This window comes from Salinigranum sp. (assembly GCF_041641895.1).
GTDB lineage: Archaea > Halobacteriota > Halobacteria > Halobacteriales > Haloferacaceae > Salinigranum.
On sequence record NZ_JBEPXO010000024.1, the window covers coordinates 1 to 43,002 of the forward strand.

The 43,002-nt window shown below is 68.2% G+C and carries 40 protein-coding genes and 1 pseudogene; 22 read left to right on the top strand and 19 right to left on the bottom strand.

What is annotated here, in order from left to right; all coding sequences use genetic code 11:
- Positions 1 to 133: pseudogene (locus ACESK5_RS07075) on the top strand (cysteine synthase); the annotation flags it as partial.
- Positions 134 to 161: 28 nt separating this feature from the next.
- Here ACESK5_RS07075 and ACESK5_RS07080 read toward each other — a convergent pair.
- The 4 genes from ACESK5_RS07080 to ACESK5_RS07095 form a co-directional block, all read right to left on the bottom strand.
- Complete coding sequence (locus ACESK5_RS07080) at positions 162 to 1,298, bottom strand: hypothetical protein (RefSeq protein WP_372910851.1); 1,137 nt, start codon at positions 1,296 to 1,298, stop codon at positions 162 to 164.
- A gap of 81 nt (positions 1,299 to 1,379) precedes the next feature.
- Positions 1,380 to 1,835 carry a DUF5804 family protein gene (locus tag ACESK5_RS07085; protein WP_372910852.1) on the bottom strand — a complete coding sequence of 152 codons (456 nt, stop codon included), beginning with the start codon at positions 1,833 to 1,835 and terminating at the stop codon, positions 1,380 to 1,382.
- A 51-nt stretch (positions 1,836 to 1,886) separates the two neighbouring features.
- Positions 1,887 to 2,144 (bottom strand): hypothetical protein, encoded by a 258-nt coding sequence (locus tag ACESK5_RS07090; RefSeq protein WP_372910853.1) that lies wholly within the window; start codon positions 2,142 to 2,144, stop codon positions 1,887 to 1,889.
- A gap of 132 nt (positions 2,145 to 2,276) precedes the next feature.
- Positions 2,277 to 3,446 carry a tRNA sulfurtransferase gene (locus ACESK5_RS07095; RefSeq protein WP_372910854.1) on the bottom strand — a complete coding sequence of 390 codons (1,170 nt, stop codon included), beginning with the start codon at positions 3,444 to 3,446 and terminating at the stop codon, positions 2,277 to 2,279.
- 186 nt (positions 3,447 to 3,632) lie between these two features.
- Between ACESK5_RS07095 and ppk1 the strand changes: the two genes are divergently transcribed.
- A complete protein-coding gene (gene ppk1, locus ACESK5_RS07100; protein WP_372910855.1) occupies positions 3,633 to 6,131 on the top strand; it encodes a polyphosphate kinase 1 in 2,499 nt (832 codons plus the stop codon).
- A gap of 35 nt (positions 6,132 to 6,166) precedes the next feature.
- On the opposite strand, the gene ACESK5_RS07105 is transcribed toward ppk1, so the two are convergent.
- From ACESK5_RS07105 to cyaB, 3 genes are all read right to left on the bottom strand, one after another.
- The gene (locus tag ACESK5_RS07105; RefSeq protein WP_372910856.1) at positions 6,167 to 6,319 is read right to left on the bottom strand and encodes a hypothetical protein; all 153 of its coding nucleotides are present in this window, start codon (positions 6,317 to 6,319) and stop codon (positions 6,167 to 6,169) included.
- A 125-nt stretch (positions 6,320 to 6,444) separates the two neighbouring features.
- Positions 6,445 to 7,662 carry a methionine adenosyltransferase gene (locus tag ACESK5_RS07110; protein ID WP_372910857.1) on the bottom strand — a complete coding sequence of 406 codons (1,218 nt, stop codon included), beginning with the start codon at positions 7,660 to 7,662 and terminating at the stop codon, positions 6,445 to 6,447.
- Positions 7,663 to 7,728: 66 nt separating this feature from the next.
- Positions 7,729 to 8,316, bottom strand: a complete 588-nt coding sequence (cyaB, locus tag ACESK5_RS07115; protein ID WP_372910858.1) for a class IV adenylate cyclase — start codon at positions 8,314 to 8,316, stop codon at positions 7,729 to 7,731.
- Between the two features lie 162 nt (positions 8,317 to 8,478).
- Here cyaB and ACESK5_RS07120 point away from each other — a divergent pair, with 162 nt between their 5' ends.
- Together ACESK5_RS07120 and ACESK5_RS07125 are read left to right on the top strand one after the other, a co-directional pair.
- Complete coding sequence (locus ACESK5_RS07120; protein WP_372910859.1) at positions 8,479 to 9,504, top strand: peptidylprolyl isomerase; 1,026 nt, start codon at positions 8,479 to 8,481, stop codon at positions 9,502 to 9,504.
- A gap of 81 nt (positions 9,505 to 9,585) precedes the next feature.
- Positions 9,586 to 9,843 carry a hypothetical protein gene (locus tag ACESK5_RS07125; RefSeq protein WP_372910860.1) on the top strand — a complete coding sequence of 86 codons (258 nt, stop codon included), beginning with the start codon at positions 9,586 to 9,588 and terminating at the stop codon, positions 9,841 to 9,843.
- A 6-nt stretch (positions 9,844 to 9,849) separates the two neighbouring features.
- On the opposite strand, the gene ACESK5_RS07130 is transcribed toward ACESK5_RS07125, so the two are convergent.
- From ACESK5_RS07130 to ACESK5_RS07140, 3 genes are all read right to left on the bottom strand, one after another.
- Positions 9,850 to 10,476, bottom strand: a complete 627-nt coding sequence (locus tag ACESK5_RS07130) for an RAD55 family ATPase (protein ID WP_372910861.1) — start codon at positions 10,474 to 10,476, stop codon at positions 9,850 to 9,852.
- A 122-nt stretch (positions 10,477 to 10,598) separates the two neighbouring features.
- Positions 10,599 to 11,201 (bottom strand): MinD/ParA family protein, encoded by a 603-nt coding sequence (locus ACESK5_RS07135; protein ID WP_372910862.1) that lies wholly within the window; start codon positions 11,199 to 11,201, stop codon positions 10,599 to 10,601.
- A 48-nt stretch (positions 11,202 to 11,249) separates the two neighbouring features.
- On the bottom strand, positions 11,250 to 11,624 hold the full coding sequence (locus ACESK5_RS07140) for a YlbF family regulator (RefSeq protein WP_372910863.1): 375 nt from the start codon (positions 11,622 to 11,624) through the stop codon (positions 11,250 to 11,252).
- Between the two features lie 91 nt (positions 11,625 to 11,715).
- Between ACESK5_RS07140 and ACESK5_RS07145 the strand changes: the two genes are divergently transcribed.
- Positions 11,716 to 13,116 carry a hypothetical protein gene (locus ACESK5_RS07145; RefSeq protein ID WP_372910864.1) on the top strand — a complete coding sequence of 467 codons (1,401 nt, stop codon included), beginning with the start codon at positions 11,716 to 11,718 and terminating at the stop codon, positions 13,114 to 13,116.
- Between the two features lie 45 nt (positions 13,117 to 13,161).
- Here the strand turns inward: ACESK5_RS07145 and ACESK5_RS07150 are convergent, their stop codons facing one another.
- Both ACESK5_RS07150 and ACESK5_RS07155 read right to left on the bottom strand, forming a co-directional pair.
- Entirely contained in the window at positions 13,162 to 13,815 is a 654-nt protein-coding gene (locus ACESK5_RS07150) for an alpha/beta hydrolase (RefSeq protein WP_372910865.1), read from the bottom strand.
- Between the two features lie 84 nt (positions 13,816 to 13,899).
- A complete protein-coding gene (locus ACESK5_RS07155) occupies positions 13,900 to 14,091 on the bottom strand; it encodes a hypothetical protein (RefSeq protein ID WP_372910866.1) in 192 nt (63 codons plus the stop codon).
- 167 nt (positions 14,092 to 14,258) lie between these two features.
- Here ACESK5_RS07155 and dph2 point away from each other — a divergent pair, with 167 nt between their 5' ends.
- Entirely contained in the window at positions 14,259 to 15,290 is a 1,032-nt protein-coding gene (gene dph2, locus ACESK5_RS07160; protein WP_372910867.1) for a diphthamide biosynthesis enzyme Dph2, read from the top strand.
- A gap of 49 nt (positions 15,291 to 15,339) precedes the next feature.
- Positions 15,340 to 15,726 (top strand): SAM-dependent methyltransferase, encoded by a 387-nt coding sequence (locus tag ACESK5_RS07165; protein WP_372910868.1) that lies wholly within the window; start codon positions 15,340 to 15,342, stop codon positions 15,724 to 15,726.
- Between the two features lie 7 nt (positions 15,727 to 15,733).
- Here ACESK5_RS07165 and ACESK5_RS07170 read toward each other — a convergent pair whose 3' ends face one another.
- Together ACESK5_RS07170 and ACESK5_RS07175 are read right to left on the bottom strand one after the other, a co-directional pair.
- A complete protein-coding gene (locus ACESK5_RS07170) occupies positions 15,734 to 17,743 on the bottom strand; it encodes a hypothetical protein (protein WP_372910869.1) in 2,010 nt (669 codons plus the stop codon).
- 234 nt (positions 17,744 to 17,977) lie between these two features.
- Positions 17,978 to 18,442, bottom strand: a complete 465-nt coding sequence (locus tag ACESK5_RS07175) for a TIGR00725 family protein (protein WP_372910870.1) — start codon at positions 18,440 to 18,442, stop codon at positions 17,978 to 17,980.
- 300 nt (positions 18,443 to 18,742) lie between these two features.
- Between ACESK5_RS07175 and ACESK5_RS07180 the strand changes: the two genes are divergently transcribed.
- From ACESK5_RS07180 to ACESK5_RS07215, 8 genes are all read left to right on the top strand, one after another.
- Positions 18,743 to 19,804, top strand: a complete 1,062-nt coding sequence (locus ACESK5_RS07180) for a substrate-binding domain-containing protein (RefSeq protein WP_372910871.1) — start codon at positions 18,743 to 18,745, stop codon at positions 19,802 to 19,804.
- Between the two features lie 30 nt (positions 19,805 to 19,834).
- Complete coding sequence (locus ACESK5_RS07185) at positions 19,835 to 20,566, top strand: ABC transporter permease (RefSeq protein WP_372910872.1); 732 nt, start codon at positions 19,835 to 19,837, stop codon at positions 20,564 to 20,566.
- A gap of 1 nt (position 20,567) precedes the next feature.
- Positions 20,568 to 21,383, top strand: coding sequence for a phosphate ABC transporter ATP-binding protein (locus ACESK5_RS07190; protein ID WP_372910873.1), 816 nt, complete (start codon positions 20,568 to 20,570; stop codon positions 21,381 to 21,383).
- Positions 21,384 to 21,469: 86 nt separating this feature from the next.
- Entirely contained in the window at positions 21,470 to 22,168 is a 699-nt protein-coding gene (locus ACESK5_RS07195) for a TOBE domain-containing protein (protein WP_372910874.1), read from the top strand.
- Positions 22,169 to 22,215: 47 nt separating this feature from the next.
- Positions 22,216 to 23,049, top strand: a complete 834-nt coding sequence (locus ACESK5_RS07200) for an MBL fold metallo-hydrolase (RefSeq protein ID WP_372910875.1) — start codon at positions 22,216 to 22,218, stop codon at positions 23,047 to 23,049.
- A gap of 127 nt (positions 23,050 to 23,176) precedes the next feature.
- A complete protein-coding gene (locus ACESK5_RS07205; RefSeq protein WP_372910876.1) occupies positions 23,177 to 25,159 on the top strand; it encodes a hypothetical protein in 1,983 nt (660 codons plus the stop codon).
- A gap of 74 nt (positions 25,160 to 25,233) precedes the next feature.
- On the top strand, positions 25,234 to 26,130 hold the full coding sequence (locus ACESK5_RS07210; RefSeq protein WP_372910877.1) for a hypothetical protein: 897 nt from the start codon (positions 25,234 to 25,236) through the stop codon (positions 26,128 to 26,130).
- A 74-nt stretch (positions 26,131 to 26,204) separates the two neighbouring features.
- On the top strand, positions 26,205 to 27,215 hold the full coding sequence (locus ACESK5_RS07215; RefSeq protein ID WP_372910878.1) for an NADP-dependent oxidoreductase: 1,011 nt from the start codon (positions 26,205 to 26,207) through the stop codon (positions 27,213 to 27,215).
- Between the two features lies 1 nt (position 27,216).
- On the opposite strand, the gene ACESK5_RS07220 is transcribed toward ACESK5_RS07215, so the two are convergent.
- From ACESK5_RS07220 to ACESK5_RS07230, 3 genes are all read right to left on the bottom strand, one after another.
- Positions 27,217 to 28,926 carry an ABC1 kinase family protein gene (locus ACESK5_RS07220; RefSeq protein WP_372910879.1) on the bottom strand — a complete coding sequence of 570 codons (1,710 nt, stop codon included), beginning with the start codon at positions 28,924 to 28,926 and terminating at the stop codon, positions 27,217 to 27,219.
- 464 nt (positions 28,927 to 29,390) lie between these two features.
- Entirely contained in the window at positions 29,391 to 30,179 is a 789-nt protein-coding gene (locus ACESK5_RS07225) for an IclR family transcriptional regulator (protein ID WP_372910880.1), read from the bottom strand.
- 354 nt (positions 30,180 to 30,533) lie between these two features.
- On the bottom strand, positions 30,534 to 31,736 hold the full coding sequence (locus tag ACESK5_RS07230) for an acyl-CoA dehydrogenase family protein (protein WP_372910881.1): 1,203 nt from the start codon (positions 31,734 to 31,736) through the stop codon (positions 30,534 to 30,536).
- A 185-nt stretch (positions 31,737 to 31,921) separates the two neighbouring features.
- Here ACESK5_RS07230 and ACESK5_RS07235 point away from each other — a divergent pair, with 185 nt between their 5' ends.
- The 5 genes from ACESK5_RS07235 to ACESK5_RS07255 all read left to right on the top strand — a co-directional run bounded on the left by ACESK5_RS07235 (position 31,922) and on the right by ACESK5_RS07255 (position 39,009).
- Positions 31,922 to 33,382 carry an acetyl-CoA hydrolase/transferase C-terminal domain-containing protein gene (locus ACESK5_RS07235; protein ID WP_372910882.1) on the top strand — a complete coding sequence of 487 codons (1,461 nt, stop codon included), beginning with the start codon at positions 31,922 to 31,924 and terminating at the stop codon, positions 33,380 to 33,382.
- Positions 33,383 to 33,443: 61 nt separating this feature from the next.
- The gene (locus ACESK5_RS07240) at positions 33,444 to 34,004 is read left to right on the top strand and encodes a MaoC family dehydratase (RefSeq protein WP_372910883.1); all 561 of its coding nucleotides are present in this window, start codon (positions 33,444 to 33,446) and stop codon (positions 34,002 to 34,004) included.
- Between the two features lie 283 nt (positions 34,005 to 34,287).
- The gene (locus ACESK5_RS07245; protein ID WP_372910884.1) at positions 34,288 to 35,067 is read left to right on the top strand and encodes an aspartate/glutamate racemase family protein; all 780 of its coding nucleotides are present in this window, start codon (positions 34,288 to 34,290) and stop codon (positions 35,065 to 35,067) included.
- A gap of 70 nt (positions 35,068 to 35,137) precedes the next feature.
- Positions 35,138 to 36,946, top strand: a complete 1,809-nt coding sequence (locus ACESK5_RS07250; protein ID WP_372910885.1) for a hydantoinase B/oxoprolinase family protein — start codon at positions 35,138 to 35,140, stop codon at positions 36,944 to 36,946.
- Positions 36,943 to 39,009 carry a hydantoinase/oxoprolinase family protein gene (locus ACESK5_RS07255; protein ID WP_372910886.1) on the top strand — a complete coding sequence of 689 codons (2,067 nt, stop codon included), beginning with the start codon at positions 36,943 to 36,945 and terminating at the stop codon, positions 39,007 to 39,009. Before ACESK5_RS07250 ends, ACESK5_RS07255 begins: the two co-directional genes overlap by 4 nt.
- Positions 39,010 to 39,119: 110 nt before the next feature.
- On the opposite strand, the gene ACESK5_RS07260 is transcribed toward ACESK5_RS07255, so the two are convergent.
- Positions 39,120 to 40,031: an ABC transporter permease gene (locus ACESK5_RS07260; RefSeq protein WP_372910887.1), complete on the bottom strand. Its 912-nt coding sequence runs from the start codon at positions 40,029 to 40,031 to the stop codon at positions 39,120 to 39,122.
- A gap of 54 nt (positions 40,032 to 40,085) precedes the next feature.
- Positions 40,086 to 41,531 carry an extracellular solute-binding protein gene (locus ACESK5_RS07265; RefSeq protein WP_372910888.1) on the bottom strand — a complete coding sequence of 482 codons (1,446 nt, stop codon included), beginning with the start codon at positions 41,529 to 41,531 and terminating at the stop codon, positions 40,086 to 40,088.
- Positions 41,532 to 41,698: 167 nt separating this feature from the next.
- Here ACESK5_RS07265 and ACESK5_RS07270 point away from each other — a divergent pair, with 167 nt between their 5' ends.
- Together ACESK5_RS07270 and ACESK5_RS07275 are read left to right on the top strand one after the other, a co-directional pair.
- Positions 41,699 to 42,679: an asparaginase gene (locus ACESK5_RS07270; protein ID WP_372910889.1), complete on the top strand. Its 981-nt coding sequence runs from the start codon at positions 41,699 to 41,701 to the stop codon at positions 42,677 to 42,679.
- Positions 42,680 to 42,728: 49 nt separating this feature from the next.
- A partial coding sequence (locus ACESK5_RS07275; protein ID WP_372910890.1) for an SDR family NAD(P)-dependent oxidoreductase occupies positions 42,729 to 43,002 on the top strand: 274 nt, incomplete at its 3' end.

Genomic DNA, 43,002 nt, shown 5'->3' on the forward strand with positions numbered 1-43,002 from the left:
CGCGTCGAACCTCGTCGCCCGGAAGGTCGCAGGCCGGCTCTCGGAGGAAGGTGTGGAAGACCCACTCGTCGTCACCGTCTACTGGGACAGCGGCGAGCGCTACATGTCGACGGGGATGTTCGACGAGGAGTAACGGTCCACGCACGGACCGGGGGCACGAGCTAGGTGAGACCGAGGACACTCCTGGCGGTCGTCCAGACGAACTGCGACAGCGGGATGACGGAGGAGACGAACAGCTTGACCACCGCCTCCACGTCGAACGGCCAGGTCTGAATCCGTGTGACGCTCTCGTAGGCCTTCTCGGCCGCGCTCAACTCGGTACTGACGGTCTCCGCGGCGGCGTCGTCGGTCCAGTCGCGGACGATGGCGTCGAAGTGTGCGTTCACGTCCGTCAGCAGGTCGTGTTTCGCCCTCGAAAGCGCGACGTGCATCTGCCACGTCGGGACCGCGACGAGCGCGAAACCAACAGTGATGAGCAGCCCCATGAGCGCCGCGTGCGTCACCACGCCGAGCGTCGGTGGCACGTACGCCGGGTCGACGCCGGTCCGAAAGACGAGGGGGCGAAGGAAGTCACTCAGCCAGAGCCAGTAGTACGTCGACAGCACCGTGACGCCGACGAACCACCAGACCGCCGTGTTGATGCTCAGACGGGCGAGCGGTCCCAGCCGCTGCGCTGCGGTGAACGCGTTGTCGATGCCGAGTCGCATGGCCGCTCGCACGGCGAAGAAGTGGACGACGAACAGGTAGACTGCCGTCGTCGCGAGGAAGACGATCGTCGCGTTGAGGACCGTCAACAGCGCCTCGAAGGGGACGAACGGGTTCAGTTCGTTGACGACGAACGCGAAGGGCGTCTCGAAGGCGACGAACAGCAAGATCACGTTTCGCGTCCGGTACAGCCGGTCTGTCCAGTGCTTGAGGAAGGCGTCGTACGTTTCGCTGTCGGCCGCGATGCAAGGTTCGACCGCCCGCCACACCTCGACGTAGCTGGTCACCCAGGTCCCGAGGATGACGAGGACGACGAAGACGCCGAGCGTGGTCGCGTACGCCGACAGACCGAGCTGGTTCGCGGGGTTCAAATACGCCGGTCCCCAGCCGAGAGCCACTGCCAGCAGGTAGACGGCGACGAAGTACAGCACACTCGTCACGGCCGCCACGACGAACACACGGCCGCCGCCCACCGAGAACAGCCAGTGGAGCCATGTCCGCCGGGTCGACCCGGTCACTGTCGAGTCCGTTCCGACACGAGCGTCGGTGAACCCACCCGAGACAGCACTGTCGGGGTCGAAATCCGCGGTCATCTGTTACTCCCAATATGTATTTTGAGTGAGGAGTAGTGATATAGCTTCGCCTGGCGAGGGTCGTCTCCCGCCTCTCCGGCGCTACCCGGCGTCGAACTCTGCGGCCGTCAGGCGGACGACCACCGTCCGCTCGACGTCGCGGAGGTCGTACTCGGGCAGGCCGCCCTCAACGCGCGAGGCGAACATCGGTTCGACCAGTCGGCCGTCGACGACGCCGAAGATGGCCGCGTACTCGTCCGTCTCGTCGGGGTCGAGTCGCCCGTCTCTGACTTTCGTGGCGAGGTCGCGCGAGAGCCACTCGTCGGGGTCGATGGAGGGGTCGAGTACGAGCGACCGGTCGGCGAACCGGACGAGATACCAGTTCAGGTCGTTGAGGAGCGAGACGGCCGCCCCGAGACTCACCGTGTCGACGGCGACGGCGTTCGCGAACGGTTCGTCGAGGTCGTACGTCGACAGCGCCGCCCGGGACGTCTCTCTGGAGAGGAGTTCGTACCGGAGGTTCACGTCGTCGGAGCCGACGATACAGACCCGCGTCACGTCTGCGGCGTCGCCACGCGCGAGTAAAGCGGTTGTGGTCGGCGGTGTCGGTCAGTGCGACCAGGCGTCGACGCACTCCCGCGAGCAGAAGACGAACCGTTCCCGCTCCAGGCCGAGTTTCCCCTCGGCCCGCGCGGGTCGGTGACGGAGGAGTTCCATCCCGTAGTGGCTCTCGTCGAGTGCGACGTCGACCCCACAGGCCGCACAGTCGTCGGCGCCCCGACGCCAGTAGTCGTACGACCTGACGTCCTGGACGACCCAGTCGGGGCCGGGGAGTGGACGGGAGACGTGGCGTTTCGTGTGGGACATAGCTGGAGGGAGGAACTCCAGCAACCTAAATCCATTTTTGTGTGATTGTTCACGCTGTTTCGAGAAAGACGTCGCGTAACAATGCGATTCTACTTCACTATCGTCTAATCGTTCGGCGGCAGCGAGTGAGACTCAACCGTCGGGACGTCTGTCGACAATTTCCACGTCGTGGGCGACGCGGGCGGCGTGGTCGAACAGGTCGCCCGGTTCGGCCGCTTCGACCGCGTGGCGCGTCGCGGCCGTCTCGGGGTGCGTCGGGGCGACCCGCTCACAGCCGACCGGGAGCGTGGCGTCGTCGAACGTGCCCAACTCGCGAGCGCAGGCGACGACGTCCGCCTTGTCCCAGGTCAGAAGCGGCCGGTGGACCGGGAGGTCGACCACGGCGTCGGTCACTGCGAGGTTCGGCCCCGTCTGACTCGACTTCTGTCCGACGGCCTCCCCGGTCGCCAGTGCGTGTGCCCCCTCGCGCTCGGCGACCACCGCCGCCATCCGGAGCATCGCTCGCCGGAGCGAGAGGATCCGCGTGTCGTCGATTTCGTCGACGACGCGCTCGACGACCGGACCTCCCGGAACGACGCGAAGCCGTCCGTCGACGTTCGGAGCCCGCCGACGGAGGCGTTCGACGGTCTCGACGGCACGCTCGCGGTGGTCCACGCCGCCGTACGCACCCAGGTCGACGTAGAGCGGAACGACGCGGCACCCCCGACGGAGGAGTTGCCACGCCGCGACCGGCGAGTCGATGCCGCCGCTGACGAGGGCGACGACGGTCCCCTGCGTTCCGACCGGGAGGCCGCCCGGTCCGTCGTACTGGACGGCGCTCACGTACCCCTCGTCCGCCCGGCACTCGGCGCGGTACACCCGGTCGGGGTCGTCGAGGTCGACGCGGCCGCCGACCCGGGCGAGTATCTCTCTGCCCGCGTCGCGTTCGACGTCGGTCCCGGTGAAGTCGCGGTTCGCGTCGGGGACCGACGCGCGGACGGCGAACGTCTCGTCCGGTGGAGCGGCGCGGGCCACGTCACAGAGCGCCTCGACGAGCGCGGCCAGCGTCGGCTCACAGCGCCGCGCCGGCCTGCTCCAGACGACGCCGGGGACGTCGGCGGCCGCCCGCGCACAGCCGTCTGGGACCGCTCCGTCGAGGTAGAGGCGCGCCCACGACTGTCGGACGACCGCGTCGAACTCCCGGTCGCGCAGGACGGCGTCGAGGTTCTCGGCGAGACGGTCGAGCATCCGCCGACGGACGGCGCTGCTCTTCGTCCCAATCTCCCCGTACCCGACCACGACGACGTCGGTCGTGCGAGCCACGGTGGCCAGTAGCGGCCCCGGTGGCTTTGCGTTTCCGACCGCCCCCGTCTCGGTCCGTACCGTCGACGGTGAGTATTGAGGGCTCGGTAGAATTAATATAAATACATTTGTACGTCTCGACAGACGGGAGACCATCGACCGACCGATCGACCGGCTCTGCCGACCACGCCTTCCGCGTCTCCTCACATGTCCGACCTGCCCAACGGTTCGCACGTCCACACGGCCGCTCCACCAGTCGACGCCGACGCCGACGTCGACACAGACACCGACGGCGACCCCGAATTCGACCTCGGTGCCCCCGACCTGTACCTCAACCGGGAACTGTCGGAGCTCGCCTTCCAGCGTCGCGTCCTGAACGAAGTCCTCGACGAACGGAACCCGCTCCTCGAACGGGTTCGGTTCCTCGCCATCGTCACCAAGAACCTCGACGAGTTCTTCATGAAACGCGTCGGGGGACTGAAGCAGCAAATCGACGCGGGCGTGACGGAGCGGACGGCCGACGGCCGCACCCCACGTGAACAGTGGGAGGCCGTCCACGAGGTGGCCGGACCGATGTTCGAGCGGCAGGCGGCCTGCTACCGAAACGTACTCAGACCGGCGCTCGCGGAGGCGGGCATCGAGATTGCCGACTACGACGACCTCACGGCAGCCCAGGAACGGAAGATGGGATCGTACTTCGAGGAGTCGGTGCTCCCCACGCTGACACCGCTGTCGTTCGACCCGGCACACCCGTTCCCGTTCATCTCGAACCGGTCGCTCTCGCTGGCGGTCCTCACGCGAAAGTGCGGCGAGACCGACCCGACGTTCACCCGGGTGAAGATTCCGCAGAACCGTCCGCGACTCGTGGAAGTCGACACGGACGGGGAGCACCGACGGTTCGTCCTCCTCGAGGAGGTGGTGCGAGCCAACCTCGACCTGCTCCTCCCCAACGTCGACATCGTCGACACGGCCCTGTTTCGGCTCACCCGGAACGCCGAAGTCCGCCGGAACGAGGAGGTGGCGGAGGACCTCATCGAGGCTATTCAGGAGGTGCTCGAACAGCGTCGGTTCGCCTCGGCGGTCAGGATGGAACTCGAAGCGGGGGCACCGGACGCCATCCGCGACCTGTTGATGGAGGAACTCGACCTCTCCGAACGGGAGGTGTACGACCTAGAAGGTCCCATCGACTACCGCGAGTTCATCGACCTCACCGGTCACGACCGTCCCGAGTTGAAACTCGACGACTGGTCGCCGCTCCCCCATCCGCGACTCCCGACCGAGGGCGGCTTCCCCGACTCGGCAGACGGCCACGAGGAGACGGTGTTCGACGAGATTCGCCGCGACGACATCCTCCTCCACCACCCCTACCACTCGTTCACCGACACGGTGCAGCGGTTCCTCGACGAGGCGGCCAACGACCCCGACGTGCTCGCCATCAAGGCGGCTATCTACCGCACCGCGTCGGACTCGAAGGTCATCCAGTCGCTCATCGACGCCGCCGACAACGGCAAGCAGGTGGCGGTGATGGTCGAACTCAAGGCGCGGTTCGACGAGCAGAACAACCTCGAGTGGGTCCGGACGCTGGAGGAGGAGGGAATCCACGTCGCCTACGGGACCGTCGGACTGAAGACGCACACGAAGACGGCGCTGGTCGTGCGCGAGGAGGACGACGGCGTCCAGTTGTACTCGCACGTCGCGACGGGGAACTACCACTCGGAGACGGCGAAAGGCTACGTCGACCTCGGCCTCCTGACCGCGGACCGCGACATCGGGCAGGACCTGGTCAAGGTGTTCAACTTCTTCACCGGTCCCTCGCTCGACGAGGAGTTCCGCAAACTGCTCATCGCGCCGGTGACCATGCGGAAGCGGCTGACCGGCATGGTCCGCCGCGAGGCCGACCACGCCCGCGAGGGCCGACGCGCCCGCATCGTCGTGAAGGCGAACGCCCTCGAGGACCCCGAGATGGTCGCAGAACTGTACCGCGCCTCGATGGCCGGCGTCGACGTCGACCTCGTCGTCCGCGACATCTGCCGGCTCCGTCCGGGAATCGAGGGCCTCAGCGAAACGGTCGACGTCTACAGCATCGTCGACCGCTTCCTCGAACACTCCCGAATCTTCTACTTCGAGAACGGGGGTGACCCCGAGTACTACCTCGGGAGCGCGGACTGGATGACCCGGAACCTCGACAGCCGCGTCGAGGCCGTCGCGCCCGTCACCGACCCCGCGCTCCGCGAACAGCTCCGGTTCGTCCTCGAACTCTGCCTGCGCGACAACCGCTCGGCGTGGACCATGAACGCCGACGGCACGTACGACCAGCGCGCCCCCGACGAGGGCGAACCGGTGGTCAGTACGCAGGACGTCCTGATGGCGTGTGCGCACGCCGCCCACGAGACCGGCGACGACCGCGGCATCGTCCCCGAACACCCCGCCGTCGAGATGGACCTCCTCCTCGACGGCCGGTCGACGGAGACCGCCACGGAGACTGACGACGAGACGAGCGCGGAGTCAGACGACGCGGCGGCGGACACGCGGGCCGACGGGGACGACCTCCCGGCGGTGCTCGGCGCGTATCCGGACCGGTGGTACGTCCCGGACAGCCAGCGGTACGACTTCGCCGTCCGGACACCGGACGGTGACCGCGCGTACCGCAAGACGGCGGACGCGGCAGCGGCGCTCGTCGAGCGGTACTGGGCGGACGAGGAGTGAACGGGGAGACGACGCGGAGGGACGGGTGCGGGCGGTCAGGAGAGGTCGGCCATCGTCCGCGTCATCGACCAGTACGCGGCCGTCTGGCGGGTCCGGGTGGAACGACTCCTCGTGCTGTAGTCGGTGGCGTGCGGGGTCGGGTCCGCGTCGGGCGCGAGTGCGTCGGTGGTGGCGTCGTCTGCTGACATTGTCAACTGTGAGCCGGTAGAGGGTGTTAAACCTTCCCTACTATCGCGTATAAGGTGTGAATATTCTACCGAGTGTCGGGAGAACCACACGATGCGACGGAACGCCACGGAGCGCTCCCGACCGCTCAGAACGTCCGGAGTTCGCCGTCGATGACCCGACTCGTGATGTCGGTGACGGCCGCGAGTTCGCGGTCGACGATGGCCGCGATGTCCGCCTCGATGTCGCCGACCTCCACTTCGGGTTCCGTGACCAGTTCGACGTCGGCGACGTGTGGCTGGTCGATGGGGCGACCGATCTGGCTCAGGAGGCGCACCCGGAGGTCGCGGATGCCGTCGACCTCCTCGACGACCGTGTGGGCGATTTCCGTCGAGAGGAGGTTGTAAATCTTCCCGATGTGGTTGACCGGGTTCTTCCCCGAGGTGGCTTCCATCGACATCGGCCGGTTCGGGGTGATGAGTCCGTTCGAGCGGTTCCCTCGCCCGACGGAGCCGTCGTCACCCATCTCCGCCGACGTGCCGGTGGTGGTGAGGTAGATGGCTCCCTCGTCGTAGTCGTCGGCGGTGTTGACGTCGACGTGGACCTCGCGGTCGGTGTACTCCGCGGCGAGGTCGGCGACGAACGCTTGGACGTCGTCGACCGCCTGCTGGTAGGCCGCCATGTCCTCGACGTAGGCGTCGACCATCGCGACGGCCACCGTGAGGTCGATGCGGTCGCCCTCGCGCTTGCCCATGATCTTGATGTCGGGGCCGATCTCGGGGTGTTTCGCGGCGTACCGGCCGTTGAGCGCCTGCTCGGCCTCGAGGACGATCCGCTCCGTCTCGGTCAGGGGGGCGTGACCGACGCCGAAACTCGTGTCGTTCGCCATCGGCACCGTCCCGTCCTCGCCGAAGACGTCCCTCAGGTCGCCCGAGCCCTCTCCGAGTCGGGCGTCGACGACGATGTCGGTCCCGACTTCGAGTTCGGGGATGGTCTCGCGGAGGTAGTCGCGCGCGGCCGCCAGGGCGACGGCGTCGACGGGCAGGTCGTACTCCGTCCCGTCCTCGTCGACGTAGTGTTTCGTCGCCCGCCCGACGATGAGCACGTAGATGGGTTCGAGCATCTCGCCGCCGCCGAACTTCGGCGCGGCGGAGCCGGCGACCAGTTGCGTCTCGTCGGTGTTGTAGTGGAGGACGTGACCCACGCGGTCGAGGTAGAGGTTCGAGAGCGCGCGGGAGACGCTCTCGGCGATGCCGTCGCAGATGGAGTCGGGATGGCCCAGCCCCTTCCGCTCGACGATTTCTACCCCTTGGTCTTCCACGGCGAGTCGGTTCACCGACTCGATCTGGATGTTCCGCTCGGTCATTGTCTCCCGGTAGACCCGGCCCTCGCCTATAACTTGCGGAAAGTTTCCCGTCCACGCGTATTACCGTCAGGAATCTTCGGACGCGGGAGCCGCGTCCGTCGCGTCGCGGTCCCCGGCGTCGGTCCCCTTGAGGAGCAAGCCGAGGTAGGAGGTCCGTATCTGGTCGTCGGGGTCGAGGTCGAGTCGCCTCACGAGCTCGAAGACCCCCTCACGGGCGCTATCGACGTCCGAGGACTCGGTCTCGACCTCGACGTACTCGCCGACGTCGGTCACGTCGTCGAGGGTCACGGTGTACTCGTCCACGCGGAAGCGCGTCCGCTCCTTCTCGACGACGGCGACGGGGTCGAACCCGAGGGCCCGGAGCACCGCGTCCATCGTCTCGCCGTCGTCGACGGCCGTCTCGTGTTCCCGTCGGGACTTCGACGCGCTGTCGACGAGCGGTCCCTTGTACGTGACGCGCGTCTCCCCGTCACCGTCCTCGCGCTCGACCCGCCGGAGGCGGAGCGCCTCGTCCGTCTCGGCGAACTGTCGGTGCGGCGCGTCGTAGTACGTGTCGCGCTGGACGACGGTCCCCAGCGACTCCGCGTCCACGTCCGCGAGTCGCGCACGGACCGCTGCGTGGTCGGCTGGTACCTTCACCTCCACCTCGTACATACTGGACGTCACGGCGAGGCCGGTCAAAAAGGGTGGCCGTCTCCGCCGTGTGACTGGGCTCGCTCCCGTCCCGGTGGTTCGGGCCACGGGCGTGGCTGGCTGCCGACCCGGTCTGCGGCCTGAAACGTGATTCTTAAGAGTCGGACGACTCACCGTTGGAGTATGACCGATGACCAGCAGGCGGAGTCGGTAGAGGAACCGGACGCCGCCGAAGCCGAGGAACCGGAAGACGTCGAGGCCGACGCCGAGGAAGTCGAGGAGGAGAGCGGCCTCCAGCAGGGTGACTTCGTCCGTATCGCGTACACGATGCGCACCATCCCCGAAGAGGACGACGAGGAGGGGATGGTCGTCGACACGACCGACGTCGAAGTCGCCGAAGAGGCGGACATCGACACCGACGAGTACGAGTTCGAGCCACGCATCATCATCCTCGGCGAGGGACACGTGTTCGAGGCCGTCGACGAGGCGCTCGTCGGCTCCGAACCGGGAGACTCCGGGACGGTCACCATCCCCGCCGCCGAGGCGTTCGGCGAGGTCGACGAGGACGAGATTCGCACGGTCAGCGCGTCGAAGATCGACGAGGACGACCGGTACCCCGGTGCACAGGTTCAGGTCGACGGTGAGCAGGGCCGCATCGAGACCATCATCGGCGGCCGCGCCCGCGTCAACTTCAACCACCCGCTCGCCGGCGAGGACCTCGAGTACGACTACGAGGTCCTGGAGGTCATCGACGACCGCACCGAGAAGGCGAAGGGCCTCCTCGGCCTCTACCTCCAGCAGACGCCCGAGCTCTGGATCCAGACCGACGAGGTCGAAGAGGAAGTCGAAGTCGAGTCCGACGACGAGGACGAGGACGCAGAGCCCGAGTACGAGACCGAGACGGTCGAGAAGGAGACGCTGTACATCGAGGCCACGCCCCAGATGACGATGAACCAGCAGTGGCTCTTCTCGAAGCAGCAGATCGCCCAGGACGTCATGAACCGCCTCGACCTCGACCGGGTCATCGTCCAGGAGACCATCGACGGGATGGGCGGCATGATGGGCGGCATGGGTGGTATGATGGGCGGCATGGGCGGCGCCGCACCCGAAGACATCGAGGACGCCATGGACGACGTGGACCTCGACGACGTCGACGTCGACGCCGACGAGATCGCCGAGGAACTCGACGCCGACCTCGACGAGGAGTAAGGCCGCGCTGCGGAGCGGTCCGGCGGTTCTCGGTCGAATCGTACCGTATCCGTTATCCCGGTGGCCCACGCCCTCGTCCGTATGGAACTTCCAGAGAGCGTCCGTGACGACCTCCTCGTCGCCGTCGTCGCGGCCGGCTGTACCGTCGCGCTCACCCTCGCTCTGCGGTTCGGTGCCGGCGTGCGCCCGCCGCTCTTCCCGCGGCTCTCGCCGCTCGTTCCGTACTTCGGCTACCTGTTCTCGAAACGGAGCGGGCCGCTCTCTGCACTCTCGCCGCTGGACTGGATCGGTGCGACCGTCGTAGTGACGCTTCTGACGTTCGCGTACTTCGTCGCGTGAGCGCGCTCAGGCGATGTCGCGGCTCGTGTCGACGTCGACCTCTTCGGTGAGGCGGAGTTTGATAGTCTCGTCGAGCGCGCGTCCGCCGCGGAACTTCGGAATCGCCATCCGGTTCTCGATTTCGGAGCCTTTGACCCGCGTCTCGAGGTCGAAGACGATGTCGGCCATGTGTTCCGTGAGGCCCCGGTTCTCGGGGACACTCCCGGTCTTCATCCCGTGGAGGACGGTGATGCCGCCCGTGTTTATCATGTGCGTCTGGACCTCGTTGAGGAACATCCGGTACCGGGAGGGTTCGACCCGTTCGAGGACGTCCACGATGTCGACGATGAGGTTCGCCTCGTCGGGCAGTCCGCGGATGAGCCGGTGTGCCTGGTCGACAGGCCCATCACCGTCGACGTCGCGGACGGTGGGATTGCCCGTCTGCACCGACGAGCGCTCGAGCGCGTCTCTCACCGCCTCGACCGACCGGGCAGTCGTCAGATAGAGCGTGCCGCGGGCGGCGGTCAGTTCGTAGAGAATCAGTTCCGACTGGCTCGCCGGCCGCGCGCCGAGGTAGACGATGCTTCCCGCCGGGAGGCCTCCGTCGAGTTGCCGGTCGAGGACGGTGATACCGGTGGGAAGCCGCTTCGACATGCGTGTTCGTTCCGGACGGGTACACATAGGGATTCCCCTCCGAATCTCTCGGATGATACTCACCGGGTGACACGAGACTCGTGGCCCTCAGATGGCATGTTTCGGGGCCGTACAGACGCGCTCTAGCTCTCGGATTCGAGCTTCGCGGCCACGCTCGCGTACGCAGTCCTGACACTGCCGGCGTCGAGGACGTCCCCGGTGACGTCCGGAACCGTGCCGAGCACGGGACAGTCGAAGAGGGACTCGACGCCGGGCGGTGCCACGCGCGTCCGCGTCAGCACGAGGCCGTCGACGCGACAGCCGAGCGCCCGCGCCATCGCCGCCGTCTTCGTCGCGTCGCGCAGAGCAGGGGCGCAGGCGGTGGAGACGAGGACGACTCCCGTCGCCGCCGCGAGCGGTGCGGCCGCGTCCGGTCCCGCACCCCCCGGACAGTCGACGACGACCCGGCCGTCCGTCCGGTGGGTGACTCGTTCGAGAATCGTCGTCACGGCGGCGTCGCTCGTCGACGTCGCCGGTGCGGGGAGGACCGAGAGACCCTCGTCGACTCGTTGGGGGTCGGCGTCGGCGGACGCCATCGGTTCCCGGTCGACCCCGGCCATCGCGTGGAGGTTCGGCATGTCCCGGTCGGTGTCGACGACGACCACCGCTCCGTCGATGCCGCGCCCGAGGCCGAGTGCCGTCGTCGTCTTTCCACACCCGCCCTTCCCGCCTGCGACTGCGAGCATGGCCCTCGCTGGCCGCTCGATACTACTTGAACTCCGGGGTGCGGCAGCTCAGTCCTGACAGCAGCCGCCGGCCTCGCCGCCGAAGTCGACCGCGAGGGGTTCGGAGATGGCCTCGTTGACAGTTTCGAGCCGGTCCTGCAGCGCCGCCTGGGCCTCGAGGTACTCGGCCATCACGGGCAGGCCGTGCAGTTCCTGCTGCTTGGACTGCAGCTTCTGCATCCCCTCCTGTGTCGCGTTGCCGGTCTGGCGGGCGAACATAAACTCCTCGCGGAGCTGATTGAACTCGCGGATGTGCGCCTGCGCCTCGTCGTCGGCCTCGACGGCCTGCTTCGCCTCCTCGAACCGCTGGTACTCGTCGGTCTCGGCGATCGCCGCTCCGAGGTCACGACCCATCTGTTCGAGGCTCGTCGTCTCGACGCTCATGCACTCGCTTGGGAGAGCACGTAGTTGAATTTGCCGACTACACCGGGTCGACGGCGAAACCTTCGTGTTCGTGTGACTCCTTCACACTGCCGTGGGAGCGACTCGGCCGACAGGGCGGGCAGACGCCGTCGCGGAGCGGTTGCGCGCCCTCGACCGGCACGCATTCGTCGAGTTCTGCGCCGCGCTCTGGCGCGTCCGCGGCTACGAGACGCGGCGCGCCGGCGACCGGTTCGTCGCCAGTCGATCCGACGAACGCCTCGTCGTTCGCCCGGTGTCCACCGGCTGCGTCGCTCGCGTCGACGCCGCGCTTCGGTGGCGCCTCCGGTCGGACGCCTCCGTCGGCGGTGGTGGCGACGACACCGTCGGCAACGTCGACGTCGTCGTCGCGCCCGCCGACGGCGAGTGGGCGTCCCGGCTCGCCGACCGTCACGACGCCCGGTTCGTCGGCCCGGACACCCTCGTGGACCTCCTCCTGTACGGCGTGTCGCGCACGGACGCCGACGCGCTCACGGACCGGTTCCTCGGGGCGTCGACGACCACGCTCCTCGCAGAGGCGGAGCCCCGACCCGGACGGGACGAGTCGCGACTCGCGACGCCGACTACCCTCGCAGCCGTCGTCGGCGTCGTCTGCCTCGTCCTCGCCGCGGGTGTGGCCGGCGTCTGGGGGCCGGTTCCGGCCGGGTCGGGCGGCGACGCGGCATCGACATCGCCGACCGGTGCGGAGGCGGAACCGTCGACCGGTGTCGACTCGTCCGCGACGTCGACTCCCGACTCGGACGGTGAGAGCGAGGAGCCGTCGGCCCCGAGATATCCGCCGGGCATCGGTGCCGATTCCCTCGACGCGTCGGTCCTCGCGCGTGCACACGCCGACGCCGTCTCGAGGCAGTCGTACCGGCTCATCGTCCGACAGTCCGACACCGACGCGCTGGACGGGGACCGGCGCTGGGACGGCGTCTGGCAACACGCCGTCGTCGAGAGCGAGGAGACGTGGCTGTACACCGTCGTCGGGTACGAGTCGCGGGCGAACGGCTCCGAACTGGTCCAGTACACCCTCTACACCGGTGGGGAGTTCGTCTACCGCCGCGCCGACACGCGGAACGGTACCCGGTACGACCGGTACCCGCTCCGCGTCGACGACTACGGCGTCCACACCGACCGGAGCCGCCAGTACGTCCGCCGCTACCTCTCGACGACAGCGGTCGAGGTGGACCGCGTCTCGTGGCGTCCAGACGAGCACCGCGTCGTCGCGACGGGCCGCCCACGGTACGTCGACGGGAACGTCACGAACTACACCGCGACGGCATTCGTCCACGAGTCGGGGTTCGTCTCGGAACTGACCGTCGAGTTCACGCGAGAGGCGGCGGCGGACGACGACGACCGGACCGCCAGTTTCCGGATGGAGTACGCCGCCGTCGGCGACACGGAGACCCGGCCCCCCGGCTGGTACGACGAGGCTCGGAGCGCGACGGCGGCGAACGCCACCCAGGAGTAGCCCTCTCTCGCGCTGTCGCCTGGGAGTGATCCCCGTGATTCTCGGTTACCGTCCCTCAACGAACGCGACCACGTCGGCGAGTTCCGCCTGTCCGACGCCGTGACCCACGTCGTACGTCTCGTACGTGACGGCCGCACCCATCTCACGCAGGCGCTCTGCGGCCGCCGCGACGCGTGCCTCCGGGATAATCTGGTCGGCCCGGCCCGCCCCGAGGAACACCGGGGTGTCGTCGAGGTCCTCGTCCGACTCGGCGTGCGACGCCGCCAGATAGCCGTGGAGGCCGACGACCCAGTCGTAGTCGGTGGGCGACTCGACCAGGAGCGCCGTGCTGGTGATTGCGCCCTGCGAGAAGCCGAGCAGACCGACCGTGCCGACGTCGAGCGCCTCGCCCGCCGTCGCGACTGTCTCCGTGGCGAGGTCGAGGCTCCGCCGGAAGTCCCCCGCGTGAGGCTGGCTGCGGTGGAGATCGCCGTCCGGCATGTCGAGTTCGTACCACGTGTACCCGCCCATGAGGCGGTCGGGGGCCCGGAGGCTGAGCACGTGCGCCGGCGGGAGGTGGTCGGCCACGGGGAGGAGGTCAGTCTCGTCGGCGCCCCGGCCGTGGAGGACGACGACGAGCGTGTCGTCACCGGCGTCGTCCCCTGGCGGGCGGTAGACGGATTCGAGAGGGAGGTCGGCGTCGAGCGTCTGTCCTGACATCACCCGTGGTAGGGCGGCCGCCCGCAAGAACCCCCGAGTGACACCCGTGTCACTACGTCCGGTGACCCGGTCGTCAGCGACGCCTCACTCGTTGCCGCGTCTCCCGACGCCGAGCGGCTTCCGGCACTTCCGACAGAGGTAGAGGTCCTGTGTCGCCTGGCCGTAGCCGATACCGCCACGCGGTTTCTCCTCGATTTCGGTGATCTCCTCGGTTTCCATCTGGTCCAGCGAGTCCATCGTCGCGCCACACTCGGGGCATTCGATGCTGTCTGCCATGACACTCGTTCGTCGTGTCGTCACTTAACTACACCACGCCCGTGTGACGCGACTGCACGAGAGCGAAAGCCGGAACGGACGGCTTCGGGCGATCCCCGACTCGCTGCGCCGTCCGTGCCGCAACACGAAACGCCGAGGTTAAACGAGTCGACACGCAATAGCTGCCAATGAGCAACGACGCCTACTCCGAGGGCGACCTCCGAAAGACGGGGATGGCCCTGAAGCACGACCGGGAGTGGGATTACGAACTCGACCGCATCGTCGACGCCATCGAAGAGCGCGAGGCGACGACGGTCGGGCTCCAGTTCCCCGAAGGACTCAAGCGTCGCGCCCCGGCCGTCGCGGACGACCTCCGTGCGCTCACCGAGGACGTGACGTTCCTGATTTCGGGCCAGCCCTGCTACGGCGCCTGCGACCTCGACACCTTCCTGATGCGCCGGTCGGACGTCTTCGTCCACTTCGGCCACTCGCCGATGAAGGAGTCGGACAAGATCATCTACGTCCCGCTGTTCTCGAACGTCGACCCCTTCCCCATCCTCGAAGACGCCGTCGACGAACTCGACGAGGAGGAGGTCGGCCTCGTCACCACCGCCCAGCACATGAACCGCTTCGGCGAGATGGTCGACTGGCTCGAGGCGCGCGGCTACGAGGTCCAGACGCGGCGCGGAGACGAGCGGCTCACCCACGAGGGGCAGGTGCTCGGCTGTAACTACGCCTCCGCCGACCTCCCCGCCGACCAGGTGCTGTACGTCGGCGGTGGGAAGTTCCACCCGCTCGGCCTGGCGATGGAACACCCCGAGAAGACGGTGGTCATCGCCGACCCCGTCAACAACGTGGTCACCATCGCCGACACGGAGAAGTTCATGAAACAGCGGTTCGGCGCCGTCCACCGCGCGATGGACGCGCAGACGTGGGGGGTCATCTTCTGTACGAAGATCGGACAGGGTCGGTGGGAGCAGGCGGAGCAGATCCTCTCGGAGAACGACGACGCGTACCTCGTGACGATGGACGAGGTCACCCCGGACCGCCTCCGCAACTTCGACTTCGACGCCTTCGTCAACACCGGTTGCCCCCGCATCACGACCGACGACGGCCCCCGCTTCCACAAGCCGATGCTCACGCCCGGGGAGTACGAAATCGCCGTCGGCAACAAACCGCTCGAAGAACTCTCGTTCGACACCTTCCACGGCACCTGGTGAGCGGTGGCCGCCCCGGACGCTTTTCTCCCCCCGTGACCCAGCGGTGGTTATGCAGTGTGACCCCATCGGCACGGTGTCGACGCCGTTCGAGACCACCAGCGACGCCCCCTCACAGGGGTTTCACGACGACGCCGAGGGCGTCGTCCGCGTCGACGAGGCGTACGCCGCGGGCCTGTCGGGGTTCGACGCCGAGTCGGTCGTGGTCGTGTGGTGGGCCGACCGCGCGGACCGGTCGGTGCTGACGCTCGACCGCGACCCCTCTCGCGGCGTCTTCACCTCTCGGTCGCCCGCCAGACCGAACCCCGTCTGCCTCACCGAGTGTCGCGTGGTCGCCGTGGACGTCGACGCTCGGACGATGACGGTCCGCGGTGTCGACATGGCGGACGGGTCGCCGGTTATCGACCTGAAAGCCTCGCTCGAAGACCGGCGCGACTAGCGCGGACTCAGTGGCGCCGACGGCCGGCGAGCACCAGCAGTACGAGTCCCGCGAGCACGACCGTGACCGGGGTGAAGCCGGGGAACCGCGTCGACGTCGACGACGTCGGCGTCCCCGCCTCGGGGTCGACGACGGTGATGGTGGCCGTCTCGTCGTCGACCCGCGCGGTGTAGGTACCCGAGCTGGTGAACTCGAAGGCGAACTGGACGGTGGCGGTGCTGCGCGCGGGCACGGACACCTCCCGGGTCTCGATGGGTTGTCCGTCCAGTTCGAGGGCGACCGGGTGGGTTCCCGCGACCCGCTGTGGGTTCCGGACCGTCACCACGACGACGGCCCGGACGTTCGTCGAGATGCGCGAGGGCTCGAACGAGACGTTGGTCACGACAGTCCCGTCCGCGGTGTCCGCCGCCTGCGGTGTCGTCGTCCCGCTCGCGTCGGAGGTGGCAGTCAGCGTGGCGGTGTCCACCGACGCCGTCACGGCCTCTACGTCCGCACCGTCTTCGCTCGCGTCGCTCTCGGCGGCCCCGCCGCCGCCACTCCCGCTGCTCGCTCCGCCGCCTCCCGCTCCTCCGACGCTTCCGCCGTCCCCGCCACCACCGTTGCTGTCGTCGTCCGCCGCGTCGTCCGGGCCGTCGCCGCTGTCGTCACCGTCGTCGCTATCGTCGTCGTCACTCCCGTCGCCGTCGTCGTCGATGCTGTCGTCACCGTCGTCACCGTCGTCGTCGGGCGCCGGTGCGCCACCTCCACCGCCGCCGGAGGGACCGTCGGAGTCGGAGTCGTCTGACTCGGGCGCGGCGGTCGGTTCGACCACGACGTCGTGCGTGTAGCGCATGTCGACGACCGGGGTCGGCGCGTCGTCCGACAGGCTCGACTCGTCGAGGTCGACCCTGACCGTGTTCGTCCCCTCGCGAACCCACGACGGGTCGGGGTCGAGCGAGACCGTCTCACCCGCGGCGAGCGTCCGGGACGTGTTCAGCCGGTTCCCGTTCACCGACACCGACGGGGCCACCGACTCGGTCCGCTCCGTGTACGACAGCGACCACTCGAGCGTGTCGCCGCCGCTGTAGTTCACGGTCAACGCCGTCGCATTCTGTGAGAGGTCGACCGGTCGTGACTTCGACGACTCGCCGGTCGAGAAGCTCCCGAACGAGACGGACGTCCCGTCGTCGGCGGTCACGGAGACGTCACTCGGCGGGGTGGAGACCACCTCGAGCGGGAACGGCGTCGACACCAGGTTCCCGCCCCACGACGCTCGTGTCGTCCCGTCCTGCTGTCGGTCGTCGACGGGCGTCCCGAACGACGAGTCGGTACGCTCGACCGTGACGAACTCGACGGTGACGGTCGAACCGTTCGTGTCGTACTCGTCGACGTCGATGGTCTGCCACCCCTCGCTGTTCGGTACCTCCCACCCCTCCTTCACCAGCGTCCCCTCGCCGTACGTCGCGTCGGGGCCCTCACCCCGGACGATGTAGACGTCGACCACCGCACCGGTCCCGCCGACCGTACTGTGGTAGGTCCGTATCTCCCCGATGGTCGACGGCGGCCGAGTGATGCGTATCTCCGAGTTCGTCTGTCCGTAGAGACCGATGACACCGTCGCCCTGATTGTACTCGCTCGACACCGTCTGCGTCTCCGCCGTCAGGGTCAGTTCGGGTTCACCATCTGCCGGTCCCGTGGGCTCCGACGTGCCGGCGATGGAGACGGGGAGGGTCTGGCCGTCCTCGGTTACGGTACCGCTGTCGACGTCGTCCTCGCGCGCCACGGCGCCGGTCAACTCGACGGTGAAGTCCTCGACCCGGTCGTAGTCGCCGAGTTCGTACTCGAAACTCGACCCGCTCGTCACGTTTGTCTCGACGAGCGAGACGGTCGACGTCTGCTGCGCCGCCGTCGCACCCGACGTCAGGGCTGCGTCCACGGGGAGCACTGTCGAGGACGCCCCGGCGGGTCCGGCCGCGACAGGGGCGAACGCGAGTACCAACACGAATCCGATGACGAGGGCGTGGCGGGTTCGGCTCATGAGCGTATCACACCGTCGTGCGGGTCCGGCGCGCCCACGACGGCTCGTGTGCTCCTCGGTGTCGCTTTGGGAACAAAACATGTTCTGAACGCCACAGGTATGTCTCGAATCCGTGAACGAATCCGTCAGACGACCGTCGGTCGAGCGGCAGACGTCGCGGTCCCGAGGGCCGTCGAGGACCGGTCACGAGGCGCCGCTCGCGCACGTACTGCGTCTCGCGCGCGCCTCACCCGCTCACGCGTCGCGTCTCTCGCGTTCGGCCACCGCACGCTCCACGTAGTCGACTGCCTCGGCGGGCGTCTCACAGGCGTGGACCCCTTCGACCGTGTGCGTTCGGAGCCCCGCGACGGGCCTGTCGAAGACGAACGCGTACCCGATTTCGGAGAGGGTACCGCCACTCCCGGCGACGGCGACGACGGCGTCGCCGTTCATCACGACGAGTGCGTTCCGCGCGTGTCCCAGCCCCGTCGCGACGGCCGTCTCGACGAACGGGTTCGCGTCGGCGACGCGCTCGCCGGGCAGGATGCCGACAGTGTGTCCGCCGGCGTCTCGCGCTCCCGCGCAGACGCCCCGCATCACGCCGCCGAGGCCGCCACAGACGACAGTGTGGCCGCGTTCACCCAGTCGGGTACCGAGCGCCCGGGCTACTCCGACGGTTTCGGCGTCGACGTCACTCCCGCCGATGACACTCACGCGCACCGGTGTCGTCCCCCATCCTTCGGTCGCACGTCTCCCCCGACGTGCCGTCCGTACTTGACTCAGGCGGGTCGCGGCGTCACGTCGTCGTCGACGCCGACGCCGAGCGCTCGCAGCGCCCGAGACATCTGACCGAAGTGGGCCGTCCGACGTTGTTCGGAGGGCATGGTTTCTGATATTCTTCCGCTCGCGTCATAGTTCTTCCCCCTGTATTTCAGTGACGCCGGACGGACCCGTCCCCCGTACTGTCCGACGTGCTCCGCCGCCGGAACTGTTATATCTCCTCCCACGTTCGATGTGCTCATGACGATACAACGACGTCGATTCCTCCAGGCAGCGGGCGTGGGAACGATCGTGGGACTCGCTGGCTGTACCGGCGACTCCGACCAGGACACAGGAACCGCGACGACGAGCGGGACACAGCAGTCGCAGAGCGGCGGGAGCCAGTCGGGGTCGGGGTCCGGCGGTGGCGGTGGCGGTGGCATCGGCGACGGCGAACTGGTCCTCGCGACGACGACGAGTACGTACGACACGGGGCTCCTGGACGCCATCCACCCGACGTTCGAACAGGCGACGGGTCTCACCATCAAGACGCTCCCGAAGGGCACCGGTGCGAGCATCCGGACGGCGCGGGACGGCGACGCCGACGTCATCCTCGTCCACGCACGCAACGCCGAGGACCAGTTCATGCAGGACGGCTACGGCGTCAACCGGCGTGACGTCATGTTCAACGACTTCGTCGTCGTCGGTCCGGAGTCGGACCCCGCAGGCATCAACGGCGTGTCGAGCGCGACGGAGGCGTTCACCACCATCGCCGACTCGGAAGCCACGTTCGTCTCCCGCGGCGACGACTCCGGGACGAACAAGAAGGAACTCGTCATCTGGGAGCAGGCCGGGACGGACCCGAGCGGGCAGTGGTACCGCGAAATCGGGAAGGGAATGGGCGACACGCTCGTCCAGGCAAGTCAGACCGGGGCGTACACCCTCGCCGACCGGGGGACGTACCTCTCGATGCAGAACGAGGTCGACCTCGTCATCCACGTCCAGGGGCCGCTCGAGGGCGGGCCGGTCATCCTGAAGAACCCCTACGGCGTCATGGCGGTCAACCCCGCCGTGTACGAGAACGTCAACTACCAGGCCGCGATGGCGTACATCGGCTTCCTCACCAGCCCGCAGGGACAGACGATGATCGAGGAGTACACCGCGAACGGCTCGCAGCTGTTCTTCCCGAACGCCCTCGCGGAGGACCCGCAGTTCGGTCAGTACGTCCCGCAGGGGTACACCGCGTCGCAGGCGAACTCCCTGTCGACCGAGGACAAGCGGTTCCTCCACTGGGTCGAGACGCGCGTCCCATCGAACTACTGAACAGGGTCGAGTCCGACCCTCCTCCGACGAATGCTTCCAGAGACACTCCTGCTCCCGGGACCGCCCTTCCAGTTCCAGCTCCCCGAGCGGGGGTGGGCGTACGTGTTCAGCATCGTCGTCGTCTCGCTGCAGGTGAGCCTCACCGCGGTGGCGCTCAGCACGGCCATCAGCGTCCCTGTCGCACTCACGGTGGGGTTCACCGACTTCCCGGGCAAGCGAATCGTCACGGCCGTCATCAACACCGGGATGGGCTTCCCCAGCGTGGTCGTCGGTCTCGTCGTCCTCATCGTCATCTCGAACAGTGGCCCGCTGGGCGACTTGCAACTCGCGTTCACTCCCCAGGCGATGATCATCTCGCAGGTCATCCTCGCGACGCCGGTCATCACCTCCATCGCGCTGTCCTCCGTGGAGGAGATCAGCCAGCCGGTCCGCGACGCCGCCTTCGCGATGGGGGGGACGAGCGCCGACGTGAGCCTCGTCGTCGTCAAGGAGGCGCGCTACGGTATCGTCACCGCCGTCCTGGCGGGGTTCGGCCGCGCCATCAGCGAAGTCGGGTCCATCCTCATCGTCGGGGGCAACATCGTCTTCAGCGACGGCCAGTCGTACACGCGGACGCTGACGACGGCCATCACCGTCGAGGCGCGACAGGGACGGTACGAGGTGGGTCTCGTCCTCGGTGTCGTCCTCCTCGTGCTGGTTCTCGCGGTGAACGCGCTCGGGTCGTGGGTCCGCAGTCAGGGCCGTGGACGGGGGGCACGGTGAGATGACGCTGGCTGTCGAGGACGTGTCCGTCTCGTTCGGCGACGACCCCGTGCTCGAGTCGGTCTCGCTCGACGTCTCACCGGGCGAGGTGGTGACGGTGGTCGGCCCCTCCGGGACCGGCAAGACGACGCTCATCCGCCTGTTCGCGCTGTTCGGCCCGCCCGACACCGGACGGGTCACCGCCGACGGCGACGACGTCTGGCGACTCTCGGACGACCGCCGACTCGCGGTCCGTCGGCGGGTGGCGATGGCCTTCCAGGAGCCCAGTCTCTTCAACGCGCCCGTCGCCGAGAACGTCACGTACGGTCTCCGCGTCAGGCGGTCCTGGCCCGAGCGGGTGCGCACTCGCCTCACCCGACTCGGCCAGGGAGACTCCCTTCCGGCGGCTGCCGAGGAGGCGCTGGAGACGGTCGGTCTCGAGGGGAAGACCGACCAGAACGCGCTGTCGCTGTCGGGCGGGGAGGCACAGCGCGTCGCGTTCGCGCGTGCGCTCGCGGTGGAACCGGAGTACCTCCTTCTCGACGAACCGACCTCGAACCTCGACCCACGGAACACCGCCGTACTCGAGGGGGCCATCGAACGCGCACGGGAACGGGGCGTCGGCGTCCTGGTCGCGACGCACGACATGCACCAGGCAGAACGGGTCTCCGACCGGGTGGCGTTCGTGCTGGAGGGCGAACTCGTCGAGTGTCTCGAGACGGAGCGGTTCTTCGAGTCGCCGCGCGACCCGCGGACGCGACAGTTCATCGACGGGGAACTGCTGTACGACGAGTCGCCCGACCCCGGGAGGAACGGGCTTGCCCGCACGGAACTGTAGCCGTACCCGTGACCGGACCTGTCTCGCGCCCCGGGCCGACCGGTCTGGCCGGGACAGCTTTATTCGACGCGGTTCACCCACCCGGTGTGGAGGGAATCCCAGACGCGTCAGTCCGTATCGAGGCCGGCGACGTTGCCTTCGACGCCCGCGACGCGGCGCTGCTCAGAGCCGTCGACGACCACGGCTCGCTCAACGCCGCGGCGAGTGCGCTGGAGCGGTCGTTCGCGCACGCCCAGCGGCGCGTGGTCGAACTCGAGGAGGCGTTCGGCTCGCTTGTCGAACGGCGACGTGGCGGCGCCGGCGGCGGGGGGAGCGAACTCACCGAGCGCGCGCGTGACCTCCTCGCCCGGTTCGACCGCCTCGGTGCCGAGTTCGCTGGCGCCGCCGACGCCACGCTCTCGGTGTTCGCCGGGCACGTCGTCGAGGTAGACGGCGAACTCGCGACGGTCGAAACGGTTCCCGGACGCGTCCTGACGCTCGTCCCGCGCGACGTCACCCCGGGCGAGAGCGTCGAGGTGTCGGTCCGGGCCGACGCCGTGACCGTCGAACTGCCCGCGGAGGCGCCGGCCCCCGACGCGACCAGCGCCCGGAACCGCTTCGAGGGGGAGGTGTCGGAAGTCGTCAGAGGGGAGTCCGTCGGCCGCGTCGCCGTCGACGTCGGCACCGAGACGCCGCTGTGGGCGATTCTCACTACCGACAGCCTCGACCGGATGGCGCTCGACGTGGGGGAGACGGTGGTCGTCTCGTTCAAGGCGACGGCGACGCGGGCGCTCCCGCGCGCGTAGCGCCGACGTCCACAACGCTTAGACCGGCTCCCGTCGAACGCTCTCGCATGTCGACATCCGACTGGGGCGACTGGTTGCCCCGCGCCGTCGCGGAGGCGGAGCCCGACACCGTCGCCGTCTGGTATCTCGGCTGCAACGGTTTCTTCCTGAAGGGACACGAGGGGACGACGCTCGCCATCGACCCGTACGTGGGGCTCGGCGACCCGCCGCGGACGGTCCGGATGGTGCCGGTGCCGTTCGACCCCGCGGACGTCGCGGAGATGGACGCGGTGCTGGCGACGCACGAACACACCGACCACGTCCACGGGCCGAGCCAGGCACCCATCCTCGCGAACACGGGCGCGACGCTGTACGGCCCGGACGACGCCCTCGCCGTCGCCCGCGAGGAGGAGGCCTGGACCGACGAGTGGGCCGTCACCGACGACCAGTTCTCGGAGGTCGAAGAGGGTGACACGTTCGAGGTCGGCGAGTTCACGGTTCACGTCGAACCCTCGTACGACCCCGACTCGACGCACCCGGTGACGTACGTCGTCGAACACGCGAGCGGGACGTTCTTCCACGGCGGCGACACCAAGCCCGCCGAGGAGTTCACCGACGTCGGGGAGCGGTACGACATCGACCTGGGCGTGCTGGCGTTCGGCGCGGAGGGCAACATCGCGGACAAGGAGACGGGCGAACCGGTCCACACCAAGTGGTACGCCGACGAGAACGAACTCGTCCGGGCGGCGAAGGACCTCCGTCTCACCCGCTGTCTCCCCTCCCACTGGGACATGTGGAAGGGGATGACCGCGGACCCGACGGGGCTGCACCACCACGCGGCTTCGTTCGCGTACCCCGAGCACCTCGAAATCGTCGAAATCGGCGACCGGGTCGACCTCTGAGGCGACGACGTCGCCGTCGTCGGCCGTTCGGAGCCGTCGGCGGTGGGAGCGTCTCACCCGACCGAGATTCTCTGGATTGATAGATACCCCCGCGCAATTTATGTAAGCGCTGACGGTACCCAATCGCATGAGTTCCGACCCCAGCGCCGACGGGGCGCGTTCTGTCAGGGAGGGTCCGGTGACGGTGACGAAGTCGTTCGAGGCCGAGGAGTTCCCCGTACCCGCGGTCAAGTTCGTGATCGAATCCGACGCTTCCGAGCCCGTGAGCATCAGGCTGGTCGACGCCATCCCGGAGTCGTTCCCGATGGAGAACGTCGGCTTCCACCCCGACTACGAGAAGGACCACTGGACCGCCTACAAGAGCCACCGCGTCGAGTACGACCGCACCCTCGACCCCGGCGAGTCGACGACGACGGTGTACGGCATCCGACTCGACGACACGGGGATGGACCCCGACGCGTTCCTGGCCGACCCGAGCCTCTCGCTCCTGGACGCGAGCGACGTCGGCGCGGCCGACGACGCCATCGACGACGTCCTCGGAGAGGACTCGAACCAGCTCGTCCGAGACGTCCTCTCGGGCGAACGCGAGGCACTTCCCGGACTGGGAGCGAACGACGGCGTCGACGCCCCCGACCTCACGGCGGACGCGTCCGGCGGCGGCGACCCCCACCCGGAGGACGTCACGCTGGACCTGGACGACGACGCGGCCGCCGCTGCCGTCGACGACGGTGACGAGAGCGACGGGAGCGACGACGGCGACGAGGCGTCGCCGCGCCCGGACGCGTTCGACGGCTCGGGCGAGTCCGTGACCGAACCGACGGAGGACGCCGTCGTCACGGCCGTCGGCGTGGGCGCGGCCGACCACGACTCCGCGGTGGAGGCCGGCACGGACACTACCCCGGAGGAGGACCTCGAACTCGAACTGAACCTGGACGACGAGGGGGAGACGCCGACCGAGGCGGAGGCACGAGGCGTGCCGGACGTATCGAGCGATGCCGACGCCGACAGCGATGCGGAGGAGCGGACGGGCGGGCCGCACGTCACCGCCGGGAGCGTCCTCGCGACGCTCGCCGCGGAACTCCGCCGGGCGGACGCCGACCCCGACGACGTGGCCGCGCTCCGGGACGCGCTGGGCGCCGAAAGCGGAGCCGAGTCCGTTCCCCGGAGCGTCGACCTCCGCATCAAACGACTCCAGAACCAGGTCGAGGACCTTGCGGCGTACTCGGCGGGGCTCGAGGCGTTCCTCGACGAGGAGGGGACCGCCGAGGACCTCATCGAGGGGTTCCGCGGGGACGTCGCGGAGCTCACCGAAGAACTCGACGAACTGTCGGCCGGCGTCGCCGACGCCGCGGACGACCGCGGGCGCCTCCACGAGGACGTGAGCGACCTCCGCTCGGACCTGTCCGGATTCGACGATCAGCTCGCGGCCGTCGAGGACCGCGTCGAAGGGGCGACCGAACGGCTGGCGGGGGTCGACGACCGCGTCGACGCCATCGACGACCGTCTGGACGCCGTCGACGACCGCTTCGACGAGACTGCGGACCGGCTAGAGCGCGTCGACGACAGACTCGACGAGACTGCGGACCGGCTAGAGCGCGTCGACGACAGACTCGACGAGACGGTCGACCGACTCGAAGACGTCGACGACCGCTTCGACGCCGTCGACGACAGACTCGACGAGGTGGCCGCGCGAGCCGAGAGCGCCGACGACACCGCGGCGCGCCTCGACGACGAGATGGGCGAGGTGCGCGAGGAACTGGCGTCGCTCGACGGCGACATCACCGCCGCCCGCGAGTCGCTCGAGGCGGAGATGGAGGCGCTCCACGAGACCGTCGAGGAGGAGGCCGCACCGGTGCGCGAGGACGTCTCGACGCTCCGCGAGGACGTCGCCGAACTCGACGACACCGTCGAGGAGTTCCGGGCGTTCCGGGACCGACTCAGCAACGCGCTCGGGCCGATGGTCGGCGGAAGCCCGGGTGCCGGTGCCGACGCCGGGGCCGGTGTGGGCGGAGACGACGCCGACACGGACGGAGAGGGCCCGGGCGACCAGGCTGACGCCGACGGGGGCGACGAGGACGCGGACCACGACGAGGACCAGTACGACGACTAGTGTCGGCTGTTCTCGTGGCACAGGACCGGTAGCGAAGCGCAACCGGTTTACCACCGGTCGTCCACACTCCGACAATGACTGCGACGGTCCGGGTCGCCGTCCCGCGCAAGGGACGGCCGCTCGAGGCGGTGCTGGAACGCCTCGCGACGAACGTCGGCGTCGACGACCTGGCCGACGAAATCTCCTCGACGCTCCGCTACGAGAAGAGCGTCACCAAGGGGCGGTCCGAACCGGACCGCGACGTGTACGACCGACTGGCCGACTACAGCGACCTCTCGGCTCCGACGCGGCCGGAGTTCACCCTCCTGCGCGACGACCGCGACGGGATGCCGCGCCGGGTCGTCTTCGACTCCGTCGAGGTGGACGCTGGCGACGTCCGCCTCCACCTCGTGGGGCGGGAGGAACCGTTCCGCGCGCTCCGGACCCACGAGTTCGCGCTGGGGTTCGACAGCGCCGACCTCGTCCTCGAGGAGGTCGTGTCGCTCGACGAGGAGGGCATCGCGAACCTCGCGGACGTGAACGCACGCATCGACCCGATGGAGTCCGACGTCCGCGTCGTCTCCGGCCTCGGTGACACGGTCTACCACACGTTGATGGCGACGCCCGAGACACTCCCCCCGAAGACGGACCTCGACCGCGACTTCGTCCGTGACTACGAGGGGCCGCTCTGTATCTCCCCGCGGTACGAACGGCTGGTCGAGGCCGTCCTCGGGACCGGTGCCATCGAACGCGTCGACTTCGTCTACCCGTCCGACGCGGCCGAGGAAGAGGCCGCCATCGCCGAGACGGGCCTCGGCGTCTACCTCACCGTCACCGGGTCGACCGCACGCGAGCACGGACTCGTCCTCGGCGACCACCTCTTCCCCAGCGAGACGGTCCTGATGGAGAACCGCGCCGAGACCGACGCTGCGGAGGAGGCGGCGAAGGAACTGCTCTCCGCGCCGACCGACGAGACGCAACTGGTCGTCTGAGGGACGCACGGGATAGAGCCGGCCCGCGCCGCCGGTGCCGAAAGGCCCTCCTGCCGGCGCCTCGTGGCCGACGTATGACCGACGACACCGTGAGCCGCGTGTGGACGCTCGCCCGCCGACCGACCGGCACACCCGACCCGGACTGTTTCGAACTGGAGACGCGTGCCGTGCCCACGCCCGGGGCCGGTGAGGCGCTCGTCCGGACCCGCTACCTCTCGGTCGACCCCTACATGCGCGGCCGGATGCGCGCGGGGGAGTCGTACGCCGAGCCGTGGGACGTCGGCGCGCCGCTCCGGGGCGGCGTCGTCGGCGAGGTGGTCGAGCCGAACGGCACGGGGTTCGCGGCCGGAGAACTCGTCGTCGGCAACCTGACGTGGGCGGACTACACCGCCGCCCCCGCCCACGAACTGAATCGCGTCGCCGTGGGCGACCTGCCGGCGTCGACGGCGCTCGGCGTCCTCGGGATGCCGGGACGGACCGCCTACTTCGGTACCCGGGAGGTGGCCGACCCACGCCCCGGCGACACGATGGTGGTGAGCGCCGCCGCGGGTGCGGTCGGCTCCGTCGTCGGGCAACTCGCGTCGATGGCCGGCGCACGAGTGGTCGGCACCGCCGGCTCCGAAGAGAAGGTCGAGTGGCTCTCCGAACTCGGCTTCGACGCGGCGGTCAACTACCGGACGGCGGACGACTACGACGCCGCGCTCGCCGACGTCGCACCCGACGGCGTCGACGTCTACTTCGACAACGTGGGCGGGGCGCTCACCGACGCGGTCTTCGAGCACCTGAACACCGACGCCCGCGTCGCCGTCTGTGGACAGATTGCGCTCTACAACGCCGACGACCGGCCGACCGGTCCCCGTAAGCTCCGGAAGCTCATCGAGACCCGCGCCCGCGTCGAGGGCTTTCTCGTCAGCGACTTCGCACCCCGGTTCGAGGCGGCGACCGCCGACCTCCGCCGGTGGGTGACGAACGGCGACCTCTCGTACCGTGAGACGGTGACCGACGGCCTCGACCGGGCCCCGGAGGCGTTCCTGGGGCTGTTCGAGGGGGAGAACGTCGGCAAGCAGGTCGTCCGGGTGTCGTGACCTACTCCTGCTGGCGCTGACGCATGCTCTGTCGGGTGAACTGCGGTCTGACGCTGAGCCCGCGCGACCGACGACGCATCGCCCGAACGAAGAAGAGTCCGACGACGACGGTTCCGGCCGCAGTCACCTCGGCGGCCAGCAGGTCGGAGAACGCGAAGAGGACGGTCGTCGACAGTGCCCCGGCGGCGAACAGCAGGCCCCAGACGACCCGACTGGCGAGGGTGTCCAGCGACTCGTTACGCTCCACGAGGTCGACGTCGAGGGCCACGCGCTCTCGGTCGACGTCGGCGAGCACCTCGTCGGCTCTCACCGGCGTCCCGACGACGCCGCTCACGAGGTCGCTCAAACTCTCCTCGAACCGGTCGCGGAGCGCCCGGACGTTCTCCTCGCGTCTCCCCTGGGCGCTGACGTAGTCGTTGACGACGGCGATGAAGTCGAAGTCGTCGTCGAGCGTGCGACACACACCTTCGAGGACGGTCGAGACCCGGACGATGAGCGCGAGGTTCTGTGGGAGTCGCAGGGGGAACTCGTAGAGCGTCCCCTGGAACTCCGAGACGATCTGTCTGACCTCGTACACCTCCACACCACCGCCACGGAGGCTCTCGAACACCAGTTCGAACACCTCGCGCATCCACCCCCGGTCGACGCTCGGGTCCAGCGCGCCGAGTTCGATGAACGTGTCGATGACCGTCTCGACGTCGTCGTTCGCGACGGCGACGTAGAAGTCGAAGAGTTTCTCCTGGGTGTACGCGTCGAGGCGACCCGTCACCCCGAAGTCGTAGAAGACGAGAGTGCCGTCGGCCTGGACCGCGATGTTCCCGGGGTGGGGGTCGGCCTGGAAGAGGCCGTGGTCGATGATCATGTCGATGTACGTCTCCTCCAGGCGGCGGACGAGCGACTTCCGGTCGAGACCCATCGCGTCGATGGCGTCGACGTCGTTTATCTTCACCCCGTCGACGTACTCCATCGTCAGTACGCGTCGGGTCGAGTAGTCAGAGAGTGCCCGTGGAATCGTGACCCGGGGTTCCTCGGCGAAGTTCTCGCCGACGGCCGTCAGCATCTCGGCCTCGTGTTCGTAGTCGAGTTCCTCCCGGATGGTCGTCTCGAACTCGTCGGCGAGGTTCTCCATCGTGAACGCCTGTCCCGGAGGGGCCACGGTGAGGACGAGGGGGAGGAGCGTCTGCACCACCCGCAGGTCGGCCTCCACGCGTTCGACGATGCCCGGCCGGCGCACCTTGACTGCGACCCGTTCGCCGTCGAGGACGGCGGTGTACACCTGTCCGAGCGACGCCCCGCTGATGGGGTCGGTGTCGAACTCGTCGAACGTCTCGTCGACGGGGCCGAGGTCGTTCTCGACAACCGGGCGCACCTCCTCCCAGGGGTCGGGTGGGACGCGGTCCTGCAACCGGGAGAGAACCCCGATGTACGTCGGTGGGAGGACGTCCGGCCGGGTCGAGAGAATCTGCCCGATTTTGATGAACGTCGGACCGAGGTCAAGTAGCGTCTCCAGCAGGTACTCGGCGCGTCGGCGCCTGACGGCCTCCGTCACTTCTCGGGACGGGCCGAAGAGCAGGAAGCGACGCCTGTCGCGCGCGTGGGCGAGAACGAGCGGGAGGAACGACCACACCACGACCACGAACCGTCGGTACGAACGTAGCGTCACGCGGAGTCCCGACGGTGGGTCGACACCTGCCTCCGAGTACCCTGACACGTCGGGTCGGAAGGGTGGAGCGTGGTTAAACGTGGTGACTTCCCCTGCCACGGCGGCCACTGGTCCGCACGGCTGGCGGGGTGCCGCTCGATGCCGACGGGGTGACTCGCGGTGTGAACAGAAATTTCTGGATTCTTGCTGTGCGGCCACAGACCCTCTTTCGGTTAGAATTGAAATAGTGAAATTTCATGCGAGTATCCGGGGATATATATTTTATTTTGTGTAATATGCGTTAGATAAATATAGAATTAAAGTAATCTGAGAGCGAGGTCGAACTGCTATCTAATTTAATATATGCGGATTACCCCCCTCAGTCGACAGCTCCCCTCTCGGCCGTCTGATGAAATTACAGAGCTATACGTGTAATTGACGTCGACGTCCCGGGTGGAGGTCCGTCGGCCCCGACTCTCACCAGACTGTCGGGGCAGCGGTCGGTCGGCGCGGTCCGAGCGCGGGGACGGCGTTCACTGGGGGTACGCCAGGTTGAGTTCGATTTCGTTCGCCATGCCGAGCATCAGGTCGGGCACCTCGACTTCGAGCTTCTGCCCTTTCATCCGGTGGGACGGTCCCGAGACACTCAGCGCCCCCAGGACGTCCCCCTTCGCGTCGTGCACCGGCACGCCGACTGCGTTGAGGCCCCGGAGGTTCTCCTCGCGGTTGAACGAGAAGCCGCGTTCGCGGACGGCGGCGAGTTCGGTGAGGAGTTCCTCCTCGTCGGTGACCGTCCGGTCGGTGACGGCGGCGAGGCCGTGCTGGTCGAGAATCTCCCGGACGCGGTCCTCGGGGAGGTGCGCCAGAATCGCCTTGCCGGCCGCCGTCGAGTGGAGGTGGATGCGGCGTCCGATGCCGGAGTCCGTCTGGACCGCGTGGCTCCCCGTCTCCCGGTAGATGTAGACGCCCTCGCCGTTCTCCTCGACGATGAACTGCGCCCGTTCGTCGAAGCGCTCCGCGAGCGTCTTCACGTGCTCCTGGATGAGACGGAACTCCGACCGGTGGTTCCGGACCTCCTCGCCGAGTTCGAGGAACCGGAGTCCCAGTCGGTACTCGTCGCCCTCGCGGACGATGAACCCGAGGTTCGTCAGCGTCGTCAGGTGCGCGTGGACCGTGCTCTTCGCCAGACCAGTCTTGGCGGTCAACTCCGCCAGACTCGCCGTTCGGCCCTCCCGAATTCGTTCGATGATGCCGAACGACAGCTCCACCGAACGGATGTTGTCGTCCGAGTGAGCGATGGGGTCCATGTGTCGTGTGCCCATAATCCACCACCAATCTTAACTCTACCTCCACCGACCCCCGGTAGGGGACGCAGAGGAGCGCTCTCGCTCGGTGAACCGGGGGGAGCGGACTCCTCGGGCCCGACCGTTCAGCCCTGGCGAACGGTCGCCGGGCCCCCGTCGCGGCCCGGCCGGCAGTATCTGGCGCGAGACGTCCCGACCGACCCGTGAGTCGTTGTCGCTCACCGTGGGGCGGTTTCTCACGTACTGTGAGTATCGTTCACTCGTCACAATCGTGAGTAAATCCGATCAGAGTCGTTCGTCACTCGGGAACGGTTGGACCCTCTTCGCGACCGTACTGTATCCTGACACGTTCCGCGTGGTCCGACTCTCGCGTCAGTACGACCGCGGGAGGCCGAGCACCTTCTCGCCGAGGTAGTTGAGCACCAGTTCCTGTGTGATGGGGACGAGACGCGTCAGGCGTGCCTCGCGGAAGTAGCGCTCGACGTCGTACTCGGTGGCGACGCCGAACCCGCCGTGGGTCTGGACGGCCGCGTCCGCCGCGGCGAACGCCGCCTCGCTGGCGAGATACTTCGCCATGTTCGCCCGCGCTCCGACGTCGGTCCCTCGCTCGGTGTCGACGACGGCCGCGGCGCCGTAGGTGAGTTGTTTCGCCGCCTGTACCTGTGCGTACGCCTTCGCCAGCGGATGCTGTATCGCCTGGTTCTGTCCGATGGGTCGGCCGAACACCTCACGCTCGTTCGCGTAGGCGACGCCCCTGTCGATGGCGAGTTCGCCGAGGCCGACGCACTCGGCGGCGATGACGAGTCGTTCCTCGTTGAGTCCGTCGAGCACCTGGTAGAACCCGTCGCCCTCCTCGCCGACGAGGCGATCGGCGGGCACCCTGAGGTCCTCGAACCACAACTCGAAGGCGTGGACCGCGTTGCTCGCCGACTTCGGGATGGGCTTCATCTCCAGGCTGCCGGTCGAGACGGCCTCGTCGATGTCGACGAGGAACATCGAGATGCCCCGGGTCCGCTTCTCGACCTCGTCGAGGGGCGTCGTCCGCGCCACCAGGAGGACGTAGTCGCTCGCGTCGACGCGGGAGGTCCAGATCTTCTGGCCGTCGACGACGTAGTCGTCGCCGTCGCGCGTGGCGAACGTCTCGATCGCCGTCGAGTTCGACCCCGCGTTCGGCTCTGTCAGGCCGAACGCCTGGATAGCCTTCTCTCCCGCGGCGACTGCGGGCAGGACATCCCGCTTCAACGACTCGCTCCCGTAGCGGACGATGGGCACGGAGTTGTAGATGCCGCCGTGGACGGCCTGCGAGGCCGTGAACCCCCCGCCGCTGCGGGCGATTTCCTCCATCATCACCACCGTCTCGGGCGTCCCCATCCCCGCGCCACCGTACTCTTCGGGGACGAGGATGCCGAACCAGCCGTGTTCGCCGAGTTCCTCGACGAACCCCGTCGGGTACGACGCCTCGCGGTCCCGTTCGCGCCAGTACTCGTCGTCGTACCCCGCACAGACCTCGCGGACGCTGTCCCGGACCAGTCGCTGTTGCTCCGACAGTTCGACGATATCCGTCGCTCGGGTCATTCGTCACGAGTAAGCGGGTGGGTAGGATAAACGTATACGTCTCCGGGGCTGCCGAACGCGACGCCGCTCGGACGACCCCCAGCAACCTTTTATACCTCGCTCTGTGTCATCTCCTCTCGTGACAGGGAACAGCAGGCACCGACAGAGGACGGTACCGTGGCGGGGACGACCGGAACACCCCGCCGATGGCTGACGAGACGGTCACGAGGCGCGTCGCCACCGGCCTCCAGCCGACCACGCCAGTCGCAGCCGCCACCGAGATACCCGACGACGCGACGCTCGTTCTGAGTGGGTTCGGGCGGGCGGGCTACCCGAAGGCCGTCCCCCTCGCCCTCGCCGAGAGCGGACGGGACCTCTCGCTCACCGTCATCAGCGGCGGTAGCGTCGGCGACGAAGTCGACACCGCACTGGTCGAGGCTGGTGCCGTGGCTCGCCGGTTCCCGTACCAGGCGACCCGAGTAGCCCGCGACGCCGTCAACGCGGGCGACGTGGCGTTCCACGACCGTCACATCTCGCGCCTCGGCGACGAGGTGGCGTTCGGTCACTTCGGAACGCCCGACGTGGCGCTCGTTGAGGCCGTCGCCGTCGGCCCCGACTGGCTCGTCCCCACGACGTCCATCGGCCACACGCCGACGTACGTCGCGACGGCGCGCCACCTCGTCGTCGAGGTGAACCACGCCCAACCGCTCGCGCTCCAGCACCTCCACGACGTGTACGACCGCGGCTCCCCGCCCACGCGCCCCCCGATACCGCTCTCGACGCCGGGCGAACGCATCGGCTCCCCGCGCGTCCCGTTCGACCCCGACAAACTCCTGGCGGTCGTCGAGACGGACCGCCCCGACACCCCGTACACGTTCCGTGAGCCGACGCGGACGGACGAGCGCATCGCCGAGAACCTCGTCTCGTTCCTCACCCGGGAGGTCCGCGAGAACCCGACGTTCGGCGGGGCGTTGAACCTCCAGTTCGGCGTCGGCAGCCTCGGAAACGCGCTGATGAGCGCGTTCGCCGACGCCGACTTCGACGACCGGGTGGTCTCGTACTACGGCGAGGTCATCCAGGACGGCCTCCTCGACATGCTCGACGCGGACCGCCTCGCGAGCGCCAGCGCCGCCTCGCTCGCGCTCTCCGCGGACGGGCAGCGCCGGCTGTTCGCCGACGTCGAGGGGTACGCCGACCGGGTCGTCGTCCGCAACGCCGACGTCTCGAACAACCCGACGCTCATCGACCGGTTCGGGGTCGTCGGGGTGAACAGCGCCCTCGAGGTCGACCTCTACGGTCACGTCAACTCCACACACGTCGGGGGGACGCACGTCGTCAACGGCATCGGTGGCAGCGGCGACTTCACCCGGACCAGTACGCTGTCGGTCATCGCGCTCGGGTCGACGGCGAAGGACGGCCGGATTCCGCGCGTCGTCCCGATGGTCCCCCACGTCGACCACACCGAACACGACGTGAGCGTGGTGGTCACCGAACAGGGTGTCGCGGACCTCCGCGGCTGTTCCCCGCGGGAGCGGGCCGCCCGACTGGTCCAGTGCGCCCATCCGGACTACCGCGACGCGCTCGAGGCGTACCTCGACCGGGCCGCGGGGGGTGGGGGAAACATCCCACACGACCTCGACAGCGCCTTCGACTGGCAGCGGGACTGACAGCGAGCGGACGTGACGACCCAAACCTTGGTATGACTCGGTGGCGTCACCCCGGTCGAACATGACCGACGACGAGAGTTCGGAACGACGACTCGTGAGCGGCTGGGAGGGACGGTACTACGAGGACTTCGCGGTCGGAGACGTCTACAAGCACCCCTACGGTCGGACCGTCACCGAGACGGACAACGTCTGGTTCACGAACGTGACGATGAACCTCAACCCGATGCACTTCAACGAGGCGTACGCGTCCACCACCGAGTTCGGCGAGCGCCTCGTCGACGGCACGTTCGTTATCGCGCTCGTGGTGGGCATGAGCGTCATCGACGTCTCCGCGAACGCGACGGCGAATCTGGGGTACGACGAGGTTCGCCACCACGCGCCCGTCTACCACGGCGACACGCTGTTCGCCGAGAGCGAGGTGCTGGAGAAGCGCGAATCGTCCTCGCGCGACCACGTCGGGATCGTCACCACCGAGTTACGGGCGTACAATCAGGACGACGTGAAGGTCATCTCGCTGAAGCGGACGCCGATGGTGCTGAAACGCGAGTACGCCCAGCCCTCGGCGGCGAAGCCGACGGGGTGGCCCGAGGGCATCGGGACGCAGCCGGAGGACCTGGAGTAGGCGACCACACCTCGTTTCCGGTGGCGCGTGGCGTCGCGCACTCTGTGAGCGCGACTCGCGCGCGAGGGACGAGGAACGCAGGGCACGAGCGAAGCGAGTGTCCGAGTACCGCAGTCGGCTGGGGAGGCTGCGGTTCACCGCGCCCGGACTCCGCGATTCGTCCGCTCCGTTCACGTCTCTCGGAGTGTTCGGTTCTGGGCAGTTGTGCTCTGCACCTTCAGCCCACCCTCCGTTCGAGCGAACGCATTTACCTTCGCAGCGTGACTCGCTACCGAGGAACACTATGCCAGACGACCAGGAGCCCACCATCCGCATCAAAGCCATCAACCCGAACACCACGCAGGCGATGACCGAGAACATCGGCCGGCAGGCGAACCACTACACCGCCGACTCGACCCACGTGACGGCCGTCTCGCCCGCCCGGGGCCCCGTCAGCATCGAGTCGTACTACGACGACTACCTCGCCGTCCCCGGCCTCCTTGAGGAGATTCTGAACGACGACGACGAGCACGACGCGTTCGTCGTCGCCTGCTGGGGCGACCCGGGCCTCGAAGCCTGCCGCGAGGTGACCGAGAAACCGGTGGTCGGTATCGCCGAGGCGTCGATGTACGTCGCCAACATGGTCGCCGCGACGTGGTCCGTCGCCACTATCCTCCCGCGCGCGAAGCACTTCATCGAGGCCGCCGTCGTCAAGGCCGGCCTCACCGACCGCTGCGCGTCGGTCCGCTGCACCGACCTGACCGTCGTCGAAACCGAGGAGGCCCGCGACGCGACGTTCGCGGGCCTGCTCGCGGTGAGCCGCCTCGCCGTCGAGGAGGACGGGGCCGAGGCCATCTGTCTCGGCTGTGCCGGCATGGGTGGCCTCGCCGAGCGACTGGAGGACGAACTCCCGGTCCCCGTCGTCGACAGCGTCGGCGCGGCGGCCGTCCTCGCGGAGTCGCTGGTCCAGTTGGGGAAGACGACGAGCAAGGTGATGACGTACCGGCCGCCGGAGCCGAAAGAACAGACGGGCTACCCGGACATCTACCAGTTCCGCGCGGACACGCCCACGGCCGACGACTGAGTCGCTCGCCGCGTCTCGGGGTTCGGGTCAGGCGCTACAGCTAATACCACCCTGTGTGTCACTCTCCCTGATGCCCGATACGCGAGACATCGACCCGATCACCCTGTCGGTCGTCCAGGGTGGGCTCGAGACGGCGCAACGGGAGATGACGACGACGATGATGCACACGGCGCGCTCGTCGGTCCTCAACATCGCCCGCGACTACTCGAACGCCCTCTTCGACAAGGAGGGCCAGATGCTCATCCAGGGACAGGACATTCCCATCCACCTAGGGAGCCTCATGCCCGCCACCAAGGCCGTCATCGAGCGCTTCCGCGACGACGTCGAACCGGGAGACGTGATGTACCACAACGACCCCGCCTGGTCCGGTAGTCACATCCTCGACTGCTGCATGTACAAGCCAGTCTTCGTCGACGGCTCCCTCGAGTACTGGACGGTCTCGAAGGGCCACATGACCGACATCGGCGGGCCCGTCCCCTCCGGCTACAACCCCGAGGCGACCGAGATTTACGCCGAGGGGCTTCGCATCCCCCCGATAAAGCTCTGGGAGGGTGGCGAGTTGCGCGAGGACGTCCGCGACCTCCTCCTCGCGAACGTCCGCTCCGCCGAGGACTGGCGCGGCGACCTGAACGCCCAGCACGGCGCGGTCCAGATCGGCGAGCGTCACCTCCACCGCCTCGTCGACCGGTACGGTCTCGACACCGTGAACGCCTGCTTCGACCGCCTCCTCGACCGCGCGGAGGAGGCCATGCGCGACGAGATAACGAGCATCCCCGACGGCACCTACGAGGGGACCGTCCCCCTCGAGGACTCGGGTCACGGGCTCGGGGAGGTTGACATCACGGCCCGCGTCACCATCACCGCTGACGAGGCCCACGTCGAACTCGACTCGCCCGAACAGCTGCCGTACTACATCAACTCGTACGCCGCGAACTCGGTGTCGGGAGTGTACCTCGGCTTCATGATGTTCATGCAGCTGGACCCGCCGTACAACGAGGGGCTGTACCGCCCCATCACGACCGACGTCGGGGAGCCGGGGACGATGACGAACGCGCAGGAACCCGCCCCGCACGTCAACTGCACGACGACGCCGAGCGAGACCATCACGGACGCCGTCCGCACCGCGCTGGAGAACGCCGAACCCGAGCGTGCGGTGGCCTCGTGGGGACACACGAGCGGCGTCAACATCGCCGGGACCCGTCCGGACAACGGCAACACGTACACGACGATGGTGCTGGCCTCCATCATCAGCGGCGCCGGCGCCTCCCACGACATGGACGGCTGGCACTCCCGGGGGCCGCTCTGCTGCTTCGGCGCGCTCTCGTCGGGCGACGTCGAGGTGATGGAGCACATGTACCCCATCGTCCTCCACCGCTACTCGCTGCGACCCGACAGCGGTGGCGCGGGCCGCCAGCGCGGCGGCTGTGGCACCATCTGGGAGGTCGAACCCCGCGACCACGACATGCAGGTCATCATGTGGGGCGAGGGGCGGAAGAACGAGACGCCCAACGCACTGGGCTCGTACAACACCCTCACGGACCCCAAACTCGGCTTCGTCGAGGTGGACCGTACCGACGGCTCCCGGGAGGAGTACCGCGAGAACGCCATCGTCACCATCGGCCCCGGTGACCGCGCCCGCAACTACAACCCGGGCGGCGGTGGCGTCGGCGACCCGCTGACGCGGCCCGCCGAGGCTGTCCTCGAGGACGTCACGAACGGAATCGTCACCCACGAGGGTGCTGAAGCGGAGTACGGCGTCGTCGTCGTCGACGGGACGGTGGACGAGGCCGCAACCGAGAGAGCCCGTGCCGCACGGGCGGACGGTGGCGACGGAGTGGCTCTGGATGCGACCGACGCGACCGAGGAGGGAGCGCGATGAGCTATCGGCTGGGCATCGACTCGGGCGGGACGTTCACCGACTTCGTGCTCGCCGGCGACGGCACCGTCGAGGTACACAAGACGCCGTCGACGCCGTCGGACCCCTCGCAGGCGGTCCGCGACGGCCTCGCACTCGTCGCCCGGGAGCACGACACCGACGTCCCGGGGCTGCTCGACGACATCGACATCATCATCCACGGGACGACGGTGGCGACGAACGCCCTCATCGAACACACGGGCGCGAAGACGGGGCTCGTCTGCACTGCCGGCCACGAGGACTCGCTCGAGATCAGACTGGGACACAAGGAGGACGGTCACCGCTACGACATGAACTACCCGATGGCCGAGATGCTCGTCCCCCGGTCCCTCCGGATGCCCGTCCGCGGGCGGATGCTCGCCGACGGCTCCGAGCACGAACCGCTGAACGAGGCCGACGTCTACGAGGCGGTCGAGCACTTCCGCGAGGCGGGGGTCGAGGCCGTCGCCGTCTCGCTCGTCTGGTCGTTCGAGAACCCCGCACACGAGGAACGCGTCCGGGAGATTCTCACCGAGGAACTGCCCGACGTGTTCACGTCCTTCTCGGTGGACGTCCTCCCGCAGGTGCGCGAGTACACGCGGACGAGCACCACCGTCGTCAACGCGTACGTCAAACCGACGCTCGACCGGTACGTCGCCCGCGTCGACGACTACCTCGCAGAGCAGGGGTTCGCCGGCGAAGTACGGTACATCCAGGCCAACGGCGGCATCGCCAGCAGCGACACGCTCCGGACGCGGCCCGCGTACGCCATCAACTCCGGGCCGGCCGGCGGACCCGCGGCCGGCCTCCACCTCGGGCGACAGTTCGGCTCCGAGGACGTCATCACCGTCGACATGGGCGGGACGAGTTTCGACGTGAGTCTCACGCGTGACGGCTCCACCGAGGTCCGGAAGGACTTCGACCTGATGCGCTACCGGATGGGCCTCCCCATGCTCCACGTCGAGACCATCGGCGCCGGCGGTGGCTCCGTCGCCTCGCTCGACCGGGGCGTCCTCCAGGTCGGGCCACAGAGCGCGGGTGCCGAACCCGGCCCCGCCTGCTACGACCGGGGCGGCACGCGACCGACCGTGACGGACGCGCTCATGGTCCTCGGCTACCTCAACCAGGAGGAACTCCTGGGCGGCCGGATGCCCATCGACAGCGACGCCTCTAGGCGCGCTATCGAAGAGCACGTCGCGAGCGCGTCACGCCTCGACGTCGAGACGGCCGCGGCGGGCATCCTCGAAATCGTCACGAAGAACATGGTCGACGGCATCCGGCAGGTGAGCATCGAGAAGGGTCACGACCCGCGCGACTTCACGATGGTCTGTGGCGGCGGCGCCGGCCCGGCACACGCGACGGCGCTGGCGGGCGAACTCGGCGTCGGACGCGTCCTCGTCCCGAAGACGGCGAGCGTGCTCTGTGCGTACGGCGAGGTGGTCTCGAACTACAAGCACAACCGGCTGGCGTCGTACCCCTCGCGCATCGAGGACGTCGACGCCGCCGACCTCGAAGCGCGCTTCGCCGAACTCGAGGCGGAGGCACGGGAGAAGCTCGCGGCGGAGGGAATCGCCCCCGAGGACGTGGAACTCCAGCGGGTGTTCGAGATGCGCTACCGCAACCAGATCAAAGAGTGCGAGGTGACGATGCCGGCAGTCGAGATAACCAAGGAGTGGCTCGGGGAGCTCAGAGAGGCGTTCGACCGCAGGCACGAGGAGCTGTACACCTACGCCGAACCCGACACCCCGGTCGACGTCATCAACATCGAGAGCGTCGCGTACGGCGCCGTCAGCCCGCCGGACATCAGCGGCGGCCTCCCGACCGACGGGACGGTGGCCGACGCCCGAATCGGGAGTCGCGACGCGTACTTCGAGGCCGCGGGCGGCTTCACCGAGACGGCGGTGTACGACGGCGCGAAGGTTCCCGCGGGCGCAGAACTCGTCGGCCCGGCTATCGTCGAGGAGGCGACAACCACGATGGTCGTCGACCCCGGATGGCGGGCGCGCCTCGACGACGCGGGCGTCTACGAACTGACCGTCGAGGACTGAACGGAGCCGACCGGCTCACCGCGCGGCGTTTTACTCGACACAGTAGACGGGCGTCGGACAGTGAAAACGCGGGTCGGTCCCTCGCGGGTCGTCGTTCGGAGCGGCCGCGTTCAGCTTCGGGCGATTTTGCTGATGTCGACGAACCGGGTCAGGACGTAGACGATGGCGAAGATGATGACGAGCAGCGAGATGGAGAGCGCCGCGGCGTTCGGGTAGTTCAGCCCGTTGTTCACCGCGAGGTAGATGAGCGTCGTGATGGTCCCCTTCCCGCCCGAGAGGAACTGCGGGACCGTGAAGTCGCCGATGGAGAGGACGAACACGAAGATGACGCCGATGGCGACGCCGGGCATCGACAGCGGCAGGGTGACGTGTCTGAACGTCTCGATGGGGCCGCCCCGGAGCGTCTCCGAGGCGTCGAGGAGGTCCTCGTCGATCTGTGACAGCGAGATGTAGATGGGAGCGGCCATGAACACCACGTAGGCGGCGAGGTAGCCGACGATCTGTGAGAACGGCGAGAACAGGAGGAAGTCGAGCGGTCCGCCGATCAGTCCGACCTGGATGAGCAACTGGTTGATGATGCCCGTCCGGCCGAGGATGGGGTACCAGCCGATGGTCCGCACCACGGCGGAGGTCCAGAAGGGGATGACCAAGAAGAGCAAGAGGAGGATACCACCGTTCTGCGTGGTGTAGAAGCGGAGGTAGTACGCCAGCGGGTAGCCGAAGACGAGCGTCACGGCCGTGACGGCCACCCCGATGAGCAGCGACCGGACGAACACGTCGTAGATGGTCGGCTCGAAGACCGAGAGCCACGCGTTCAGCGTGAACTCGTTGATGACGTTGAAACTGGAGTAGGTCAGGAAGCTGTAGTAGAGGATGACCACGAGCGGTGCGAGGAGGAACACGACGAACCACACGACGGTGGGGGTGACGAGGCCGGCGACCTCGCCGAACCCGCCGAGTCGACTGCCGAGTCCAGTCGCGGTCGGTTCGTTCTGCTCGCTACTCGCCGATTCGGTTGCCATAGTATCCGGCATGTTATCGACCCTCAAAAACCTATTTGTAGTTCGTTCGTCGGTTCAGGCGCTCGTGAACTCCTGCCAGCGGCTGAGCATGTAGTCGGCGTTGCTCGGCCAGATCTGGAAGAAGCCGAGGCGGTCGATGCGCTCCTCGATGGGACCGGAGTCACGAACCTTGCCGTCCGAGGCGGGGTCGCCCTCCTCCATCGACCACTCGTACGTCTGGGGGTCGAACAGACCGGGTTCGGCCACCGACTGGTAGGTCGCGGTGCCCTCGTACGCCCAGTCGTAGTACTCGGGCCCCATGCCCTGTCCGGACTCGTCGGAGCCGTCGCGGACGAGTTCCGTGTTCGGGTAGTGCGGGACCGAGTAGCCCCAGCCCTGGATGAAGCCGGGGAACCACGCGCCGAAGTGGACGTCGTTGATGAGGGTGTGGACCTCGTCGACGTTGTCTCTCGAACTCGCCCCGGGGTTCGTCGGCGCGATGCCGCCGTACCAGTAGCGGTACCCCTGCACGCCCTCGCTCATCGTGGCGTAGGTGCAGGGCGTCCCGGCGCGGCGGACGTCGAGGCAGGCGGGCTGCCAGATGTCGCCGAGGACGGCCTCCTCCGAAGACATCAGGTTGACGGAGTTGCCGTACGCGACCCACGTCGACCGGAACTGGCCGGCCTCCTTCTCCTTGATGAGGAAGTCGACGGCCGCGTCGAGCTGGTCCTCGGTCGGGTCGTTCAGGTCGCCCACGTCGGCGTCGATCATCCCGTTGTCGAGGAGGTGCATGAGTGCCTCGGGGATGGAGATGGCCGACGTCGCGCCCATCGCGACTTTCCCGGCGTACTGGTCGTCGAACAGCGCCGACCACTTCGTGACGGCGTCGACGTCGACGAGTTTGGGGTTCAGCCCGATGGCGTCGAAGTTGTACACGTGCGGCGGGAACAGGAGTTCGGTCTTGTCCTCGTTGGCCCACAGTTCGTTCAGCAGCGTGTCGGTCTGCGCGCCGAGATAGCCGACCCGCTCGCCGGGGTTCGTGAAGAGCTCCGTGATCTTGCTCTCGTCCCACTTGTCGAGCGCGTCCACCGGGACGGTCAGCGAGGCGTCGTTGTCCTGGGTGAGGGCACCCGCGCCGGACGTGTCGAGCGAGAACGCGTCGAAGCCCTCGCGGTCACCGCTGAGGAGCTTCTGCTGGGTGGTCGGGATGTCGGCGTTCGTGATCTGTATCTCGTTCCCCGTCATCTCGGTGAACTTGTCACCTTGACCGTCGCGAACGGCCCACGCCGGACCCATCCACTTGATGGGACGGGAGCCGCTGCTGGCGTCGCCACCACCACCGCCACCGCCGCCGTCGCCGCCGTTTCCACCGTCGCCGCCACCGCCGTTGCCGCCGTTTCCACCACCACCGCCGCCGTTTCCACCGTCGTTTCCGCCTCCGGTACAGCCGGCCAGCCCGACTGCGCCGGCGGTCACTCCTGCGTGCAACATGAAGTTGCGTCTGCTAATGCCACGGGACATGGTACCACATCGTAGCTGGGGTATATATAACTTCATATGAGAATGTGTATAATCTAGTACTAGACGACTTAATACTCGATACGAGGTGCACTACGGCGCGAGAGAACCAACGAACGGTCACCCGCCGCGGCGAAAGAACTAATCCCTCTATCCGTGGTGTACCTCTCATGGCACACGTCACGGTACTCGGGACCGGTGGGACCATCGCCAGCACCTCGAAGGAGTCGGGAGCGACCCCCGAACTCTCCGGAGCGGACCTCGTCGACGCCGTCCCGGACCTCGAACAGTACGCGACGCTCTCCGTCGAGGAAGTCGCACAGGTCCCGAGTTTCGACATGGACTTCGCCACCGTCGCCCGGGTGGGACGGGCGGCCGAGCGTGCGGTCGACGACGGGGCCGACGGCGTCGTCGTCACCCACGGTACCGACACGATGGCGGAGTCGGCGTACCTGCTGGACTCGACGCTCGACCTCGATGCGCCGGTCGTCTTCACGGGCGCCCAGCGCCGCCCCGACCAGGTGAGCCCCGACGGGCCGTCGAACCTCCTGACCGCCGTTCGCGCGGCGGTTCACGACCGCATCTCCTCACGGGGCGGCGTCTACGTCGCGTTCGACGAGGAGTTACACGCCGCCCGCGACGTCTCCAAGACCCACACGAGCGCGCTGGCGACGTTCGCCTCGCCGAACGCCGGCCCCGTCGCCACCTTCAGACCCGGTCCGGTCCGGTTCTACCGCGACCCCGGCCGGCGCTGTGTCCACGTCCCCGTCCGTGAACCGACCGCTCGCGTCGAGGTGGTGACGACCGGCATCGGCGTCGACGCGGAAGCCGTCGAGCGCGCCCTCGACGCGGACGTGGACGGCCTCGTCCTCGAAGGGACCGGACTCGGCAACACCACGAGTGCGCTCGGAGACGCGGTCGGCCGTGCCGTCGGACGCGGCGTCCCCGTCGTCGTCACCTCGCGCTGCGGCGCCGGCGGCGTCGCCCCCGTCTACGGCACCCCGGGCGGCGGCGCGACGCTGGCCGACCACGGCGCCATCCCCGGCGGGGACCTCCCGGCACAGAAGGCACGACTCACGCTCGCCCTGGCGCTGACCGCCGTCGACGACCCCGTCGACACCGAGGCCGTCGCCTCCTACTTCCCCGTCTGAGCCACCCACGCAGCGATAACTACTTGCTCCGTTCGTGTGAGCAACTCACATGACACGCCTCGCCGAGAGTGTCGCGCTCGTCACGGGCGCCAGTTCGGGAATCGGAAACGCCATCGCCACGACCTTCGGACGGGAGGGAGCGAGCGTCGTCCTCGCCGACGTCAGGCGCGACCCCAAACTCGACGACGAGGAGTCGGTGTTCGACCGCCTCGACGCCGTCGGCGCCGACTACACGTTCGTCGAGACGGACGTCACCGACGAGGCGGACGTGAAGAACGCCGTCGACACTGCCGTAGAGACGTTCGGCGGCCTCGACGTCCTCG

Bases quoted from the DNA above. Each gene is read 5' to 3' on its own strand.
- ACESK5_RS07080 (WP_372910851.1), bottom strand. From the start codon at position 1,298: ATGACCGCGGATTTCGACCCCGACAGTGCTGTCTCGGGTGGGTTCACC.
- ACESK5_RS07090 (WP_372910853.1), bottom strand. From the start codon at position 2,144: ATGTCCCACACGAAACGCCACGTCTCCCGTCCACTCCCCGGCCCCGAC.
- ppk1 (WP_372910855.1), top strand. From the start codon at position 3,633: ATGTCCGACCTGCCCAACGGTTCGCACGTCCACACGGCCGCTCCACCA.
- ACESK5_RS07105 (WP_372910856.1), bottom strand. From the start codon at position 6,319: ATGTCAGCAGACGACGCCACCACCGACGCACTCGCGCCCGACGCGGAC.
- ACESK5_RS07110 (WP_372910857.1), bottom strand. From the start codon at position 7,662: ATGACCGAGCGGAACATCCAGATCGAGTCGGTGAACCGACTCGCCGTG.
- cyaB (WP_372910858.1), bottom strand. From the start codon at position 8,316: ATGTACGAGGTGGAGGTGAAGGTACCAGCCGACCACGCAGCGGTCCGT.
- ACESK5_RS07120 (WP_372910859.1), top strand. From the start codon at position 8,479: ATGACCGATGACCAGCAGGCGGAGTCGGTAGAGGAACCGGACGCCGCC.
- ACESK5_RS07125 (WP_372910860.1), top strand. From the start codon at position 9,586: ATGGAACTTCCAGAGAGCGTCCGTGACGACCTCCTCGTCGCCGTCGTC.
- ACESK5_RS07130 (WP_372910861.1), bottom strand. From the start codon at position 10,476: ATGTCGAAGCGGCTTCCCACCGGTATCACCGTCCTCGACCGGCAACTC.
- ACESK5_RS07135 (WP_372910862.1), bottom strand. From the start codon at position 11,201: ATGCTCGCAGTCGCAGGCGGGAAGGGCGGGTGTGGAAAGACGACGACG.
- ACESK5_RS07140 (WP_372910863.1), bottom strand. From the start codon at position 11,624: ATGAGCGTCGAGACGACGAGCCTCGAACAGATGGGTCGTGACCTCGGA.
- ACESK5_RS07150 (WP_372910865.1), bottom strand. From the start codon at position 13,815: ATGTCAGGACAGACGCTCGACGCCGACCTCCCTCTCGAATCCGTCTAC.
- ACESK5_RS07155 (WP_372910866.1), bottom strand. From the start codon at position 14,091: ATGGCAGACAGCATCGAATGCCCCGAGTGTGGCGCGACGATGGACTCG.
- dph2 (WP_372910867.1), top strand. From the start codon at position 14,259: ATGAGCAACGACGCCTACTCCGAGGGCGACCTCCGAAAGACGGGGATG.
- ACESK5_RS07165 (WP_372910868.1), top strand. From the start codon at position 15,340: ATGCAGTGTGACCCCATCGGCACGGTGTCGACGCCGTTCGAGACCACC.
- ACESK5_RS07170 (WP_372910869.1), bottom strand. From the start codon at position 17,743: ATGAGCCGAACCCGCCACGCCCTCGTCATCGGATTCGTGTTGGTACTC.
- ACESK5_RS07180 (WP_372910871.1), top strand. From the start codon at position 18,743: ATGACGATACAACGACGTCGATTCCTCCAGGCAGCGGGCGTGGGAACG.
- ACESK5_RS07185 (WP_372910872.1), top strand. From the start codon at position 19,835: ATGCTTCCAGAGACACTCCTGCTCCCGGGACCGCCCTTCCAGTTCCAG.
- ACESK5_RS07190 (WP_372910873.1), top strand. From the start codon at position 20,568: ATGACGCTGGCTGTCGAGGACGTGTCCGTCTCGTTCGGCGACGACCCC.
- ACESK5_RS07200 (WP_372910875.1), top strand. From the start codon at position 22,216: ATGTCGACATCCGACTGGGGCGACTGGTTGCCCCGCGCCGTCGCGGAG.
- ACESK5_RS07205 (WP_372910876.1), top strand. From the start codon at position 23,177: ATGAGTTCCGACCCCAGCGCCGACGGGGCGCGTTCTGTCAGGGAGGGT.
- ACESK5_RS07210 (WP_372910877.1), top strand. From the start codon at position 25,234: ATGACTGCGACGGTCCGGGTCGCCGTCCCGCGCAAGGGACGGCCGCTC.
- ACESK5_RS07215 (WP_372910878.1), top strand. From the start codon at position 26,205: ATGACCGACGACACCGTGAGCCGCGTGTGGACGCTCGCCCGCCGACCG.
- ACESK5_RS07225 (WP_372910880.1), bottom strand. From the start codon at position 30,179: ATGGGCACACGACACATGGACCCCATCGCTCACTCGGACGACAACATC.
- ACESK5_RS07230 (WP_372910881.1), bottom strand. From the start codon at position 31,736: ATGACCCGAGCGACGGATATCGTCGAACTGTCGGAGCAACAGCGACTG.
- ACESK5_RS07235 (WP_372910882.1), top strand. From the start codon at position 31,922: ATGGCTGACGAGACGGTCACGAGGCGCGTCGCCACCGGCCTCCAGCCG.
- ACESK5_RS07240 (WP_372910883.1), top strand. From the start codon at position 33,444: ATGACCGACGACGAGAGTTCGGAACGACGACTCGTGAGCGGCTGGGAG.
- ACESK5_RS07245 (WP_372910884.1), top strand. From the start codon at position 34,288: ATGCCAGACGACCAGGAGCCCACCATCCGCATCAAAGCCATCAACCCG.
- ACESK5_RS07250 (WP_372910885.1), top strand. From the start codon at position 35,138: ATGCCCGATACGCGAGACATCGACCCGATCACCCTGTCGGTCGTCCAG.
- ACESK5_RS07255 (WP_372910886.1), top strand. From the start codon at position 36,943: ATGAGCTATCGGCTGGGCATCGACTCGGGCGGGACGTTCACCGACTTC.
- ACESK5_RS07260 (WP_372910887.1), bottom strand. From the start codon at position 40,031: ATGGCAACCGAATCGGCGAGTAGCGAGCAGAACGAACCGACCGCGACT.
- ACESK5_RS07265 (WP_372910888.1), bottom strand. From the start codon at position 41,531: ATGTCCCGTGGCATTAGCAGACGCAACTTCATGTTGCACGCAGGAGTG.
- ACESK5_RS07270 (WP_372910889.1), top strand. From the start codon at position 41,699: ATGGCACACGTCACGGTACTCGGGACCGGTGGGACCATCGCCAGCACC.